This window comes from Mesorhizobium sp. BHbdii (assembly GCF_053848045.1).
The window spans coordinates 2,079,120-2,136,351 of record NZ_JBSPKX010000001.1; the positions used below are offsets into that span (position 1 = coordinate 2,079,120).

At 60.8% G+C, this 57,232-nt stretch carries 52 protein-coding genes, 4 tRNA genes and 2 pseudogenes (2 of these 58 only partly in view); 25 read left to right on the forward strand and 33 right to left on the reverse strand.

Features of this window, described 5'->3' with window-relative positions:
- The 4 genes from tuf (ACWTU8_RS10130) to rpsL all read right to left on the reverse strand — a co-directional run.
- Positions 1-432: the beginning of an elongation factor Tu gene (tuf, locus tag ACWTU8_RS10130; RefSeq protein ID WP_029352152.1), read on the reverse strand. 744 nt of this gene lie to the left of the window's left edge; the window shows 432 of its 1,176 coding nt (coding positions 1-432); the start codon lies at positions 430-432; its stop codon lies off the left edge, out of view.
- Between the two features lie 66 nt (positions 433-498).
- Entirely contained in the window at positions 499-2,589 is a 2,091-nt protein-coding gene (gene fusA, locus ACWTU8_RS10135) for an elongation factor G (RefSeq protein WP_029352192.1), read from the reverse strand.
- A gap of 30 nt (positions 2,590-2,619) precedes the next feature.
- A complete protein-coding gene (gene rpsG, locus ACWTU8_RS10140; protein WP_008875664.1) occupies positions 2,620-3,090 on the reverse strand; it encodes a 30S ribosomal protein S7 in 471 nt (156 codons plus the stop codon).
- A gap of 85 nt (positions 3,091-3,175) precedes the next feature.
- Entirely contained in the window at positions 3,176-3,547 is a 372-nt protein-coding gene (gene rpsL, locus ACWTU8_RS10145; RefSeq protein WP_006333356.1) for a 30S ribosomal protein S12, read from the reverse strand.
- 462 nt (positions 3,548-4,009) lie between these two features.
- Here rpsL and ACWTU8_RS10150 point away from each other — a divergent pair, with 462 nt between their 5' ends.
- Positions 4,010-4,291, forward strand: a complete 282-nt coding sequence (locus ACWTU8_RS10150; protein ID WP_029352173.1) for a hypothetical protein — start codon at positions 4,010-4,012, stop codon at positions 4,289-4,291.
- A 146-nt stretch (positions 4,292-4,437) separates the two neighbouring features.
- Positions 4,438-5,373, forward strand: coding sequence for a Gfo/Idh/MocA family protein (locus ACWTU8_RS10155; protein ID WP_455847982.1), 936 nt, complete (start codon positions 4,438-4,440; stop codon positions 5,371-5,373).
- A 368-nt stretch (positions 5,374-5,741) separates the two neighbouring features.
- On the opposite strand, the gene rpoC is transcribed toward ACWTU8_RS10155, so the two are convergent.
- The 12 genes from rpoC to tuf (ACWTU8_RS10215) form a co-directional block, all read right to left on the reverse strand.
- A complete protein-coding gene (gene rpoC / locus ACWTU8_RS10160) occupies positions 5,742-9,938 on the reverse strand; it encodes a DNA-directed RNA polymerase subunit beta' (protein ID WP_127315885.1) in 4,197 nt (1,398 codons plus the stop codon).
- 131 nt (positions 9,939-10,069) lie between these two features.
- Positions 10,070-14,206: a DNA-directed RNA polymerase subunit beta gene (rpoB, locus tag ACWTU8_RS10165; protein ID WP_455847983.1), complete on the reverse strand. Its 4,137-nt coding sequence runs from the start codon at positions 14,204-14,206 to the stop codon at positions 10,070-10,072.
- A 254-nt stretch (positions 14,207-14,460) separates the two neighbouring features.
- Complete coding sequence (gene rplL / locus ACWTU8_RS10170; protein WP_023680442.1) at positions 14,461-14,838, reverse strand: 50S ribosomal protein L7/L12; 378 nt, start codon at positions 14,836-14,838, stop codon at positions 14,461-14,463.
- Positions 14,839-14,892: 54 nt separating this feature from the next.
- Positions 14,893-15,411, reverse strand: a complete 519-nt coding sequence (rplJ, locus tag ACWTU8_RS10175; protein ID WP_065011395.1) for a 50S ribosomal protein L10 — start codon at positions 15,409-15,411, stop codon at positions 14,893-14,895.
- Between the two features lie 395 nt (positions 15,412-15,806).
- The gene (gene rplA / locus ACWTU8_RS10180; RefSeq protein WP_292310375.1) at positions 15,807-16,505 is read right to left on the reverse strand and encodes a 50S ribosomal protein L1; all 699 of its coding nucleotides are present in this window, start codon (positions 16,503-16,505) and stop codon (positions 15,807-15,809) included.
- A 4-nt stretch (positions 16,506-16,509) separates the two neighbouring features.
- Positions 16,510-16,938 (reverse strand): 50S ribosomal protein L11, encoded by a 429-nt coding sequence (gene rplK / locus ACWTU8_RS10185; protein WP_029352163.1) that lies wholly within the window; start codon positions 16,936-16,938, stop codon positions 16,510-16,512.
- 173 nt (positions 16,939-17,111) lie between these two features.
- Positions 17,112-17,639 carry a transcription termination/antitermination protein NusG gene (gene nusG, locus ACWTU8_RS10190; protein ID WP_006202141.1) on the reverse strand — a complete coding sequence of 176 codons (528 nt, stop codon included), beginning with the start codon at positions 17,637-17,639 and terminating at the stop codon, positions 17,112-17,114.
- Between the two features lie 27 nt (positions 17,640-17,666).
- Positions 17,667-17,870 (reverse strand): preprotein translocase subunit SecE, encoded by a 204-nt coding sequence (secE, locus tag ACWTU8_RS10195; RefSeq protein ID WP_029352158.1) that lies wholly within the window; start codon positions 17,868-17,870, stop codon positions 17,667-17,669.
- A gap of 407 nt (positions 17,871-18,277) precedes the next feature.
- Positions 18,278-18,353: transfer RNA gene (locus ACWTU8_RS10200), tRNA-Trp, on the reverse strand.
- A 131-nt stretch (positions 18,354-18,484) separates the two neighbouring features.
- Complete coding sequence (locus ACWTU8_RS10205; protein ID WP_455847984.1) at positions 18,485-18,967, reverse strand: group II truncated hemoglobin; 483 nt, start codon at positions 18,965-18,967, stop codon at positions 18,485-18,487.
- 111 nt (positions 18,968-19,078) lie between these two features.
- Positions 19,079-20,746 (reverse strand): hypothetical protein, encoded by a 1,668-nt coding sequence (locus tag ACWTU8_RS10210; protein ID WP_455847985.1) that lies wholly within the window; start codon positions 20,744-20,746, stop codon positions 19,079-19,081.
- A 268-nt stretch (positions 20,747-21,014) separates the two neighbouring features.
- Positions 21,015-22,190: an elongation factor Tu gene (tuf, locus tag ACWTU8_RS10215; protein WP_029352152.1), complete on the reverse strand. Its 1,176-nt coding sequence runs from the start codon at positions 22,188-22,190 to the stop codon at positions 21,015-21,017.
- A gap of 307 nt (positions 22,191-22,497) precedes the next feature.
- On the opposite strand from tuf (ACWTU8_RS10215), the gene ACWTU8_RS10220 reads away from it, so the two are divergent.
- Positions 22,498-23,385: a DMT family transporter gene (locus ACWTU8_RS10220; RefSeq protein ID WP_455847986.1), complete on the forward strand. Its 888-nt coding sequence runs from the start codon at positions 22,498-22,500 to the stop codon at positions 23,383-23,385.
- 107 nt (positions 23,386-23,492) lie between these two features.
- Complete coding sequence (locus ACWTU8_RS10225) at positions 23,493-23,897, forward strand: GFA family protein (protein WP_455848430.1); 405 nt, start codon at positions 23,493-23,495, stop codon at positions 23,895-23,897.
- A gap of 117 nt (positions 23,898-24,014) precedes the next feature.
- Here ACWTU8_RS10225 and ACWTU8_RS10230 read toward each other — a convergent pair.
- Together ACWTU8_RS10230 and ACWTU8_RS10235 are read right to left on the reverse strand one after the other, a co-directional pair.
- Positions 24,015-24,088: transfer RNA gene (locus ACWTU8_RS10230), tRNA-Gly, on the reverse strand.
- 70 nt (positions 24,089-24,158) lie between these two features.
- Positions 24,159-24,243: transfer RNA gene (locus ACWTU8_RS10235), tRNA-Tyr, on the reverse strand.
- A gap of 200 nt (positions 24,244-24,443) precedes the next feature.
- On the opposite strand from ACWTU8_RS10235, the gene ACWTU8_RS10240 reads away from it, so the two are divergent.
- Positions 24,444-25,295 (forward strand): TrmH family RNA methyltransferase, encoded by an 852-nt coding sequence (locus ACWTU8_RS10240; RefSeq protein ID WP_455847987.1) that lies wholly within the window; start codon positions 24,444-24,446, stop codon positions 25,293-25,295.
- A gap of 74 nt (positions 25,296-25,369) precedes the next feature.
- On the opposite strand, the gene ACWTU8_RS10245 is transcribed toward ACWTU8_RS10240, so the two are convergent.
- The 3 genes from ACWTU8_RS10245 to gcl form a co-directional block, all read right to left on the reverse strand.
- Positions 25,370-26,290: a 2-hydroxy-3-oxopropionate reductase gene (locus tag ACWTU8_RS10245; protein ID WP_455847988.1), complete on the reverse strand. Its 921-nt coding sequence runs from the start codon at positions 26,288-26,290 to the stop codon at positions 25,370-25,372.
- A 163-nt stretch (positions 26,291-26,453) separates the two neighbouring features.
- Positions 26,454-27,251, reverse strand: a complete 798-nt coding sequence (hyi, locus tag ACWTU8_RS10250) for a hydroxypyruvate isomerase (RefSeq protein ID WP_455847989.1) — start codon at positions 27,249-27,251, stop codon at positions 26,454-26,456.
- 19 nt (positions 27,252-27,270) lie between these two features.
- Positions 27,271-29,052 carry a glyoxylate carboligase gene (gcl, locus tag ACWTU8_RS10255; protein ID WP_455847990.1) on the reverse strand — a complete coding sequence of 594 codons (1,782 nt, stop codon included), beginning with the start codon at positions 29,050-29,052 and terminating at the stop codon, positions 27,271-27,273.
- A 205-nt stretch (positions 29,053-29,257) separates the two neighbouring features.
- Between gcl and bhcR the strand changes: the two genes are divergently transcribed.
- Positions 29,258-30,076 (forward strand): HTH-type transcriptional regulator BhcR, encoded by an 819-nt coding sequence (bhcR, locus tag ACWTU8_RS10260; protein ID WP_455847991.1) that lies wholly within the window; start codon positions 29,258-29,260, stop codon positions 30,074-30,076.
- Between the two features lie 93 nt (positions 30,077-30,169).
- Here the strand turns inward: bhcR and ACWTU8_RS10265 are convergent.
- Positions 30,170-30,223 (reverse strand): annotated as a pseudogene (locus tag ACWTU8_RS10265) (BA14K family protein); the annotation flags it as partial.
- A gap of 77 nt (positions 30,224-30,300) precedes the next feature.
- Here ACWTU8_RS10265 and ACWTU8_RS10270 point away from each other — a divergent pair.
- Positions 30,301-30,462, forward strand: coding sequence for a hypothetical protein (locus ACWTU8_RS10270; protein WP_455848452.1), 162 nt, complete (start codon positions 30,301-30,303; stop codon positions 30,460-30,462).
- Positions 30,463-30,603: 141 nt separating this feature from the next.
- Here the strand turns inward: ACWTU8_RS10270 and ACWTU8_RS10275 are convergent, their stop codons facing one another.
- Positions 30,604-30,771 (reverse strand): hypothetical protein, encoded by a 168-nt coding sequence (locus ACWTU8_RS10275; protein ID WP_455847992.1) that lies wholly within the window; start codon positions 30,769-30,771, stop codon positions 30,604-30,606.
- A gap of 157 nt (positions 30,772-30,928) precedes the next feature.
- Between ACWTU8_RS10275 and ACWTU8_RS10280 the strand changes: the two genes are divergently transcribed.
- Positions 30,929-31,004: transfer RNA gene (locus ACWTU8_RS10280), tRNA-Thr, on the forward strand.
- A 278-nt stretch (positions 31,005-31,282) separates the two neighbouring features.
- On the opposite strand, the gene ACWTU8_RS10285 is transcribed toward ACWTU8_RS10280, so the two are convergent.
- A complete protein-coding gene (locus tag ACWTU8_RS10285; protein WP_455847993.1) occupies positions 31,283-31,609 on the reverse strand; it encodes a hypothetical protein in 327 nt (108 codons plus the stop codon).
- A 741-nt stretch (positions 31,610-32,350) separates the two neighbouring features.
- Here ACWTU8_RS10285 and ACWTU8_RS10290 point away from each other — a divergent pair.
- The 5 genes from ACWTU8_RS10290 (at position 32,351) to ACWTU8_RS10310 (ending at position 36,956) form a co-directional block, all read left to right on the forward strand.
- Positions 32,351-32,569 (forward strand): RNA-binding protein, encoded by a 219-nt coding sequence (locus ACWTU8_RS10290; protein WP_455841530.1) that lies wholly within the window; start codon positions 32,351-32,353, stop codon positions 32,567-32,569.
- 390 nt (positions 32,570-32,959) lie between these two features.
- The gene (locus ACWTU8_RS10295) at positions 32,960-33,661 is read left to right on the forward strand and encodes a Crp/Fnr family transcriptional regulator (RefSeq protein WP_455847994.1); all 702 of its coding nucleotides are present in this window, start codon (positions 32,960-32,962) and stop codon (positions 33,659-33,661) included.
- An 81-nt stretch (positions 33,662-33,742) separates the two neighbouring features.
- Entirely contained in the window at positions 33,743-33,988 is a 246-nt protein-coding gene (locus ACWTU8_RS10300; RefSeq protein ID WP_455847995.1) for a hypothetical protein, read from the forward strand.
- 406 nt (positions 33,989-34,394) lie between these two features.
- Positions 34,395-35,936 (forward strand): hypothetical protein, encoded by a 1,542-nt coding sequence (locus ACWTU8_RS10305; RefSeq protein ID WP_455847996.1) that lies wholly within the window; start codon positions 34,395-34,397, stop codon positions 35,934-35,936.
- 147 nt (positions 35,937-36,083) lie between these two features.
- Positions 36,084-36,956 carry a ferritin-like domain-containing protein gene (locus ACWTU8_RS10310; RefSeq protein WP_455847997.1) on the forward strand — a complete coding sequence of 291 codons (873 nt, stop codon included), beginning with the start codon at positions 36,084-36,086 and terminating at the stop codon, positions 36,954-36,956.
- Positions 36,957-38,127: 1,171 nt separating this feature from the next.
- On the opposite strand, the gene ACWTU8_RS10315 is transcribed toward ACWTU8_RS10310, so the two are convergent.
- The 4 genes from ACWTU8_RS10315 to ACWTU8_RS10330 form a co-directional block, all read right to left on the reverse strand.
- Positions 38,128-38,478, reverse strand: coding sequence for a hypothetical protein (locus ACWTU8_RS10315; RefSeq protein WP_455847998.1), 351 nt, complete (start codon positions 38,476-38,478; stop codon positions 38,128-38,130).
- Between the two features lie 866 nt (positions 38,479-39,344).
- Positions 39,345-39,746 (reverse strand): hypothetical protein, encoded by a 402-nt coding sequence (locus ACWTU8_RS10320; RefSeq protein ID WP_455847999.1) that lies wholly within the window; start codon positions 39,744-39,746, stop codon positions 39,345-39,347.
- Positions 39,747-39,924: 178 nt separating this feature from the next.
- Positions 39,925-41,010 (reverse strand): FAD-binding oxidoreductase, encoded by a 1,086-nt coding sequence (locus tag ACWTU8_RS10325; protein WP_455848000.1) that lies wholly within the window; start codon positions 41,008-41,010, stop codon positions 39,925-39,927.
- A gap of 86 nt (positions 41,011-41,096) precedes the next feature.
- Positions 41,097-41,954 (reverse strand): LysR family transcriptional regulator, encoded by an 858-nt coding sequence (locus ACWTU8_RS10330; RefSeq protein WP_029353930.1) that lies wholly within the window; start codon positions 41,952-41,954, stop codon positions 41,097-41,099.
- Positions 41,955-42,088: 134 nt separating this feature from the next.
- Between ACWTU8_RS10330 and ACWTU8_RS10335 the strand changes: the two genes are divergently transcribed.
- The 6 genes from ACWTU8_RS10335 to ACWTU8_RS10360 all read left to right on the forward strand — a co-directional run bounded on the left by ACWTU8_RS10335 (position 42,089) and on the right by ACWTU8_RS10360 (position 48,899).
- Positions 42,089-43,171, forward strand: a complete 1,083-nt coding sequence (locus ACWTU8_RS10335) for an amidohydrolase family protein (protein ID WP_029353929.1) — start codon at positions 42,089-42,091, stop codon at positions 43,169-43,171.
- A 12-nt stretch (positions 43,172-43,183) separates the two neighbouring features.
- Positions 43,184-43,537 carry a Rieske (2Fe-2S) protein gene (locus tag ACWTU8_RS10340; RefSeq protein WP_023797723.1) on the forward strand — a complete coding sequence of 118 codons (354 nt, stop codon included), beginning with the start codon at positions 43,184-43,186 and terminating at the stop codon, positions 43,535-43,537.
- A gap of 112 nt (positions 43,538-43,649) precedes the next feature.
- The gene (locus ACWTU8_RS10345; RefSeq protein WP_455848001.1) at positions 43,650-45,257 is read left to right on the forward strand and encodes an ABC transporter substrate-binding protein; all 1,608 of its coding nucleotides are present in this window, start codon (positions 43,650-43,652) and stop codon (positions 45,255-45,257) included.
- Positions 45,258-45,329: 72 nt separating this feature from the next.
- Positions 45,330-46,376, forward strand: a complete 1,047-nt coding sequence (locus tag ACWTU8_RS10350) for an ABC transporter permease (protein ID WP_455848002.1) — start codon at positions 45,330-45,332, stop codon at positions 46,374-46,376.
- Positions 46,373-47,257 (forward strand): ABC transporter permease, encoded by an 885-nt coding sequence (locus ACWTU8_RS10355; RefSeq protein WP_455848003.1) that lies wholly within the window; start codon positions 46,373-46,375, stop codon positions 47,255-47,257. Before ACWTU8_RS10350 ends, ACWTU8_RS10355 begins: the two co-directional genes overlap by 4 nt.
- A complete protein-coding gene (locus tag ACWTU8_RS10360) occupies positions 47,247-48,899 on the forward strand; it encodes an ABC transporter ATP-binding protein (RefSeq protein ID WP_455848004.1) in 1,653 nt (550 codons plus the stop codon). Before ACWTU8_RS10355 ends, ACWTU8_RS10360 begins: the two co-directional genes overlap by 11 nt.
- Before the next feature lie 847 nt (positions 48,900-49,746).
- On the opposite strand, the gene ACWTU8_RS10365 is transcribed toward ACWTU8_RS10360, so the two are convergent.
- Together ACWTU8_RS10365 and ACWTU8_RS10370 are read right to left on the reverse strand one after the other, a co-directional pair.
- The gene (locus ACWTU8_RS10365; protein ID WP_455848005.1) at positions 49,747-50,910 is read right to left on the reverse strand and encodes an extracellular catalytic domain type 1 short-chain-length polyhydroxyalkanoate depolymerase; all 1,164 of its coding nucleotides are present in this window, start codon (positions 50,908-50,910) and stop codon (positions 49,747-49,749) included.
- Positions 50,911-51,170: 260 nt separating this feature from the next.
- Positions 51,171-51,653, reverse strand: a complete 483-nt coding sequence (locus ACWTU8_RS10370; RefSeq protein ID WP_455848006.1) for a YidB family protein — start codon at positions 51,651-51,653, stop codon at positions 51,171-51,173.
- Positions 51,654-51,845: 192 nt separating this feature from the next.
- Between ACWTU8_RS10370 and ACWTU8_RS10375 the strand changes: the two genes are divergently transcribed.
- Both ACWTU8_RS10375 and ACWTU8_RS10380 read left to right on the forward strand, forming a co-directional pair.
- The gene (locus tag ACWTU8_RS10375) at positions 51,846-52,055 is read left to right on the forward strand and encodes a hypothetical protein (RefSeq protein WP_455848007.1); all 210 of its coding nucleotides are present in this window, start codon (positions 51,846-51,848) and stop codon (positions 52,053-52,055) included.
- A gap of 165 nt (positions 52,056-52,220) precedes the next feature.
- Positions 52,221-52,520: a PRC-barrel domain-containing protein gene (locus ACWTU8_RS10380; protein ID WP_029353907.1), complete on the forward strand. Its 300-nt coding sequence runs from the start codon at positions 52,221-52,223 to the stop codon at positions 52,518-52,520.
- A 111-nt stretch (positions 52,521-52,631) separates the two neighbouring features.
- Here ACWTU8_RS10380 and ACWTU8_RS10385 read toward each other — a convergent pair whose 3' ends face one another.
- A complete protein-coding gene (locus ACWTU8_RS10385; RefSeq protein ID WP_455848008.1) occupies positions 52,632-53,033 on the reverse strand; it encodes a hypothetical protein in 402 nt (133 codons plus the stop codon).
- 190 nt (positions 53,034-53,223) lie between these two features.
- Between ACWTU8_RS10385 and ACWTU8_RS10390 the strand changes: the two genes are divergently transcribed.
- Both ACWTU8_RS10390 and ACWTU8_RS10395 read left to right on the forward strand, forming a co-directional pair.
- Positions 53,224-53,475 (forward strand): hypothetical protein, encoded by a 252-nt coding sequence (locus tag ACWTU8_RS10390; protein ID WP_065008252.1) that lies wholly within the window; start codon positions 53,224-53,226, stop codon positions 53,473-53,475.
- 149 nt (positions 53,476-53,624) lie between these two features.
- Positions 53,625-53,852 (forward strand): WGxxGxxG family protein, encoded by a 228-nt coding sequence (locus ACWTU8_RS10395; protein WP_084831449.1) that lies wholly within the window; start codon positions 53,625-53,627, stop codon positions 53,850-53,852.
- A gap of 121 nt (positions 53,853-53,973) precedes the next feature.
- Here ACWTU8_RS10395 and ACWTU8_RS10400 read toward each other — a convergent pair whose 3' ends face one another.
- On the reverse strand, positions 53,974-54,204 hold the full coding sequence (locus tag ACWTU8_RS10400; RefSeq protein WP_455848009.1) for a hypothetical protein: 231 nt from the start codon (positions 54,202-54,204) through the stop codon (positions 53,974-53,976).
- 222 nt (positions 54,205-54,426) lie between these two features.
- Positions 54,427-55,145 (reverse strand): annotated as a pseudogene (locus ACWTU8_RS10405) (transposase); the annotation flags it as partial.
- A gap of 307 nt (positions 55,146-55,452) precedes the next feature.
- On the opposite strand from ACWTU8_RS10405, the gene ACWTU8_RS10410 reads away from it, so the two are divergent.
- Both ACWTU8_RS10410 and ACWTU8_RS10415 read left to right on the forward strand, forming a co-directional pair.
- Positions 55,453-56,109 carry a Crp/Fnr family transcriptional regulator gene (locus tag ACWTU8_RS10410; RefSeq protein ID WP_455848010.1) on the forward strand — a complete coding sequence of 219 codons (657 nt, stop codon included), beginning with the start codon at positions 55,453-55,455 and terminating at the stop codon, positions 56,107-56,109.
- 683 nt (positions 56,110-56,792) lie between these two features.
- Positions 56,793-57,232 carry the 5' portion of a response regulator transcription factor gene (locus ACWTU8_RS10415; protein WP_095521550.1) on the forward strand. It continues 349 nt past the right edge of the window, so only the first 440 of its 789 coding nucleotides appear in the window; the start codon lies at positions 56,793-56,795; its stop codon lies off the right edge, out of view.

The window sequence follows — 57,232 nt, forward strand, 5'->3', positions numbered from 1 at the left end:
CAGCTCGAGCAGCTCGGCGTCGTCGACCTGGTCGACCTTGTTCAAGAACACCACGATCGACGGCACGCCGACCTGACGGGCCAAAAGGATGTGCTCGCGGGTCTGCGGCATCGGGCCGTCGGCGGCCGACACAACCAGGATCGCGCCGTCCATCTGCGCGGCACCGGTGATCATGTTCTTCACATAGTCGGCGTGGCCCGGGCAGTCGACATGGGCGTAGTGGCGGTTGGCCGTCTCGTATTCGACATGCGCCGTCGAGATGGTAATGCCGCGCGCCTTCTCCTCGGGCGCCGCATCGATCTGGTCGTAGCGCTTGTATTCGCCAAAATACTTGGTGATCGCCGCCGTCAGCGACGTCTTGCCATGATCGACATGGCCAATCGTGCCGATGTTCACATGAGGCTTTGTACGCTCGAATTTACCTTTTGCCATGTGATCTCTCCATTCCTGCTCGCCCGTGCGGGCTTTGAATTAAGTTAGCGCTGCAACCCGTTCGGGCTACGCGTATTTCTTCTGGACTTCCTGAGCGACCGCGGTCGGCACCGGCTCGTAGTGATCGAACTGCATCGTGTAGGCCGCGCGGCCTTGGCTCATCGAGCGCAAATTGTCGACGTATTTGAACATGTTGGCGAGCGGCACCATTGCGTTGATGACCACCGCCACGCCACGGGCTTCCTGGCCTTGGATCTGGCCGCGACGGCCGTTCAGGTCGCCGATGACGCTGCCGACATAATCTTCGGGCGTCACCACTTCGACCTTCATGATCGGCTCGAGCAACTGCACGCCAAGCCTGGGGGCCGCTTCACGGAAGCAGGCACGGCCAGCGATTTCGAAGGCCAGAACGCTGGAATCCACGTCGTGGTAGGCACCATCGATCAGCGTCGCCTTGACGCCGATCATCGGGAAGCCGGCGAACGGGCCCGACGTCATGACGCTGTTGATGCCCTTTTCGACGCCGGGGATGTATTCCTTCGGCACAGCGCCGCCAACGATCTTGGATTCGAACAGGAATTCGCTGCTTTCCGGATTTGGCTCGAAAAGAATTTTGACGCGAGCGAACTGACCGGTGCCGCCGGTCTGCTTCTTATGGGTGTAGTCCTGCTCTTGGCTGCGGGTGATCGTCTCGCGATATGCCACCTGCGGCGCGCCGACATTGGCCTCGACCTTGAACTCGCGGCGCATGCGGTCGACGATGATGTCGAGGTGGAGCTCGCCCATGCCGGAAATGATCGTCTGGCCTGATTCCTCGTCGGTCTTGACGCGGAAGGACGGGTCCTCGGCAGCCAGGCGATGCAGCGCAAGGCCCATCTTTTCCTGGTCGTTCTTGGTCTTCGGCTCAATCGCGATCTGGATGACCGGATCGGGGAACTCCATGCGCTCGAGAATGACCGGATGCAGCGGATCGCAGAGCGTGTCGCCCGTGGTCGTGTCCTTGAGGCCGGCCAAGGCGACGATGTCGCCGGCGAAAGCCTCTTCGACGTCAGCGCGCGAATTCGCATGCATCTGCAGCATACGACCGATGCGCTCCTTCTTGCCCTTGACCGTGTTGTCGACCGAGATGCCCTTGGTGAGCTTGCCCGAATAGATGCGGGCGAAAGTGAGCGAGCCGACGAACGGGTCGTTCATGATCTTGAAGGCGAGCATCGACAGCGGCTCATTGTCGTCTGCATGACGCTCGATCTCGGCGTCGGTCTTGGCGTCGACGCCCTTGATGGCCGGAACGTCGGCCGGCGACGGCAGGTATTCGACGACGGCGTCGAGCAGCGGCTGCACGCCCTTGTTCTTGAAGGCCGAGCCACAGAACATCGGGTAGAATTTCACCGCAATGGTGCCCTTGCGGATCAGCGCACGGATCTCGTCATTGTCGGGCATCTTGCCTTCGAGGTAATTCTCAAGCGCCGTCTCGTCCATTTCGACGGCGGCCTCGATCATCTTCTCGCGGTATTCTTCCGCACGAGCCTTGAGATCGTCCGGGATCTCGACGACGTCCCAGGCAGCGCCCAGCGTTTCGTCGCGCCAGACCAGCGCGTTCATCTCGACGAGGTCGACGATGCCCTTGAACTCGGTCTCGGCACCGATCGGCAGCTGCATGACGACGGCATGCGCGCCGAGGCGCGAGCCGATCATCTCAACCGAGCGGTAAAAATCCGCGCCGATCTTGTCCATCTTGTTGCAGAAGATCATGCGCGGCACGCGGTACTTGTCGGCCTGGCGCCAGACGGTTTCCGTCTGCGGCTCGACACCGGCATTGGCGTCGAGCAGCGCAATGGCGCCGTCGAGCACGCGCAGCGAACGCTCGACCTCGATGGTGAAGTCGACGTGGCCGGGGGTGTCGATGATGTTGAAGCGGTGCATCTTGCCGTCACGACCCTTCCAGAAGGTCGTGGTCGCGGCGGACGTGATGGTGATGCCGCGTTCCTGCTCCTGCTCCATCCAATCCATGGTGGCAGCACCGTCATGGACTTCGCCGATCTTGTGCGACTTGCCCGTGTAGTAGAGGACGCGCTCGGTGGTCGTCGTCTTGCCGGCGTCGATATGCGCCATGATACCGAAATTACGGTAATCTTCGATTTTATATTCGCGGGCCATGGGAGGTGCCTCTTCAGTCTCGTTCGCGCTTTACCAGCGGTAGTGCGCGAAGGCGCGGTTGGCTTCTGCCATCTTGTGGGTGTCTTCACGCTTCTTGACGGCGGTGCCGCGGTTGTTGGCCGCGTCCATCAGCTCGCCGGAGAGGCGGTCGACCATCGTGGTCTCGTTGCGGTTGCGGGCGGCAGCGATCAGCCAGCGGATAGCCAGCGCCTGACGGCGCTCGGGGCGCACATCGACCGGAACCTGGTAGGTGGCGCCACCGACGCGGCGCGAACGCACTTCCACATGCGGCGCGACATTGTCGAGCGCTTGATGGAAGACGGTGACCGGCTCCTGCTTGGTCTTGGACTGGACCTGGTCGAGCGCGCCGTAGACGATGGTCTCGGCAACCGACTTCTTGCCGTCATACATGACGGCGTTCATGAACTTGGTGACGATCAGATCGCCGAACTTCGGATCCGGATTGATCTCACGCTTTTCTGCACTGTGACGACGGGACATTTTTTCTCTGCCTCAATTCTGCGTGGTGGCCTGGACCCCGGATCGTCGCCTGGCGCCGTCCGGGATGACCTTGGCTACGCTTCGGTCACTTCGGACGCTTGGCGCCGTATTTCGAACGGCGCTGCTTGCGGTTCTTCACACCCTGCGTGTCGAGCACGCCGCGGATGATATGGTAGCGAACGCCCGGAAGATCCTTGACGCGGCCGCCGCGGATCATGACCACGGAGTGCTCCTGAAGGTTGTGACCTTCGCCGGGGATATAACCGATCACTTCAAAACCATTGGTCAGGCGGATCTTGGCCACCTTGCGCAGCGCCGAGTTCGGCTTCTTCGGCGTCGTGGTGTAGACGCGCGTGCAGACGCCCCGCTTCTGCGGGTTCTGCTGCATGGCCGGGACCTTGTTGCGCTTCACCGGCGCAATGCGCGGCTTGCGGATCAGCTGGTTGACGGTAGGCATTAAACCCTCTTGTCTCTCAATTCCGTGTCTCGCCCGGTCAGGGCCGCTCAAAGCGTCATTTCCATACGCAAATTCGGGCCACAAACCGCGCCTCGCGGTCTTGCCCGAACAAATGGCAGAGGAAGCGGAAGCCGCTTCATGCACGCCGGAAATGTCTTTTCGCTCGTAAAACGAACCCTGTTTGAGGCAAACTCCAAAGCGTGTCGCTTCGGAAGTGAGAGCCTCACATCGGTTCTGACTGGGCGGCTTCTACTCGCAAGCCTGTTGCCCGTCAACCCCGGCCGCCAAATATTACGTTGAAACCGAGGCTTGGCAGCCATGCGAAAAGCGCATGTAATTTTCTTTCGTCATTTTGCAAGGGGAAGGAAGAAAGTGACCGGCTTTCGGCTGTTGCGCAGCCATGCTTCATGCGAAAAAGGCGGCATGAACAGCGCAAATCCCCCCGCCCGGAGGAATCGGCCCGTGAACGACAATGATGAGCGCCCGGTCACCATCATCACCGGCCGGGCATGGAAAAAGAAGGGCGGCAGGCCGGAAGGCGTCCACCTCATGCTGGTCGCGCCCGACGACGATTCGGCGGTGCGCCGGGCGCTCGAATCGCTCGCGGCCGAAGGCTATGCCGAGGCGGAGCTCGACCAGATCGGCGACCTGGACGGCGTGCCCGACGAAGAGCCACACCTGTCCGCCTATCAGGGCGCGCTCGAAGGCGAAGTCTCGATCGTCACCTTCGACGTGCCAGTCTGAAGCAGGGCCGATCTGTTCGGGGTCTGTCTGAAACGAAGCCGATCTCGGCAGCCTGCGGGCAAGCTCCTGCCGCTTGCCCGACATCGGTTCTCTGCTAAGAACCATCGCTGCCAAGAGCAATTCATTTCCAATCTGCGGAGTCTCCCATGTCCAGGAACAACGACCCCATCAAGCTCGGCATCGTCGGGGTAGGAAAGATCGTCCGCGACCAGCATCTGCCGGCCTTGGCGAAGGACCAGGCCTACCGCCTCGTCGCCGCCGCCAGCCGGCACGGCAAGGTGGAAGACATCCCGAATTTCCCAACCATCGAGGCGATGCTCGACGCCGTGCCGGAGCTCGAGGCCGTATCGCTCTGCATGCCGCCGCAGTTCCGCTATGACGCCGCGCGGACAGCGCTGGAAGCGAAAAAACATGTCTTCCTGGAAAAGCCGCCCGGAGCCACGGTCAGCGAGGTCGAAGACCTGAAAGCACTGGCCGCGGCAAACGGCGTCTCGCTGTTCGCCAGCTGGCATTCGCGCTATGCGCCGGCGGTGGAAGCCGCGCGTGCATTTCTCGGCTCGACCCAGATCAGCTCAGCAGCCATCAACTGGAAGGAGGACGTGCGCCGCTGGCACCCGAACCAGGACTGGATCTGGGCGCCAGGCGGCTTCGGCGTGTTCGATCCCGGCATCAACGCGCTGTCGATTGCGACCCACATATTGCCGGCGATGTTCATCACCTCGGCAATTCTCGATTTTCCCGAAAACCGCGCGGCCCCGATCGCTGCACATATCGCCTTCCGCACCTCTGATGGATTGCCGGTGACGATGGAACTCGACTGGCGCCAGACCGGCCCGCAAAGCTGGGACATCCTGGCCGAGACGGACAAGGGCGCGATGGTGCTTTCGGGCGGCGGTTCAAAACTAGCGGTCGACGGTCGTGTCGTTTACGACGAGCCGGAAGCGGAGTATCCGATGCTCTACAAGCGCTTCGCCGAGATCGTGCGCGCCGGCGTGTCCGACGTCGACCTCGCCCCGCTGCAGCATGTCGCAGACGCCTTCATGCTCGGCAAACGCAATGTGGTGGAAGCGTTTTTCGATTAAGCCGCGACGCTGTAAAGAGTGGCCGTCGCTTCCGGTCCTGACCATCTTGCAAGCGTCGCGCCGCCCCTCATCTGCCTGCCGGCATCTTTTCCCGTGAACGGAGAAGATGCCGGCATCAAAGATTTCGTCAATCTCCGGCGTCGCAGAAAGAGCGCCAAGACTGCGGCCAGGTTCTTTCTCCCCGTTCACGGGGAGAAATGCCCGGCCAGGGCAATGAAGGGCGGCGCTGGACGATCGAAAATAAGTCACAACAGTCGACGACGCCTTCTCCAGTCCGTCGCCAGCGGCATTAGTTCCCAGCTTCAACACACAAAAAAGCCGCCGGGTTGCCCCGACGGCTTTGTTGCCTGATATCTGTACCGCCGCACTTACTGCGCGGCGGAAGCCATGTCGGTCAGCATCGGATCGGCGACCTCGACGCCCGACGCCTTGCGGCGCTCGTCGATGATCAGCTCGTCGCGCGAGGTGGCGATGCGCCGGATCTGGCTCATCGTGCCGCCGGTGCCGGCCGGGATCAGCCGGCCGACGATGACGTTTTCCTTCAAGCCTTGCAGCATGTCGGTCTTGCCGGCAACCGCCGCTTCGGTCAGCACGCGGGTCGTCTCCTGGAAGGAGGCGGCCGAGATGAAGGACGGCGTCTGCAGCGAGGCCTTGGTGATGCCCAAGAGCACCGGCTGGCCTTCGGCCGGCTTCTTGCCGTCCTCGACCAGGCGCTCGTTGACCTCTTCCAGCTCGATCACGTCGACGTGGTCGCCCGGAATGTAGGTCGAGTCGCCCTGCGCCGTGATCTCGACCTTCTGCAGCATCTGGCGAACGATCACCTCGATGTGCTTGTCATTGATCGACACGCCCTGCAGACGGTAGACCTCCTGGATCTCGTTGACGAGGTAGGACGCAAGCGCCTCCACGCCCTTGATCGCCAGGATGTCGTGCGGCGCCGGATTGCCGTCGAGGATGTAGTCGCCCTTCTCGATGACGTCGCCGTCCTGGAGATGGAACGGCTTGCCCTTCGGGATCAGGTACTCGACCGGCTCAAGCGTCGAGTCATGCGGCTCAATGATAATGCGGCGCTTGTTCTTGTAGTCGCGGCCGAAGCGGATCGTGCCGTCGATCTCGGCGATGATGGCGTGATCCTTCGGACGACGTGCCTCGAACAGTTCGGCAACACGCGGCAGACCGCCGGTGATGTCCTTGGTCTTGGCGCTTTCCATCGGGATACGCGCCAGCACGTCGCCGGGGCGAACCTGTGCACCCGGCTCGACCGAAAGAATGGCCTCGACCGAGAGCAGGAAGCGAGCGTCGCCGCCCTTCGACAGTTTGCCGACCTTGCCCTTGGTGTCCTGGACGACGATCGCCGGCTTGAGATCGTTGCCGCGTGGCGTCGAACGCCAGTCGATGACCTCGCGCTTGGTGATGCCGGTCGATTCGTCGGCCGTTTCCTGGACGGAAATGCCATCGACCAGATCCTCGAACGCCACCTTGCCCTCGATTTCGGTGAGGACCGGGCGGGTATAGGGATCCCACTCGGCGATGCGCTGGCCGCGCTTCACCTTGTCGCCATCGTCCACGAAGATGCGCGAACCATAGGTGACACGGTGCGTGGCGCGCTCCTTGCCGGCCTCGTCGAGGATCAGCACCGCCATGTTGCGGCCCATGACCATCTGCTGGCCGTCGGAGTTGCGCACCACGTTGCGGTTGCGGATCTCGACCTTGCCCTCATAAGAGGCTTCAAGGAACGACGAGTCCACCACCTGCGCCGTACCGCCCATGTGGAAGGTACGCATGGTGAGCTGGGTGCCCGGCTCGCCGATCGACTGCGCCGCGATGACGCCGACAGCCTCGCCCTGGTTGACCGGGGTGCCGCGGGCCAGATCGCGTCCGTAGCAGACCGCGCATACACCGACCCTGACGTCGCAGGTCAGCGCCGAGCGGATGCGGACCGACTGGACGCCGGCCTGTTCGATCTGCTCGACGTCGCGTTCGTCCATCAGCGTTCCGGCCTTGACCAAAACCTCACCCGTGACCGGATGAGTGATGTCGTCGAGCGCCGTGCGGCCGAGAACGCGCTGGCCGACGGAAGCGACGACCTGGCCGGCATCGACGATCGGCTGCATGGTGAGGCCTTTATCGGTGCCGCAGTCGACGGAGTTGACGATGCAGTCCTGCGCCACGTCGACCAGACGACGGGTGAGGTAACCCGAGTTCGCCGTCTTCAAGGCGGTGTCGGCCAGACCCTTACGGGCGCCGTGGGTCGAGTTGAAGTACTCGAGCACGGTCAGGCCTTCCTTGAAGTTCGAGATGATCGGCGTCTCGATGATTTCACCGCTAGGCTTGGCCATCAGGCCGCGCATACCGGCAAGCTGGCGCATCTGGGTGGGCGAGCCGCGCGCACCGGAGTGCGACATCATGTAAATCGAGTTCATCGGCTTTTGACGGCCATTATCCTCGAACTCGACCGCCTTGATGCGGGCCATCATCTCGTCGGCGACCTTTTCCGAGCACTTGGCCCAGGCGTCGACGACCTTGTTGTACTTCTCGCCCTGCGTGATCAGCCCGTCATTGTACTGCTGCTCGTATTCCTTGGCCAAAGCCTCGGTGTCGGAGACCAGCTTGATCTTGGCATCCGGGATCAGCATGTCGTCCTTGCCGAACGAAATGCCGGCGCGGCAGGCGTGGCTGAAGCCGAGGGCCATGATGCGGTCGCAGAAAATGACCGTCTCCTTCTGACCGCAATGGCGGTAGACGGTGTCGATCATCTTGGAGATGTTCTTCTTGGTCATCTCCTGGTTGGCGGTCTCGTACGGCACGTTGACGTTCTTCGGCAGAAGCTCGCCGATGATCATCCGGCCGGGCGTGGTGTCGTAAATCTTCGACACTACCTTGCCGTCCGCATCGACCGTGCGGAAGCGGCCCTTGATCTTAGAATGCAACGTCACCGCCTTGGTCTCGAGCGCGTGCTGGAGTTCGCCCATATCGGCAAACACCATGCCCTCGCCCGGCTCGTTCTGGTTGACGATCGAGAGATAGTAGAGACCCAGAACCATGTCCTGCGACGGCACGATGATCGGCGCGCCCGAAGCCGGGTGCAGGATGTTGTTGGTCGACATCATCAGCACGCGGGCTTCGAGCTGCGCTTCCAGCGACAGCGGCACGTGAACCGCCATCTGGTCGCCGTCGAAGTCGGCGTTGAAAGCCGTGCAGACCAGCGGGTGAAGCTGGATAGCCTTGCCTTCGATCAGGATCGGCTCGAACGCCTGGATGCCGAGGCGGTGCAGAGTCGGCGCACGGTTCAAGAGCACCGGATGCTCGCGAATGACCTCGTCGAGGATATCCCAGACCTCCGGACGCTCCTTCTCGACCAGCTTCTTCGCCTGCTTGACGGTCGAGGAATAACCCTTGGCGTCGAGACGGGCATAGATGAAGGGCTTGAACAGTTCGAGCGCCATCTTCTTCGGCAGGCCGCACTGGTGTAGCTTGAGCTCCGGACCGGTGACGATGACCGAGCGGCCGGAATAATCGACGCGCTTGCCGAGCAGGTTCTGGCGGAACCGGCCTTGCTTGCCCTTGAGCATGTCCGACAGCGACTTCAGCGGACGCTTGTTGGCGCCGGTGATGACACGGCCGCGACGGCCGTTGTCGAACAGCGCGTCAACGGCTTCCTGCAGCATGCGCTTTTCATTGCGCACGATGATGCCGGGCGCACGCAGCTCGATCAGCCGCTTCAGGCGGTTGTTGCGGTTGATGACGCGGCGATAGAGATCGTTGAGATCGGACGTGGCGAAGCGGCCGCCGTCCAGCGGAACCAGCGGGCGCAGGTCCGGCGGGATCACCGGTACCACCTTCATGATCATCCATTCCGGACGGTTGCCGGACTCCATGAAGTTCTCGACCACTTTGAGCCGCTTCAGATACTTCTTCTGCTTGAGCTCGGACGTGGTCGAAGCCAGCTCCGAACGCAGGTCGCCGGCGATCTTTTCCAAGTCCATGCCGGCCAGAAGGTCGTGGATGGCCTCGGCGCCGATCATGGCGGTGAAGCTATCTTCGCCATATTCGTCGACGGCCATCATGTACTCTTCCTCGCTGAGGAGCTGGTGCTCCTTCAGCGCGGTGAGGCCGGGCTCGGTGACGATGTAGTTCTCGAAGTAGAGAACGCGCTCGATGTCCTTCAGCGTCATGTCGAGCAGCGTGCCGATACGCGACGGCAGCGACTTCAGGAACCAGATATGGGCGACGGGCGCGGCCAGTTCGATATGGCCCATGCGCTCGCGGCGGACGCGCGACAGCGTGACTTCGACGCCGCACTTCTCGCAGATGACGCCCTTGTACTTCATGCGCTTGTACTTGCCGCACAGACACTCGTAGTCCTTGATCGGACCGAAAATGCGCGCGCAGAACAGGCCGTCACGCTCCGGCTTGAAGGTGCGGTAGTTGATGGTCTCCGGCTTCTTGATCTCGCCGAACGACCAGGACAGAATCTTCTCAGGGCTGGCGAGCGAGATCCGGATGGAATCGAACACCTGCGCAGGCGCCTGGGGATTGAAGAGATTCATGACCTCTTGGTTCATGCCGTTCTCCTTTTCGGGGTCCTCGAAAACCCCTTGCATCTAGCGCGGGCCAAACCGCCCGCCGACTTGATCGGCCATCGGCCGAAGAATTTGGTGTGTCCGGTCGCGGAAGCCGCGACCGGACGTCTTGCTCACTCGGCCGCGTCGGGCAGCCGAACCGGGCTGTCGTCCAGCTTGGTGTTCTCCAGCTCGACATTGAGGCCCAGAGAACGCATTTCCTTGACGAGAACGTTGAAGCTCTCGGGGATGCCGGCCTCGAACGTGTCGTCGCCTCTGACGATCGCCTCGTAGACCTTGGTGCGGCCGGCAACGTCATCCGACTTCACCGTCAGCATCTCCTGCAGCGTGTAGGCGGCGCCGTACGCTTCGAGCGCCCAGACCTCCATCTCGCCGAAGCGCTGGCCACCGAACTGCGCCTTGCCGCCCAGCGGCTGCTGGGTAACGAGCGAGTACGGCCCGATCGAACGCGCGTGGATCTTGTCGTCCACAAGGTGGTGAAGCTTGAGCATATATATGTAGCCCATCGTCACCTTGCGATCGAACGGCTCGCCGGTGCGTCCGTCATATAGCTGCGACTGACCGCTGGTGTGCAGGCCCGCCTGCTCCAGCATGATGTTGATGTCGGCCTCGTGCGCGCCGTCGAACACCGGTGTCGCGATGGAGACGCCGCGGCGCATCTGCTCGCTGAGGCGAACGACGCTCTCGTCGTCATAGTCGCGGATCGGCTCGTTGCGGTCGTTCGCCGGCATGAAGCTCTCGAGTGTCTTGCGCAGCGGCTTGATGTCGCCGCCTGTCTTGTACGCGTCGATCAGCTCGCCGATCTTCCTGCCCATTCCGGCGCAAGCCCAGCCCAAATGCGTCTCCAGGATCTGGCCAACATTCATGCGGCTCGGCACACCCAGCGGGTTGAGCACGATATCGGCATGCGTGCCGTCCTCGAGGAACGGCATGTCCTCGACCGGAACGATCCGCGAGACGACACCCTTGTTGCCGTGCCGGCCGGCCATCTTGTCGCCGGGCTGCATCTTGCGCTTCACGGCCACGAAGACCTTGACCATCTTCATGACGCCGGGAGGCATCTCGTCGCCGCGCTGGACCTTCTCGACCTTGTCCATGAAGCGCTGTTCGAGCGCCTTCTTGGAATCGTCGTACTGGCCACGCAGGGCTTCCAGTTCGCTCTGGAGCTTTTCGTTCTCCACCGCAAACTGCCACCACTGCGAACGCGGATACTCGTCGAGCGTGTCCTTCGACAGCTTCGAGCCCTTCTTGAAGCCCTTCGGCCCGGCAATCGCGTCCTTGCCGACGAGAACGTCGGACAGGCGCGAATAGACGTTGCGGTCGAGGATCGCCTGCTCGTCGTCGCGGTCCTTGGCGAGGCGTTCGATCTCCTCGCGTTCGATCGCCATGGCGCGCTCGTCCTTCTCCACACCGTGGCGATTGAAGACGCGCACTTCGACGACGGTGCCGAAGGTTCCGGGCGGCATGCGCATCGAGGTGTCGCGCACGTCCGATGCCTTTTCGCCAAAGATGGCGCGCAGAAGCTTTTCTTCCGGCGTCATCGGGCTTTCGCCCTTCGGTGTGATCTTGCCGACCAGGATGTCGCCCGGCTGCACTTCCGCACCGATATAGACGATGCCGGCCTCGTCGAGGTTCTTCAGCGCTTCTTCCGAGACGTTGGGAATGTCGCGCGTGATCTCCTCCGGCCCGAGCTTGGTATCGCGCGCCATGACCTCGAACTCCTCGATATGGATCGAGGTGAAGACGTCGTCGGCGACGATGCGCTCGGACAAGAGGATCGAGTCCTCGTAGTTGTAGCCGTTCCACGGCATGAACGCGACCAGCACGTTGCGGCCGAGCGCCAGATCGCCGAGTTCGGTCGAGGGACCGTCGGCGATGATGTCGCCCTTGTTGACCCGGTCACCCATGCGCACCAGCGGACGCTGGTTGATGCAGGTGTTCTGGTTCGAACGCTGGAACTTCATCAGCCGGTAGATGTCGACGCCCGACTTGCCGGGATCGAGATCTTCCGTGGCGCGGATAACGATACGCGTCGCGTCCACCTGGTCGACGATACCGCCGCGACGGGCGCCAATGGCGGCGCCCGAGTCACGGGCGACGATCGGCTCCATGCCGGTGCCGACAAACGGCGCTTCGGCGCGCACCAGCGGCACGGCCTGCCGCTGCATGTTCGAGCCCATCAGAGCGCGGTTGGCGTCGTCATTCTCGAGGAACGGGATCAGGGCCGCTGCCACCGACACCATCTGCTTCGGCGACACGTCCATCAGATCGACGTTTTCGCGCGGCGCCATCATCACTTCGCCGGCGTTGCGGCAAATGACGAATTCGTCGACGAAAGCACCATTCTTGTCGAGCTCGGCATTGGCCTGCGCGACGTGGTGCTTGGCCTCTTCCATCGCCGACAGATAGACGACCTCATTGGTCAGCTTGCCGTTGACGATCTTGCGGTACGGGCTCTCGATGAAGCCGTACTTGTTGACGCGCGCGAAGGTGGCCAGCGAGTTGATCAGACCGATATTCGGGCCTTCCGGCGTCTCGATCGGGCAGATGCGGCCGTAATGCGTCGGGTGCACGTCGCGCACCTCGAAACCGGCGCGCTCGCGGGTCAGACCACCGGGTCCAAGCGCCGAGAGACGGCGCTTGTGGGTGATCTCCGACAGCGGGTTGGTCTGGTCCATGAACTGCGACAGCTGCGAGGAACCGAAGAACTCGCGCACGGCGGCAGCCGCCGGCTTGGCGTTGATCAGGTCCTGCGGCATCACCGTGTCGATCTCGATCGAGGACATGCGCTCCTTGATCGCGCGCTCCATGCGCAGCAGGCCGACGCGGTACTGGTTCTCCATCAGCTCGCCGACCGAGCGCACGCGGCGATTGCCGAGATTGTCGATGTCGTCGATCTCGCCCTTGCCGTCGCGCAGTTCGACCAGTGTCTTGACCACGGCCAGGATGTCGTCCTTACGCAGCACGCGGACGGTGTCCTCGGCCTTGAGTTCGAGGCGCATGTTCATCTTGACGCGGCCAACGGCCGACAGATCGTAGCGCTCGCTGTCGAAGAACAGCGAGTTGAACATGGCTTCGGCGGTTTCGAGCGTCGGCGGCTCGCCGGGGCGCATGACGCGGTAGATGTCGAACAGCGCGTCCTGGCGGCTCTCGTTCTTGTCGACGTTGAGCGTGTTGCGGATATAGGCGCCGACATTGACGTGGTCGATGTCGAGAACCTTGATCTCGTCGTCGCCGGCGCTGAGAAGCACCTTCAGCGTCTTTTCGTCGATCTCGTCGCCGGCTTCGAGGAAAATCTCGCCGGTCGCGTAGTTGACGATGTCCTCGGCAAGGTAGTTGCCGAGCAGGTCCTCGTCCGTCGCCTTGATCGCCTTGAGACCCTTTTCGCCGAGCTGGCGGGCCTGGCGGGCAGTGATCTTCTTGCCGGCCTCGACGACGACCTCGTTGGTGTCTGCATCGACCAGGTCGCCAACGGCCTTGAGGCCGCGGAAACGCTCGACGTTGAACGGGATGCGCCAATGGTCGCCGGCGCGCTTGTAGGTGATCTTGTTGTAGAAGGTCGACAGGATCTCCTCGCCGTCCATGCCGAGCGCCATCAACAGCGACGACACCGGAATCTTGCGGCGACGGTCGATGCGGGCGTGCACGACGTCCTTCGAGTCGAACTCGATGTCGAGCCACGAGCCTCGATAAGGGATGACGCGCGCGGCAAACAGCAGCTTGCCCGACGAATGCGACTTGCCCTTGTCATGGTCGAAGAAGACGCCCGGCGAACGGTGCATCTGCGAGACGATGACACGCTCGGTGCCATTGACGATGAAGGTGCCGTTCAAGGTCATGAGCGGCATGTCGCCCATGTAGACGTCCTGCTCCTTGATGTCCTTGATCGACTTGGCGCCGGTATCCTCGTCGATATCGAACACGATGAGGCGCAGCGTCACCTTGAGCGGCGCGGCATAGGTCAGGTCGCGCTGACGGCATTCGTCAACGTCGAATTTCGGCGCTTCGAACTCGTACTTCACGAATTCCAGCATCGAGGAGCCAGAAAAGTCGGAGATCGGGAAGACCGATTTGAAAACCGCCTGCAGTCCCTCGTCAGGACGCCCGCCCTTGGGCTCCTCTACCATCAGGAATTGATCATAGGATGCCTTCTGAACCTCGATCAGGTTCGGCATCTCCGCAACTTCCGGAATCTTTCCGAAGAATTTGCGTACGCGTCTGCGGCCATTGAAAGTTTGTGTCTGGGCCATCGTCGCTCCTTAGCTCGATTCTCGGGACGAGCCTCGCCGCGGCTCGCCTTGCATTCTCGGCCACCTCGGCGGCGGCCTTTTATTTGTTCACCCGCCACCCTGTCGGTGGCCGGCCAAAACGGGAGAAAACCCGTTTCCTGAAGGCCGGTTTACGGCCCTCAGGAAAGAGGTTTTCGTACTCTTCGCGTTACGCAGCCTCCCTTCGCGCCAAGGGAGTGGCGGACGGCGCGAAGCCGCCCGCCGATATCAAACGCTTACTTCAGTTCGACCTTGGCGCCGGCTGCTTCCAGCTGGGCCTTGAACTTGTCCGCGTCGGCCTTGGAAACGGCTTCCTTGACCGGCTTCGGAGCCGCCTCGACCAGGTCCTTGGCTTCCTTGAGACCAAGACCGGTGATGGCGCGAACTTCCTTGATGACGTTGATCTTCTGAGCGCCCGCCTCGGTGAGGACGACGTCGAATTCCGTCTTTTCCTCGACCGGAGCAGCAGCAGCCGCCGCACCGCCAGCGGCGGCAACCGCCACCGGAGCAGCAGCGGAAACGCCCCACTTTTCTTCCAGAAGCTTCGACAGCTCGGCCGCCTCGAGGACGGTCAGCTTCGAAAGGTCGTCTACGATCTTTGCCAGATCAGCCATTGCTATATTCCTTCATAAGGTTCGAACGTGTGTTTGTGATAGCGAGGAACGGCCTCATGCCGCCTCGTCCTTCCGGGCGTAAGCGCCGATGACACGCGCGACCGAAGCCGCAGGCGCATTGACGATCTGGGCGATCCGGGTTGCCGGCGTGGCGATCATGCCAACCAGCCTGCCGCGCAGCTCATCGAGCGACGGAAGTGTGGCGAGTGCCTTCACACCGTCGGCGTTGAGCGAGGTGGTGCCCATTGCGCCGCCGAGAATGACGAGCTTGTCATTTCCCTTGGCGAAATCGGACGCGACCTTCGGCGCCGCAATCGGATCCTCCGAATAGGCGATCAGCGTCTGTCCCTTGAACAGGTCGATGATCGATGCGGAGTCCGTGCCCTGAAGAGCGATTTTGGCGAGACGGTTCTTCGCGACTTTGACGGTGCCACCGGCGACACGCATTTTCGACCGAAGGTCGTTCATTTGCGCGACGGTGATACCGGCGTAGTGGGCCACGACGACTGAACCAGCGCCCGAAAACGCTTCATTCAGGCCCGTGACGAGTTCGCGTTTTTCCGCTCTGTCCACTGCCTATCTCCAGTTTGACCCCTGCCCCATTACGAGGACAGGCGTCGGGTTGCCTTTTGCCGGTCGGGCCATCCAGTAACGGATCTCCCGAACGACGCTCGAGGATCCTGCCCCCTTTCGCCACACCAGCCGGCAAGCCGAATAGTGCGCAGACAAAAGGCAAACACGGTTCGAACCTTTCATTGGAGCATGTCGCTCCGTTGTCCGGTCTTCACCCGTCTCATGCAGGCCCACATGAATTAAGGCCCCCCTTGAACTAAGGCTTGGGGCCGCCCGCAATCTCGGACAGGATGTCCGGAAGCCTTCCGACTTCCGGTACCGGGCCGCCAAAATAAATCGGAGGCCCGGAATCTGTTTGCGGATCGGCCCTTAGCGGCCGATCCAAATGGTTCGTATCAGGACGCCGCCAGCGTCGAGACGTCGAGCTTGAGGCCCGGGCCCATCGTCGAGGTGACCGACACCTTCTTGACGTAGTTGCCCTTGGCGCCAGCCGGCTTCGCCCTGTTCACCGCGTCGGCGAAGGCGCGGACGTTCTCTTCCAGCGCCTTGACGTCGAACGAGATCTTGCCGACGCCGCCATGAACGATGCCGGCCTTCTCGACGCGGAACTCGACCGCGCCGCCCTTCGACGCCTTGACGGCGGCGGTAACGTCGGTCGTGACGGTGCCGACCTTCGGGTTCGGCATCATGCCGCGCGGGCCGAGCACCTTGCCCAGACGGCCGACCAGCGGCATCATGTCCGGCGTGGCGATGCAGCGATCAAAGTCGATCGTGCCCTTCTGGACGATGTCGACCAGATCCTCGGCGCCAACAATATCGGCACCGGCGGCCTTGGCTTCCTCGGCCTTGTCGCCACGCGCGAAAACGGCGACGCGGACGGTGCGGCCGGTGCCGTTCGGCAGATTGACCACGCCACGGACCATCTGGTCGGCATGGCGCGGGTCGACACCCAGGTTCATCGCGATTTCAACGGTCTCGTCGAACTTCACCGAGGACCGGTCCTTGAGCAGCTTCAGCGCCTCACCCAAGGCATAAGCCTTGTTGGGATCGATGCCTTCACGGGTCTTCGATACACGCTTTGCAATCTTTGCCATGATCTCAGCCCACCACTTCCAGACCCATCGAGCGGGCGGAGCCCTCGACCATGCGCATGGCCCCCTCGATATCGGTTGCGTTCAGATCCTTCATCTTCTGCTCGGCGATGGCGCGCACCTTGTCGCGGCCAATCGTGCCGGCCTTGACCTTGCCCGGCTCCTTCGAGCCCGACTTCAGGTTCGCGGCCTTCTTCAGGAAATAGCTCACCGGCGGCGTCTTCATGACGAAGGTGAACGACTTGTCCTGGTAGTAGGTGATCACGACTGGAATCGGCGATCCCTTTTCCATTTCCTGGGTCTGCGCGTTGAACGCCTTGCAGAACTCCATGATGTTGATGCCGCGCTGACCAAGCGCCGGTCCGATCGGGGGCGACGGCGTAGCCGAACCCGCGGAAACCTGGAGCTTGAGCTGGCCTGCAATTTTCTTAGCCATCTCTTTCCTGCCTTTGTCTCATGCCGGCCCCACTATCTGGGCAACACCGGCGGTTGCAGTCTGGTGGTGCGGTTCCTGCGGCCGGCTAAAGCCGCATTCGCCTCCCACCCGTGTTGGCCGCGCGATTTCCTCGCCGCCTCCCCTCACCGCCGAACGGCGACAGGGATTTCGGATCAGCCCTTTTCGACCTGCCCGAATTCGAGATCGACCGGCACGGCGCGCCCGAAGATCGAAACTTCCACCTTGAGCCGCGCCCGCTCCTCGTCCACTTCCTGGACGAAACCGTTGAACGACGCGAACGGACCGTCCGAGACGCGGATCGCCTCGCCGATCTCGAAAGTGACTGACGGCTTCGGCCGCTCGACGCCCTCCTGAACCTGATTCAGGATGCGCTGGGCCTCGGTCTCGGTGATCGGCACCGGCTTCGAGTCACCCAGGAAGCCGGTGACCTTCGGCGTGTTCTTGACGAGCGAGAACACTGCGTCGGTCAGGTTGGCCTTCAAGAGCACGTAGCCCGGGAAGAACTTGCGCTCGGCATCGACCTTGCGGCCGCGGCGTATCTCGACGACCTTCTCGGTCGGCACGACGATCTGCTCGATGTCAGCGGACAGGCCTTTCTGTTTGGCCTTGTTCTCGATGTCCTCGGCGACCTTTTTTTCAAAGTTCGAATAGGCGTGGACGATGTACCACCGCGCAGTCATTTCAAGACTTCTCCGTAATCGCCGGACTTAGCGTCCGATGCCCAGAATCTGCTCGACCGCGAGGCCCATGAGCTGATCGGCGGTAAAGAAAAAGATCATCGCGATCACAGCGAACGCCAGGACCATCACCGTCGAGATCATCGTTTCGCGCCGCGACGGCCAAGTCACCTTGGCGGTCTCCGAGCGAACTTGCTGGAGAAAGACGAATGGATTTGTGGTTTTCGAAGCCATGTGCCGCTCTGTCTGCAAGACCCGTTGACCGGATCTCCTGGATGATCCCGCTGGCCGGGATGTGCCGCCTGAGCCTGTGTTCGCGCCGAATCAGCGCAATCATTTCGCCCATGCAAATCGGACGCGTAAAGCCGGCTTCCCAGCTCCACGCGTCGCGTGTCTGTTTCGTCTACATAAAACCGATTCTTGATCCACGCAAGTGGCAAGTGTCCGCTTTATGACCAAACGCCGCCTCGGAACCATCCAGTCGTCCCGTCCCGGCTATGGCCTCTTATGTCTCAAGACAGCCTATATGGCAAGTCACCGGCGGATTTTCAAAGGGCCAATGCGTGGAAGCCCAGACAATTTTCATGAATCGGCCATTCCGAAAAATGGCACGGGTTTCATGAATTGGCCATTTCGAAAAATGGCACGGGCAGCAGGGCTCGAACCTACGACCTGCGGTTTTGGAGACCGCCGCTCTACCAACTGAGCTATGCCCGTATCGTGCGCACGTCAGCGCAGCAGGCGCTTCCTAAAAGCTTCCGTGCGCGCTGTAAAGAGCAGTCTGATCTGATCGTTCCATTCCTGCCCGCTTTCAGCATCAGGTCGGAAATCTTCGTGGCAAGTCGGGATCATCCGCCCAACGGCAGCTTGTACGGTCCGCCGGGCACGCCCCAGCCCCAGGCCGGCATCGGCTCGGTCTCGGGATCGCAGGTCTCGCTAAGGTTGGAGTTCATCTTCGCCAGCCGCGACCCCCATTCGACATAGGCCATGAAAGCCGAGCGGAATTCCGGATCGTCCGGCAATCCTACTTCATCAGCGGCGTCCGCCAGAAGATCGATCCAGCGGCGGCGCTGTTCCTCGCTCAGATGCTTGTCGAGATGATGCATGACCATCTCGCGGTGGCCGCCATGCTTCTCGCTGTAGGTTTTCGGTCCGCCAAAGACCTCGCCGATGAAGGCCGCGACATGGGCGGGGTGATCCGGCGACATGTTTTTGAACACCGGGCCGACGATGGGATCCCGGAACACCTTGCCGTAGAAGGTTTGGGTCAGGCGATTCAGCGCTTCGGTGCCGCCGGCCCATTCGAACAATGTCGGGATACCCTGGCTCATTCTCGATCCTCGACTGGCCGGACTGTCAATTGCTTCGAACGATAGCGGAACTATCGAAGGTTGCTCAACCTGCCTCCATGGCCAGCTTGGGCCGGCTACGGTGCCTGTGCCTTACAACTTGACCGGCGCCTCGGCCTGAACCTCGGACGTCGACACCACGCGGCAATTCCCCGGCACCGGCTCCGACTTGCAGATGGTCGGACCGGTAAATTCATCGACCGATTCAAGCCCGGTCGTCAGCCCGACTTTCACCATCATCTCGGGTTCGAGCTGCCGAGGGCGCGAGGCCGGCACCGACCGCATCGCCGCCAGCAGGCCGGGTCCGACTGTCATGTCTTTGAGATAGGTTTTTACCCGCTGCTCCAACCCCATCGAGTGCACGGTCAGCTGCGCGCGAGGACCGACAAGGCGTCTGACACCGCCGGCAAGCATGATCGGACAGGCTGCGCCGCACTCGCCGCTCGCATCGATCGAGAGCCCGACATAGATGCCATTCTCGGCGGTGCAATCCGCCTTGTCCGGCTCGCATCCAATGAAGTCCGTCCGCGCAACCGCCACGTCGAGCTTGCGTTCTCGGATCAACCTTCCAGCGGCCAGGGCACCGAGCACGTCACCTCCCGGCGAGTTGATCACCAGGGGCAGTCGCCGATCACCGATCGTGTCCAGCAGTTGGCGCAGCCGTTCCGGCGTTTGAGCGCTAATCGTGCCTTCCGCCGAGATCCATTCGGGACAGTTGGGATCGCAGAGTAAACTTCTGCCGCGAACCAGAACGAAGCGCATATCTCCAACATCGGCCCGCTGCACGGTTTCGGGTTCGACCGGCGCGGCGGGAGCGGGCTTGGCGTACGCCACCACGTGGCCGGCTGGCGCCGGTATTTCCCTGCAGTTCGCAGCCACCGGATCGGTGTTGCATAGGGTTGCCGCGGTCAGCAGGTCGACGGCATCCAGGCTGGTAACCAGCTTCGTCTGCAGCATGTCGTAGGGAGCCAACTGCTGGATGCTGCTGGCCGGCGTGTTCTTCATCGTCTCGAGCACGGCCTGGCCGACGCCCATTTCCTTCAGATACGCCGCCAGTCTTTTCTCCACCGACTTGCTCATCTCGTAGGTCTTGTAGCTGCCGGCGTTCTTGCGGCTGATGACCTTCTTGTCGATGATCTTCTTCTTGCCTCTCACCACGCGGTAGGTGGTCCGGTATTGCAATTTCGTCCGAATGTAGGTCGTGGTGATCTGATGAACGCCGAGATGGGCCCATTGCCCGACCACGCGCCTGATGCCGCCGGCAAACATCAGCGGGCAAGCGGAATTGCAGATGGCGCCGTCAGCATAGGCATTGCCGAAATAGCGAGCGGCCTTGCCGTCGTTTTCCGTGCAGTCCTTGGCATCGGGCTGGCAACCGGTGAACCGGGTCTTGCCGACCGCGATATCGAGTTTGTTCTTGCGGATCAGCCGACCAAGCGCCAGTGCCGCATCGACATTGCCGCCGGGAGAATCCACGACAAGAGGCAGTTTTCGGCGGCCGAGCACCTTGAGCGTGCGCTTGAACAGGGCCGGCGTGCGGGCTTCTATGGAGCCTTCAGCGGATATCCATTCCGGGCAGGTCGGTTCGCAACCAGGCGCGCTGCTGCGGACGACGACAAACCGCATCGTTGGACCAACATCCGACGCGGATTTTTTTGTATTCGCCGCGAAGGCAGCTTGTTCCATGCCAAGGAACGACGCCAGGCAGATCACCCCAAGCATCCACCATGTCTGGCCATTCAGACGGCGCCATGGAACCATTCGGGCAAACCCCCCGCAATGCAAGCTATCCTAACGCACGACCCCCAAAAACGTAACCGATTTTCGCTGGCGATCATGCGCAATATCAACGTGCTACAGCGCCCTTCGCGCGCACGAACAACGCCCGGCGCTGTAATTGAGCTTTGACGGGCTCGCAACAAGGTTTTGCGATGGCGCCGCAGGCACTCGGCTGTGCTAAAAAAAGCAAAAAGGGCAGCCCGAGAACTGCCCTTCCGCATCCGATCTGACCGGCAAATGCCGGTGTCGATTACTCTTTGATGGTGACGACGATGCCGGCACCGACGGTGCGGCCGCCTTCACGGATGGCGAAGCGCAGCTTCTCTTCCATGGCGATCGGCACGATCAGCTCGACATCGACGGTGATGTTGTCGCCAGGCATCACCATTTCGGTGCCTTCCGGCAGCGACACGATGCCGGTCACATCGGTCGTGCGGAAATAGAACTGCGGACGGTAGTTGGTGAAGAACGGCGTGTGACGGCCGCCCTCGTCCTTGGTCAGGATGTAGGCTTCGGCGACGAACTTCTTGTGCGGCTTGACCGTGCCGGGCTTGGCCAGAACCTGGCCGCGCTCGACACCTTCGCGGTCGACGCCGCGCAAGAGCGCGCCGATGTTGTCGCCGGCCTGGCCCTGGTCGAGCAGCTTGCGGAACATCTCGACGCCGGTGCAGGTCGTCTTGGTGGTCGGACGGATGCCGATGATCTCCAGCTCCTCGCCGACCTTGACCACGCCGCGCTCGACGCGGCCGGTCACCACCGTGCCGCGGCCCGAGATCGAGAACACGTCCTCGATCGGCATCAGGAACGGCTTGTCCAGCGGACGAACCGGCGTCGGGATGTAGTCGTCGACCGCAGCCATCAATTCGCGGATCGAATCCTCGCCGATCTTCTTGTCGGAATCTTCCAAAGCGGCAAGTGCCGAACCCTTGACGATCGGAATGTCGTCGCCGGGAAACTCGTTCTTGGTCAGCAGCTCACGCACCTCGAGCTCGACCAGCTCGAGCAGCTCGGCGTCGTCGACCTGGTCGACCTTGTTCAAGAACACCACGATCGACGGCACGCCGACCTGACGGGCCAAAAGGATGTGCTCGCGGGTCTGCGGCATCGGGCCGTCGGCGGCCGACACAACCAGGATCGCGCCGTCCATCTGCGCGGCACCGGTGATCATGTTCTTCACATAGTCGGCGTGGCCCGGGCAGTCGACATGGGCGTAGTGGCGGTTGGCCGTCTCGTATTCGACATGCGCCGTCGAGATGGTGATGCCGCGCGCCTTCTCCTCGGGCGCCGCATCGATCTGGTCGTAGCGCTTGTATTCGCCAAAATACTTGGTGATCGCCGCCGTCAGCGACGTCTTGCCATGATCGACATGGCCAATCGTGCCGATGTTCACATGAGGCTTTGTACGCTCGAATTTACCTTTTGCCATAGTCTCTTTCCTTGGACGGCCTGGACCTTCAGTTCAGTCGAATGCGGGGCGATTAGCGACTACGGCCGAAAAACACAAGTGCCTTGTGGCCGGGCGCTTTCTCACCCGGTCTGAACCCATGATCCGGTTTTCGGGGATGTGGCGCGGATATAGGAACGAACAAGAAGGAATGGAATGGCCGAAGATAGGTTCCGCGGGTATCCGCATTCAACGGGTGGATATCGCCGCTTCCGCCTGTTCACCGTGCCGGATTTCCAGCCGGATCTGGCCCATTGCCGTTGTGGCGCCGGTCTGATTTCCTGATCCGATGCATTTCATTCCGATCGCCATCCGCGGCCCGCTGTTCATGATCCTCTCGACCGGGTCCTATGTCGTCAACGACACCATGATGAAGCTGGCGACGGTGGGGCTGCCACCCTATCAGGTGTTGTTTCTGCGCGGGACGGCGGCAACGCTGTGGGGCATCCCGTTGCTGCTTTCGCTAGGTTACGCCAAGCAGATTCCGCTGATCCTCGACAGGAGAGTGTTACAAAGAAACCTGCTCGAGCTGGCGGCAATCCTTTGCTACGTCGTGGCACTCGCCAACATGCAGATCGCCGATTCGACCGCCTTGGGGCAGATCACTCCCCTGCTCATGCTGATTGGTTCCTCTGTCCTGTTCCGCGAACGCATCGGAGGGGTGCGCACGGCGCTGATCGGGCTTGGTTTCATCGGAGCGGTGATGGTGGCGCAGCCGACCATGCAGGGTATCTCGATCTACGCCTTGCTGGCGCTCGGCAACGCGGCTTTCGCCGCCGCGCGCGATCTCGCCGGGCGGCGGGTCGCCGCCGATGTGCCTGGAATGATCGTCGCAATTTCCGCGGTGATGGTGGTGCTGGTCGGCTCAGGCGCTGCGCATCTGATGTCCGAGCGTTGGGTGATGCCCGAGACACATCATTTGCTGCTGTTGGCCGGGGCCGGATTGTTCCTGATCTTCGGCCACTTCTTCATCTTCATGGCCTATCGCGTCGGGCCGACCGGCGTGGTGGCGCCGTTCTACTACTGCTTCACCGTCTGGGCGGTCATTTCGGGCCTGATGGTGTTCCAGCAATTGCCGAACGTGCTGGCGATCAGCGGCATCCTGCTGGTGGTGGCCAGCGGGCTGACCATCGTGTCGCTCGACGAGCGTAGGCGCCGACTGACCGTCGTCGCATAATTTGGGCAGTGGTGACCAAAACAACGGTTACACCACAAATTTCAACTTGGCCGCTGCCCGCAAAAAATGGAGAACCTGTGACAAGCCAGGAGAACGTCGGCAACCGCATGCTTGCCGGAAAATGCCTGTGCGGCGCCGTGCAATATGCGGTGGCCGACGAGTTCATCTACGCCGCCAACTGCCACTGCTCGAACTGCCGGCGCACCACCGGTTCGGCCTTCAAGCCGTTTGCCGGCATCGAGCGTGAGAGACTGAGCCTGACCAAGGGCGAGGACAATCTCCAGATCTTTGGCGAGGAGGCCGGCCATGACACACACTGCAAGACCTGCGGCTCATTGCTTTATTCGGTCGTCCGCGATGGCGCCTTCGTGCACGTCGCCATGGGAACCCTCGTCGACGAGCCGACCATCCGTCCGACGCAGCACATCTTTGTCGGCTCCAAGGCGAAGTGGTTCACAATCACCGATGACCTGCCCCAGTATGAAGAGCATGTCGCCGGAGGTGCCGGCTGAAGACCTGGCGATGTGGATGACGGCATTGCCGGTCAGGCACTACAGAACCGCCACAGACAGTGACACGGCGCGCATTTTCAAGGAAGTTGTTTTTGATAATGGCTTCAACAGCATGCTTGGAGCGGGTAGCGGGAATCGAACCCGCATATTCAGCTTGGAAGGCTGCTGCTCTACCACTGAGCTATACCCGCGCCTCTCGCCCGAAAACCGCTATGCACTTTTCGGTCCGATGCTTTGCGTTTCAGGCTTCCGGGCCGGCAGTGGTGGAGAGGGTTGGATTTGAACCAACGTAGGCATAGCCAACGGATTTACAGTCCGTCCCCTTTAACCACTCGGGCACCTCTCCAGTCTGCCGCCGGAGCCATGCAACGATGCATCGACGCGTCGCGACCGCTTGAGCAGCCCTTCGCGAAGCGCCTTATGGCGGCAGCGCCCAAAACTGTCAACCGCAACATCCCGGCAAAACGCGCTGAATTTGATGCCTCGCCTGACAAGCAGGTTCTGCGGCTGTATCCATAGACAGACGACACGGCTATAGAACCGGCCATGAGCAACGATAACAAGCCCAAGACCCCTAAAGACACCCACTACGCCAAGCTGCGGCGTGCGCATCGCGACGAGAAGAGCGGTGGCGCGCCGGCCTTCCGGCCGCGCCAGCCGGTGCCGCCAGGAGAGACAGCGGCGGACGGCCTGGTGCGGCTTTACGGCCTGCACACGGCGCGAGCAGCGCTCGACAACCCGCGCCGGCGGATCAAGAAGATGCTGGTAACGCGCAACGCCGCAGAGCGGCTGGCGATCGCCGACCTCGCTGCCCTGCCCTTCAAGACGGAACTGGTCGAGCCAAAAGACATCGACAAGGTCACCGGCTCCGACGCAGTCCATCAAGGCGTGCTGATCGAGGCCGAGCCGCTAAAACCCAAGCGGCTCGATGCGCTCGGCGATGCGACGCTGGTGCTGGTGCTCGACCAGGTCACCGACCCGCACAATGTCGGTGCGATCCTGCGCTCGGCGGTCGCCTTCGGCGCCGGCGCGCTGATCACCACGGCGCGCCACAGCCCGCATGAATCCGGCGTGCTGGCGAAATCGGCCTCCGGCGCACTGGAGCATATCGATCAGATCGAGGTGAAAAACCTCGCGGATGCGATCGGCCAATTGCACGAGGCCGGGTTCCAGACCATCGGCCTCGATTCGGACGGACCGGCGGAACTCGAAAAGAGTTTTTCGGAAGAAAAGATCGCTCTGGTGCTGGGCGCCGAGGGCAAAGGCCTGCGCCAGAAGACCCGCGAAACGGTGACGACGCTCGCCCGGCTCGATATGCCCGGCGCCATCCGCTCGCTCAACGTGTCGAACGCCGCGGCGGTGAGCCTTTATGCAGCGAGGAAATTTCTAGGGCAGTAGGGGAATAGGGCAGTAAGGGGGGTAGGGAAGTGCAGTTTGTCGGATGCCGTGAATTTTGACCTCCCCCTACTGCCCTACTCCCCTAGCCCATGTCCCGCCATCCGCTCCAGCGCCCTGACCAGCGCCGAGTGATCCTCCTTGGCGCCGCCATTGGCCGCGCAGGAGTTGAACAATTGCTGCGTCGTCGAGGTGTTGGGCAGCGAAACGCCGAGCGCTTTGGCCCCTTCCAGCGCCAGGTTAAGATCCTTCTGGTGCAGTTCGATGCGAAACCCCGGCGAAAAGCTGCGCTTGATCATGCGCTCGCCATGCACTTCGAGGATCCGCGAGGCGGCGAGCCCGCCCATCAGCGCCTGACGCACCTTGGCCGGGTCGGCCCCGGCTTTCGATGCAAAAACAAGCGCTTCTGCGACCGCTTCAATGGTCAACGCAACGACGATCTGGTTGGCGACCTTGGTGATCTGGCCGACGCCATTGGGGCCGACCAGGGTTATGTTCTTGCCCATCTTTTCGAACACCGGCCTGGCGCGCTCGAAGGCCTTTTCCTCGCCGCCGACCATAATGGTCAGCGACGCGGCCTTGGCGCCGACCTCGCCGCCCGACACCGGCGCGTCGAGATAGTCGCAGCCGAGATCGTTGATCTTTTTGGCAAAAACCTTGGTCTCGATAGGCGAGATCGAACTCATGTCGATGACCAGCTTGCCCTCGGTCAGGCCGGCAGCGACGCCGTCGTCGCCGAACAACACATCCGCCACCTGCGGCGTGTCGGGAACCATGGTGATGATGATATCGGCCGTTTTCGCCACGGCGTGGTGGCCGGAGACGGTCTTCAAACCCTTGGCGGCGAGATCGGCCGGCGGTTTCGAGCGATGGTCGCTGGCGACGACGGTGTAGCCCGCGTCGAGCAGATGCCCCGCCATCGGCGCGCCCATGATGCCGAGGCCAATGAAACCGATGGTGTCCATGTGGTTCTCCTGAAAATCGTTGTCTGCGCTCACCAGCAGGGTTGGCGCCGCCCCTCATCCGCCTGCCGGCACCTTCTCCCCGTATAGTGACGGGGAGAAGGGGACTGGCCACAACGCTGGCGCCCCCCTCTCCCCGTCTCTATACGGGGAGAGGGTAAGGTGAGGGGCAGCGCAAACGCCAAGTGATCTTTGGCCGCTAAGCAGCCGCACTCCCCTGCCCGGCCAAGTCCCGGAGCCATCGGAGCCCAGAATCCGTGCCGGCCTTCGGCTTGTATTCGGCGCCGATCCAGCCGGAATAGCCGATGCGGTCGATATGATTGTACAGGAAGGGAAAATTGATCTCGCCCGTCCCCGGCTCATGACGGCCGGGATTGTCCGCAAGCTGGATATGCGCAATGCGGTCGAGGTTTGCCTCAATGGTGCGGGCGAGATCCCCCTCCATGATCTGCATGTGGTAGATGTCGTATTGCAGGAACAGGTTCTTCGAGCCGACGCGGTCGATGAGCGCCAGAGCCTGATCCGAATAGTTCAGGAAGAAGCCGGGAATATCGAGCGTGTTGATCGGCTCGATCAACAGCCTGATGCCGGCCTGCTCCAGCTTCTCCGCCGCGAACGCCAGGTTTTCGGCGAAGACGTCTTCCAGCACACTCCGGTCGACGCCCTGCGGCGCAATGCCGGCGAGGCAGTTAACCTGTTCGCAGCCCAGCGCATGCGCATAGGTGATCGCCTTGGCGACGCCTTGCCGGAACTCGGGAACACGATCCGGCAACACGGCGATGCCGCGCTCGCCCTTGCCCCAATCGCCGGCTGGCAGGTTGAACAGCACCTGCGTCAGGCCGTTCTTCTTCAACCTCGCCGCAACCACCTCCGGCGCATGGTCGTAAGGCCCGATATATTCGACACCCCTAAAGCCGGCGTGGGCGGCGGCTTCGAAGCGGTCGAGAAACTCGTGCTCGCCAAAGAGCATCGAAAGATTGGCTGAAAAACGCGGCATTCTTTTTTCTCCGTAGAGTCTAATCAAGCATGACGATCGCCGTGGGGGCATCCTCGTGGCTCTCGGCAAGCTCCTCGAATTCGGTGATCTTGTCGATTTCGGTGCCCATCGAAATGTTGGTGACGCGTTCGAGGATAAATTCGAGCACGACGGGAACCTGGTGCTCCTTCATCAGGCGCTGCGCCTGCTTGAAGGCGTCCGCGAATTCCTCCGGCCTGCGCACCCGGACCGCCTTGCAGCCCATCGCCTCGGCGACGGCGACATGGTCGACGCCGTAGCCAGCCTCAGGGTCGTCCTTCCGGTTGACGTTCTCGAAGGCGAGGCTGACCTCGTAATCCATCGAAAAGCCGCGCTGCGCCTGACGGATCAGGCCGAGATAGGCATTGTTCACCACGACGTGGATATAGGGCAATCTGTGCTGCGCGCCGGCCGCCAGCTCCTCTATCATGAACTGCAAATCATAGTCGCCGGACAGCGCCACGATGTTGCGCTGCGGATCGGCGGCGCGAACGCCAAGTGCTGCCGGCAGCGTCCAGCCGAGTGGACCGGCCTGGCCGCAATTGATCCAGTTGCGCGGCTTGTAGACATGCAGGAACTGCGCGCCGGCGATCTGCGAAAGCCCGATCGTGGTGACATAGGTGGTGTCGCGACCGAATGCCTTGTTCATCTCCTCATAGACGCGCTGCGGTTTCAGCGGCACCTGGTCGAAATGCGTCTTGCGCTTCATCGTCTTCTTGCGGACATGGCATTCCCTGGCCCAGCCCGACCAGTCGCGCAATTTTCCCGCCGTCTTCCATTCAGTGGCGACGTCGAGCAGCATTTCGAGCGCCGCGCCGGCATCCGACACGATACCGAGGTCCGGCGCGAACACACGGCCGATCTGAGTGGGCTCGATGTCGACATGGATAAATTTCTTGCCCCTGGTGTAGACGTCGACCGAGCCGGTGTGGCGGTTGGCCCAGCGATTGCCGATGCCGAAGACGAAATCGGCTTCGAGCATCGTCGCATTGCCGTAGCGATGCGATGTCTGCAGCCCGCACATGCCGGCCATCAGCCGGTGGTCGTCGGGGATCGCGCCCCAGCCCATCAGCGTCGGAATGACGGGCACGCCGGTGACTTCGGCCAACTCGATCAGCAAATCCGAAGCATCGGCGTTGATAATGCCGCCGCCGGCGACGATGACAGGCTTTTCCGCCGCGTTTAGCATCGCCAAGGCTTTCTCGGCCTGGCTGCGCGACATCGCCGGCTTGAACGGCACCAGCGGCTCATAGGCATCGATGTCGAACTCGATCTCGGCCAGTTGCACGTCTACCGGCAGATCGACGAGGACCGGACCGGGCCGCGACGAGCGCATCAAGTGGAACGCCTTCTGCAGCGCCATCGGCACCAGATAGGGTTCCATGACGGTGACCGCCCATTTGGCGACAGGCGCGGCGATGGCGGCGATGTCGACGGCCTGGAAATCCTCCTTGTTGAGACGCCCGCGCGGCGCCTGGCCGGTGATACAGAGGATCGGGATAGAATCGGCCGCGGCCGAATAGAGCCCGGTGATCATGTCTGTACCGGCCGGACCCGAAGTGCCGACGCACAGGCCGATATTGCCTGATTTAGCGCGGGTATAGCCTTCGGCCATGTGCGACGCCGCCTCGACATGGCGCGCCAGGATGTGGCGGATGGTGCCCCTCGCCTTCAGCGCCGAATAAAACGGGTTGATCGCCGCGCCCGGCACACCGAAGGCGCAGGCGATGCCTTCCTTTTCGAGAACGAGAACCGCTGCGTCGACCGCGCGCATCCTTGCCATGTCCGCCTCCACGGAATTTGTTGATGGCCGAGGATGCCAGTGCGCCGACTATTTTTCAATTTTTTCAAAATATTTTTTCATTTCTAAGACTTGACGGCTAGCGATTGATTTCATTGAGTGATCCGTTTTCCATAGGTTCGGCCTGGCAGATCAGTGAAAAACTTTTTCATTGCGTATTCGACGCGAAATCGGCAAGAGTGCCGCCATGGAAACCACCGAAAAACGCCAGCGCGGACGTCCGCGTGGCTTCCATGGTCCGTCCGACGCGGCTTCGGTGCAGTCGCTCGACCGGGCGCTGCGCATTCTGGCCATCGTCGCCGAAGGCAGCGGCCTGTCGCTGAGCGAGATCGCCGCGCAGAGCGACCTTGCGGCATCCACCGCCTACCGCATGCTGACGACGCTGGAAAACCACGGCATGGTCGAGTTCGACAGCACCGACCAGCTGTGGTCCATCGGCGTCGGGACTTATCGCATGGGTGCGGCGTTCCTGCGCCGCCGCAAGCTGGTCGATCGCGCCCGTATCGTCATGCAGGAACTGATGGAGAAGACCGGCGAGACCGCCAATCTCGGCGTCGCCGAGGACGATTGCGTGGTCTTCGTCAGCCAGGTCGAGACGCATCAGGCGATCCGCGCCTTCTTCCGGCCGGGCACGCGCAGTTCCTTCCATGCCTCGGGCATCGGCAAGGCGGTGCTGGCGCATCTCGAGCCGGAACGCGTCGGTGCCATCCTGCGCCGGGCCGGGTTGGAGCGCTTCACCGAAAACACGCTGTCCGACATCTCGGCGCTGGCCCGCGATCTGGTGGTCATCAAGCTGCGCGGCTGGTCGGTCGACGACGAGGAGCGGCACCCCGGCATGCGTTGCGTGGCCGCCGCCATCTTCAACGAGTTCGGCGAGCCGATCGGCGGCGTATCGGTTTCGGGACCGACGGTGCGGGTGACGCCGGAGCGGCTCGCCGAGATCGGCCCGCTGGTGCATGATGCAGCGGCGGCGGTGACGAAGATGATCGGCGGCAGGACACCCTAAGGACCTGACGCCGTAAGCGCGAGCGGGGCAACCCTCCAGACAAGAAAAAGGGGCCTGGGGTGCACCTTCTTCCGGTTGCCTGAAACGGTCCGTTCAAAGCCGGCAGCGGTGACGGTAGCCGTCGTAGCCGACATAGGTGTCCGAGCACGGATCGTAACTCTGATAGCGGTTGAGGCAGCGGCGGACGTGCCATGAGCCGCCGTTCTCGTCGAGGTAGACGGTGCGTGGCTGGGCGAGCGCGCTGCCGAGCGGAAGCCGCCGCCGCCGGCGACGATGCCGATGCCAAGGTGCTTGTTGTGATGCTTGTGATGGGCGGCCGAAGGCTGAACGGTGCCGGCCAGCATGGCGGCGGCGACAGTGGTGGCGATGATCCATCCGCCTTTTGACGATCAGTCGTTGCAAGGAAAAAGGTTCGACGGTTCTTTGGACTTTTCGAAAGCGCAAAAGCGGCCGGTCTGAACATTGCAGTCAGGCGCGCAATTACGACCGGCGAAGAGCGCCGGTCGATAGTCCGCCGGCGGAGGGCCTCAGCCCATGCCGGTGATATGGCGCAGCCAGAAGGCGAGCGCGATGAAGCCGATGATGGTGGTGATTCCGGTCCAGTCGATATTGGCGCTCTTCACTTGCTTGATGAGCTTCACCAGGAGAATCCAGGCCACGACCACGACCAGGGCAATGACGACAAGTCTGATCATGCGACACCCTCGCCTATGCGATTGCACCTTCGACCAATATAGGAATCGAATTGGCCGTTTTCAGGATGCCGCGCCGGCGGTTCCGGCGCGCTCACCGGCAGCCGAAAACAGAGTTTTGTCTTTACTGGCGCAACAAATATGCTAACCGGAGCGCCGTGCCCTTGTAGCTCAGCTGGTAGAGCAGCGGTTTTGTAAACCGAAGGTCGGCGGTTCGATTCCGTCCGGGGGCACCAGCAAAAACCAATATAATCAAATACTTCATGGGAAGAGCGCGGCCACGTGGGCGGCTTTTCATGTTGCAACACGTTACATTGAAAACCGCTGATTTGCGGGCTTTTCAACGTGTTGCTGTTTATTCCATGCAACACGGATGCAACACGAGCCACGAAAAAGCCCGCCGAAGCGGGGTCTCCGGTCTTTGTGGTGGGGCGTCGGGTCAGTTGCCTATGGCGCTGACATGCATCGCTAATGCGTCGGACCTGCTCGGCCGAGATCGTGCGTAGGTGGTCCACTAGTCGACGATGCCAAGACCGGAGAGAAGGCCGTAGGCAGCAAGGATGCTGAGGGACACCGTCTTGAACGACACGACAAGGCCGAGGACAGTCGTGTAGGCAGCGGGCACAAGCTTGACGGCCGTTCCCGAACCGGCCTCGCGCCGGATGCGCCACTCGCGGATCGGGAAGGTGACAGGGCCGCCGAGGAACTCGAGGTAGCCTCGCAGGAAGACCCGCAGTCGGTAGCCGACGATGCCCGGGACCTCGCTCCAGAGTCCGGACAGCCAACCCAGGCCTTTTCTCGCGCCGTAGATGCCGTAGCCCGCCATCAGGAGCAGAAGCAATCCGATCCAGGCCCCACCCGAGCCAGCTGTACGCAGCGGTCGAAATCGGGTTCTCCGCACCGGCGACCCACAGCCACAGGACGTAGGCGCCCAGAGGCACGAGGATGCATCCGGCCGCGGTGGCGAAGGCGATGGGGTGTTCCCCGCAGCACGCCACTCGCCCGATCCACGACGGGATTGCGCGGACTCCTATGAGGACGAGGTGAATGGCGAAGATGGCGACCGCGACGACGGCGAAGCGCTGTAGGCCGCTGGTCATTGCCTCCCGACCGAACAACAAGACGCCCGCAATGACGCGAGCAGTATATTGATGATGCCCCTCAAGTCTGCCTGCGGTTCCCAAACATTGCCTGAGGTCGGGAAACAGTTGCGAAATCGCCTCATTATCCGGTGGGGAGAGAGGGGTGGACAGATCCCGTCATGACAATCGCTCTGACCAGTGGCGAAAGCGCACTGGAGCACGGCGATCTCGCGCACGTGGCGAAGTCCTGCGGCGCCTGCGTAGGCTCATTGCGGCCGCAAAACGAAAACGCAAGGTTTTGACGCAACTCGCTATCGCGCGTGCCATGCGCGCCGGCAAAACCCTTTAGCATTAGGAGTGGGTCAGTTTCAAATTTCTGAATATGATTGGCTGTGCCGCCCACAAGGGCGTATGGTGAAGCGTCGTCCGCACCAAACCGAGGCAAACGGACGCTTGAAAGAGCAGATCACGCTTTCGCCCCGACGAGGGAGGAGAGTGTTATGGCCTTCTCAAAATACAGCAGCGTATTCACGTCGACCGACCTGGACCTTCTCCAGAAGGTATTCGACCAGCTGTGCCAAGAGCGTCGTCTGGCCCTTAAAGACCGGGACCAGAGGGAACGGCTCGCCTGCCAAGTTATTGAAGCTTTCGAGAACGGCTTCACAGACGAAACAGAGTTGTGGCAAGCGCTTTCGAAGCGCCGCACGGCCAGTGCGTGAACTTTAGGCGCTGCGGTTTATAAAAGAGCCCGTTCCGTTGAGAGGTCCGGAACGGGTCCGAAACCCACGGAGGTGGTGGGTCCGACGGGGCAAATTCTGCATTAGATTCACCCGGTCCCCAACTTCTAAGTCAGCGCAATGTTCCATCGTGCCATCGCGTGCTCATTTCCTCGCGAAAGTCTTGTAGCGAGGCGTTTGCTACTGCACGCTTTCGGAGAAATCTTGGCCAGTGGCTTCGGAATAGACGGGCCTTCGCCTTCCTCGCGAATTTCTAGCCAAACAATTTGCGAGTGGCGTCCACAGGGTATACGTTGTCGTATCGGCCGCCGTGTTTCCGGATGCAGCCGACAGTAAGAGGTTCGTGCTCTTGCCCGTCATGGGAGAAGAGCCATGCCCCAATCTCTCCTTCGCAACCATGTTTTGAAAACCCTCTCCTCCGAGGATTTCGCGCTTTTACAGCCCTCGATAGATCACGTCGAACTGGCCATCAAAGCGCAGTTGGAGATCCAATATCAGCCGATCGAGCACATCTATTTTCCAGAGGCGGGTATTGCGTCGGTGGTCGCGACCATGACCGGAGGGCGGCAAAGCGAAGTTGGCATCATTGGGCACGATGGCATGACGGGTCTTGCGGCAGTGCTCGGCCAGGACAAGTCTTCCAACGAAATCTACATCCAGGTCGCGGGCAATGGCTGGTGCCTGCGGGTGGACGATTTGCGTGTCGCGCTCTCGAAAAGCCCGACACTACGAGCGTCACTGCTGCGCTATGCTCACGCATTCCTGGTTCAGTCGTCCCGAACGGCACTGGTCAACGGCCATTCGAAAATCGAGGAAAGGCTAGCCCGCTGGTTGCTGATGGTCCACGACCGGATCGAAGGAAACAAGATCTACCTGACGCATGAATTTCTGGCGACCATGCTTGGCACTCGGCGCCCCGGCGTCACCACGGCTCTCCAAATGCTTGAATATAGGGGGCTGGTTCAAGCTCGGCGCGGCGAAATCACAATCGTCGACCGCCCCGGAATGATAGAACTCACTCATGGTGCTTATGGCGAGGAGGAGCAACGTCACTTCGGCATTGCCTCCGGCTGATTGTCTGGAATCGGACATTCCCTTGAAGGCTGTCGCATCTTGGTCCTAAATCGTGTTGGTTTGGTTCGGGGAGGCATCTTGATGACAAACACGTTTCACACCGTCACGGTTGAAAGAGCGGCCGAGGCCTATGTCCTTTCCAGAGGCAGGGCCCGATTCCTCTCCATCACACAGGCAATCCGTGCCATCCGAACACTCATGCCGGCCTGCAACGCCACCGACCGCCAGTTGGAGGAAATTCTGGCGGCGGAATGCATCATTCACAGTGTGCCCGTCGTTTTCGACGCAACAATGGGCGACGGCTCGGAAACGCGGCTCCATTCATAGGGCCTGAGACGCCCGCGCTCCCTCCGAGGCCTATTTCATCGGACATTCGCCAGGCGATTGTCCGCTATCTGCTGATCGTCGAATTGTGCATTGGGGAACGAGCCGACCTCATCGAGGTAGATCTCAAGGCGATCTCAAACAAGAAACCTGCCGGTCTCGCTGTCGGATACCGACCTGCCGCCTATAATCGGCAAGCGGCACGGCAGCCGGGCAAAAGCCTGATTACTTCAATCCCTTCCGGTCTGTAGCCAACTCGTCGACATGCGCGACCTGCGCCAAGCAGCGTGGCACTTGCGGCCGGAACATGAGCAACGGAATAAGGCTGAGCGGGCGGTGGTGGGCCGCCGTCGAGGGAACATTTGCCGAACCGGCGCATTAATAGAAATCGCGCTATGCGGGAGTAACAATGTTTCTGCTCGCAAAAGACACCGTAAAGTTCTCTATACTAGTCGGGTTTTCGGCGATCTTCATCGATGCCGTGATCGCCCATGGCCTCTTTTGGGATAACGATCCCTACTGGACCTATTGGGTGACCAAGACTTTTCTGATCACCACCGTCTTCCTCTTCGGCACGGCCTTTCTCGGTATAGGAATCCTTCCTGGGCTGATCCTAACGGCGGCACACACCGCTATTCTCGAAATCTATTACCAATGGCTCGCTCCAGTGGGTTTGCCTCAGGAGCCCGAGTGGCTCGATTTCAATCATCTGTGGGTGACTGGAGTTCCGGCGCATTTCCTGGCTATCCTTGCCGGGTATCTGCTTGCGCTGTGGCTGTGGCGACGCAACCATCCAGCGCGGCAGATCGAGCGCGCAGAGACTCGGTATTTCGCAATCTATGGGCTCCTCGCGACCGCTTTGATCGTGGTGGTCGACGGCGTATTAACGCAAATGGTTCTGCTGCGCGATTTTCCCGGCATCACCTTTTTCGTCCAGCATATCTTGATCGGCTTCGTCTTCGTCTGCGCGTGGACCGCCTATGCGGGCGTCGGCCGAATCGGCTGGATCGTCGGTTCCCTGATGCTCGCGCTCGTATGGACCGCCTATAATATGTATCTCGGTCCGCGAGGGCTGCCGCTTCGTCCTCCTACCTATTCCGGATACGAGGACCTCTGGTGGCGGTCATTCCCCGGCGCATTCGTCTCTGCCCTCGTCGGGTGGTGGCTGGGCGGATATTTGATGAAGAGACGCCGGAATCTTGAGTGGACTGGAGTGGCAATGACACTCCTGTTTCTCGCTGTCGCCTTCGATCCGGCCTTCGGTCAGACCCTGCCGGTCGAGAAGGGAACCAACGCCCTGCTCGCAGGCGCTCGCGCGTCAGGCGAAGGCATGCGCGTGGTCGGCCCAGATCCAACCAATATGAAGAGCACACAGCCGATCAATGGAGAGATCAGCATCGAGACATCTGAGATGGGCAATCGGTGGTCGCATGTGCAAAACACCGATGGCATGCGCGTCCGGGCGACCTTCACATCGGGTGATGCGCAGTACGAAATCACCGTCGACAAACCGATGCCCCGGCATCCGCTCGGCCAATACACGACATGGTCCGGAGTGGTCTATGACCATGAGATGCACGGCGACACCGGCATCGGTACCGGCAAACTGCCGAAGATGAAGCCCGAGATCGCCCTGTGGGGCTGGGGTACTGTCAAGCGCGATGGGCAAGTTATTGCGGCGATGGCGCCTGTGCACATCATGGTGAGCAGCGGCGAGAGACCAATGCCTGGAGTGATGCTCGAGGTCGACACTGAGGACAAAGCGCTCGCGGCCGAGCCGGACGGCTACCTTCATGTTATGTGGCCCAAGGTCGATGAGTTGCGCATGCCGACGGCGCAGACCCGGACGCGGATGATCGTCGGCTGGATCGCAATGGTCGGTGTCGTTGGCCTGTTTGGCTGGCTTGCCTATTCCGCACCGGGGTGGCGGCGTAAAGGGGTGGATGCCTGATGTCGTGCGCTGGTTCCGACCATCGACTGAACTTCCGACCCGCCACCACAACCAGATCCCGGAACCTTTGCGCTGCGGCGATGTTTGGTTAACTGGCCCGCACTTGAGGAGCCAAGACTGACGCCGGGCGGGCTTTAGGAGGAAGTCATGTTCCGTGCGATCCCTTCACTTATTCTTCCCCGCCGCCGCCTTTTGCAGTTTGGCTTGGGCGCGACGCTTGCCTCGACTGTAGGCCGCGCTTCAGTATCGCTCGCCGACGAGGCCAGTGAGGTTCAGGATGAGGATATCTTCCAGTTCGCACTCAATTTGGAGTACATGGAGGCTGAGTATTACCTGCGCGGCACGACCGGGAAAGGAATCGATGATTCCGATGCAGGTGCGGATGCGGGCCAGGTGACCGGCGGCAAGCAGGTTTCCTTCGAAACGCCTGCCATCGGCGAGTTCATGGCCGAGGTGGCAGAAAACGAACTGGCTCACGTGAGGTTCTATCGCAAGACCCTCGGAGACCAGGCTGTGCCTAGGCCGACCATCGATTTCGAAGCTGGCTTCGCAGCCGTCGCAAAGGCTGCAGGGCTAGGGGAAGACTTCGATCCCTTCGGTAATGAGACGAACTTCGTCCTTGGCGGAATGCTCTTCGAGGATGTTGGTGTTACCGCCTATGCCGGCGCGGCGACAGTGTTGAAGAACAAGGATTTCCTCGCCGCCGCAGCTGGAATCCTGGCCGTTGAGGCTTACCACATGGGAATGGCGCGATCGACGCTCTACCGAAAGGGCGAACAGGCCTGGAAAGCCGCTAACGCGGTCTCCGACGCGCGTGACAAGATCGACGGATCGGATGACAAGGACCAAGGCATCCAGGTAGACGGCAAGGCAAACATCGTTCCTTCGACACCGGATGCGATAGCCTTCACCCGAACACCGCAAGAGGTGTTGCGCATCGTGTATCTCACCGATCAGGAAGGTGCGAGCAAGGGTGGCTTTTACCCCAATGGAATGAACGGCAAGATAAAAAGTACCTGAATCGTCTGGGCTGTCCGAGTGGCCAAAGCCTGACATCGACGATCGCTACGACCTTGCCGATGCCGTCATGATCTGTGCCGATGGAACATCGCTGGCCAGCGATCTCGGAGGGACTAATAGAGGACGCGACGACGGGATGCCCGGTCGCTTATGATTTTCCCTGCGTAAAATGCCACGGGCTGGGCGAGATTTGAGTGGCGTCGCGGCGGAAGCCTTATACCAGTTTAGCCGTCCGAAAGGGAGTTTCGACGCCGAAAACAGTTCTTCCTCGTCCGTGATTCCGGCTTGGTAGTTTGCGATGATGCGGGACGCGATCGCTTCACGTCGCTGCGGGGATTGAGCCCCGATCGTCAACCTCTCGAAGACGCGGCCGAGCAAGGCCACTTCGGACGAACTGAAAGACGCCGGCTTCTTTAGCTTTTTGATGAATCGGCGTGCAACCCTCCCTCCTGCATCTCTTGTGCAGCTAATCCAAATTGGAAACTCAATCAAAGAAAAACACGCGGGATGGCGCGCGCGATCAAGAGCGGCGATCCACTGTCTTAGACGCGTGGTGATGCATACAGAGACAGTCTCCGAAAATGGCATTGCATACCAGCGGAGCGCGCCTTACGCGCCTTGGCGCAGCAAGCCGTATAGGATCGTTGACAACGTCGGCGTTCGGATTGTCACCGCCGACGTCGCAACGGGATCGAGCAGACAGGTCAGTGGACGTGGTCCAACCTCAGCGGCGGCGAGGATGCCGCAGCTGTTGCGACTGAGCCATGCAACCGTAGAACATAAGCTGAAATCGCAAAAGTCCGCTGCCAAAGATGCGCCGGCTGGGTCACACTCGAATAACGCGAGCGGAACAGAGCGTCGAATGGTCGCAGGAACAGGCCCGTTTCAGCGTTGCAGGATCCATATGGATCGGTGTCGGCCGGCTTGGGTCGAAGGCTAGAAGCCGAACAGGAAAGAGGACGCGGAACCGGAACTGGCGCGATTTCGTCCCGTCCGCGTTCTGGAGGACAAGACAGTCATGTGCGCGTTTTGCTGCGTAGCGCTTTAAAGCCATGCCGAACCGATCCTCGGCTGGCGGCAACTCGCACGCCAGCCGAGTTCATTCTCAGTCGGTCGTCGGGCAGACCAGCCCAGCGACCGCTGGGCACTCCGATGCGTGTCGAACCGCCGATCAACAACCTTCGGGGGTCTTTTTCACCTGGCCGGGCGCGGCGGTGTTGGCAGCCGTATCCTGCTGGCCCGGAGCGGCCTGCTGAGCACTACCGGTCTGCTGGCCAGGTGCGCAGTCCCTGGCCGAGTTCGGATTGGTGGTACCGCTGGTGGTGGTTGTGTCGGTGCCCTGATCGTTGGGCGTGTTGGCCCCGCTGGTGGTGGTGCCGGTGCCCTGGGTCGTGCCGGGCACGGTTGTCGTGGTCGAAGTTCCGCTCGTCGAGGTGCCGCTCGAGGTACCGCTCGTCGTCTGGGCAAGGGAAAGCCCGGCCGACACTGCCAGAATTGCCGAGGCCAAAAGTATACGTTTCATCTTCTTTCTCCGGTTCTGAATGCGCGACATGCGCTGGTAAATCCAACAGGCAGACCGAAGGAGTGTTCCGCCTATGAAGTGTCAACTTTTGTAACTCCGGCCTTGCGGCTAGTCTCCGCGCCAGGAGTGCGAAACGAACGGCACTTATTTTATTCGTCCCTCCAGAGCACCTGCACTCGAAACTTTCAGGCGTCACGTGGAGGGGAAGCGTCACGATGTTGTCGGTTTTGGAAACGTAGCCACGGTTCGGAGTTCCGTCTGGATAGGCATCAAAGGTATGGCGGCTGGCAACAACATCATTCAGAAAGTCAGTGCACCACTTCACGGCCCCGTGGCGGGCCGATCGATGCGCTGCCGATGGCGGTGTTACTACTTTGATGCAATGTTGAATTGCAGCCCGCTTATGTTCCGGGCCGCTCTGGATTCGTCGCCTTCCGGAGGCTTGTTGACCAGGGTCGGCATGAGCGGTTCGATAAACTGCAACCGGCCATCCCCGGAACCTTACTTATACTGGAACCCGTTCCCCTTTCCGCAGCGTGGGTCGGACATTGGAACGAAAGACGCGTTCGCGAATTCTTCCGCTAGATAATTGGAATCGTCGCCCCATGAGGCTCGCGACCCTCCACCTTGAAACTGCGAGATACGGCGACGTATATCGCGCCGCAAGGCTCGCGCTGTTAAGGCAGCAAGTCGTGAGGCACATTAAGCGGACGGACCGCTCGGCGCAGAAAGTCGAGCAAGCGCTGGTCAGGTTGGCTGAAGCCAACGCGCCCGTAGAGCGGCTCGCGCGGCATCAGTAGGGCGGCGCTCACGGCAGAGCTCCGGTGACGATCGCGCCTACGTCGACAGCCGGTAGTGATCTCATGTCAGTTGCTCTTCTCGGGCAGCCCGTCGTGTCGCCGGTCGCCTTCTCCACCCGACCGAAAGGGCGCGCAGCCAAAAGAGATTCTGGGCAGGCAGCAGCTTGCGGACGGTATGCAGATCGCTCCGCTCGAAGTCGCCCGCGGCGACAGCGCCCGTCGCCTGGAATATGTCAGAAGCCGCGTCGAGCGTCGGATCCAGCAGGGCGCCCGGAGGTTTCGGGTCGCATACCTGGAGATCGGCTTGCCGGTGATCATCGAGAGGCCAAGCGTGCCTCTGGTGGCCTTCTCCAGCACGCCATTGGCATCCATCGCCCATCCGGTCAGGCCGGACCAGTCGAGGGCTTCCACCGCCCACACCTTTGGATCTTCGGAAGTCTCGCGACCGGCGATCGTTTCCTTGCGCAATACTTCACGGCGCCAAGGCCAAGCGCCGCACGATGCGCCCGAAAGCCGACATTCAAAGGATCCAGCGGCCAAGCGCAGGTTGCCGGAACCGACTCATGAGTGCGCGCGCCGTTTATCCAATCATGTGAGCCAGCGGCATGCCCGCAGCGCCGGGCTTGGCCATCAATTCGCAATGAGGTCAGAGATCGAGGCAAACGGTGCCTTGCGGCCAGCTGCAGCAAGCCAGCACATAACCAGCCGCCTTCTCTTGAAGGCTGAGTCCTCCAAGGTCGTCGATCACGACGTCACCTGAGAGCTTGACCGTCCGACAGGTTCCGCAAATGCCCTGCTGGCATGCGGTTGGGATGTAGAGGCCGCTATTGCGCGCCGCATCGAGCAGAGTCTCTCCAGGCGCACACAGGTGCTCCACGCCAGACCGGGCGAAACGGACACAAGTTGGGCCAGCGGCAGCCGATTGAGGAGGCATGGAATTGCCCACGGCGCCGCCGAAACTTTCCTCGTGGTACTGCGAGGGTGCGATGCCGATCTCCGCGACACAGGCCCGAACCGTCTGCATAAACGGCTCGGGGCCGCAAACGTAAGACGTGCGCTGGTGAAGGTCGGGAACCAGCCGCAAGAGCATGGGGCCGTCGATCCGACCGATAGGGCCCTGCCACGCCGAACCTTCCTGAGTGCAGATGAAGCTTACATCGACATTGGAGAATCGCGCGGCGAGCGTCTCCAACTCGGAGCGGAAAGCGATGTCGTTCGCCGTCCGAGCGCAGTGAATGAAACGGATGTCATGACCAGATGCCCGGTCGGTTAGCGCCCGCAGCATCGACATAACGGGAGTGATGCCGCTGCCGCCCGAAAGGAAAAGCGGCTTTTCGGATGGCAGATCGTCGAAGTTGAAACGCCCGACCGGCCCTTCGATTTCAATGTCGTGGCCCGGCCGGAGATTGTCGTGAAGCCAGTTGGAAACAAGCCCGCCCTTCACCCGCTTTACCGTGATCTGCAGGTCGAGCGGTCGAGTCGGCGGAGACGACACTGAGTACGATCTTGTTACTCGGGTGCCGTCGATCGTCAGGTGCAGGACTAAATACTGGCCTGCACTGAAGCTGAACATGTGGCCAGAAGCGGCCGAAAACACGAATGTCCTGACATCGGACGTGTCATCGATGATGCGTCGGCAGCGCACGAACTGTCTTGCGCTCTCCGCCCATTGCCGTTGACGCATCGCCGGAGCGAAATCGGTGGTCGAAAAGGAAGCGTGTGTGTTCATCATTTGACTCTGCTTGACCTGGCCAGGATGGCAGCCGGGATGCTTTAAAAAAAGCGGCAGATGTCGCCTTTACAATCGGGTATTTCGATCTAACTTTCCATGGACATAACGGCCAGATGGAGCGCGCGAATCCCTCTGCGGATGATCGGCTCGTGCTTGCGGCGCGCCAAAATAGCGGTGTGAACGGGCTGCTGAAGCGCGGGCGCACCCTCGACCACAAAAGACGGCCGCTCGGCGGTATATCGCCGAGCGTCGTCACTGCGCATATAGCAAGTGCCACCCATGCGCCGCAGCATCGCTTCGGCGAGCGTTTCCGAGCCCATCGAAAGGCGGCCTATCGCCAATGCCGGTAGCGCCACGGCGTGGGCTTTTTCAAGCGCGACCGTGTAGCCTGGCCGGATATACGTATCCGGGTTGACCTCCGACAGGATCCTGGCAGACGTAGACACCATCACGTATTCTTCGACCATAAGAGGATCGTAGGAGATTTCAGGCAGGTATCGGGGCGCGTAAACCACAGCAATATCCAGGTTTCCCAAGCTCAAATCGGAAATCATCTGCGGCGAATAGTCGGATTCCACGTGAATTGACGATTTTGGCAGCACTTGGAACAACGTCTCCACCCAACCTGGCAATATCGAGCGCGTCATCCCGACCTGGGCAGCGACGCGCAAGGTGCCTTCGAACCGGTTAAATGCCCGCACGTCATGGCGGGCCTGTGACCATGTCGACAGCACGGCGCGCGCATACGCTTCGAAACGCCGCCCCGCCGCGGTCGGTTCGGCGCCGGCTCGTCCTCGCAGGAAGAGCTCCGAACCTATGGCCTGCTCCAAGTTCCTGATGCGGGTGCTGACTGTTGACTGCGTTACGCCCAAACGATCCGCAGTGCGGTTGAAATTTCGCGACTCCATGATGTCGAGAAAGGTCTCGATGTGATCCAGCTGCATGTCACCTCGCAATCGAAAAATCCGATCGTATTACCCCAAATTACAAGCTTGATCAAATAATTCCCAAGGCGGAAGCTGCGGTTGAAGGAGCCGGCTAGGTTAGCCGGCCTGCTACGCCAGGGAGTTGGATAGGGGTGTTCATAGTCGATTGCGATTGTCACAATTACTGGTCGAGCGCGACGGTGCTCGAGCCCTATCTTTCCGGCGTCTGGAAAGACATGTTCATGGAAGGCGAGAAAACTGGTCCGAGAGGCGCCTTCCCGCACGGGCACCGTCCGTGGTTCCACCCGCAGGACTTCTCCCGCAAGGATGTCAGGCCAGAGACCGAAGCCGACAATTATCTCATCATGAAGGAAAAGCACCTCGACAAATATAATGTCGGGGCCGCTATCCTCACCGGCGACGAGCCGATAGAGGCATCCACGCTGGCAAACCCCTATTACGCCAGTGCGCTGGTCAGCGCCTATAACGACTACCAAATCGCCGAGTGGCTTCCCAAAGACAGTCGCTTTATGGGTTCCATCATCATCGCGCCGCAGGATCCGAAGCTCGCAGCAGCCGAGATCCGCCGCCTCGGCAATCATCCCCGTGTGGTACAGGTTCTGGCCTCCCAAGGCTCGGTCAAACCCTACGGCGATCCGTTCTATCATCCAATTTTCGAGGCTTGCGCCGAAGTCGGGCTGCCATTCGCGATCCACCTGGGCGGCCATGGCGGCATCAACTGGAACGCGGTCGCGCCGGCTCCGACTACCTTTTTCTGGGAGACGCACGCTATTCTTCACATGTCGGCCTTGTCGCATGTGGCGAGCATGATCGCGCATGGCGTTTTCGAGAAATGGCCGGATTTGTATTTCGTGATCATCGAGTGCGGCGTGGCCTGGGTTCCGTCGGTATTGTGGCGCCTGGACGCAGACTACAAAGCGCTGCGCAAGGAAACGCCGTGGCTGAAGATGCTGCCCTCAGAGTATTGCCGGCGTAACATCCGCTTTTCCACGCAGCCGCTGGAGCAGCCCGCGAACATACAGCATCTCTGGTCCACTCTCGAAGCAATGGACGGGGAGAACACACTGATGTTTGCCTCCGACTACCCGCATTGGGATTATGACGATGCCAACACGCTGCACATCCCGCCCGCCTGGAAAAGCAAGATCATGGGAATGAACGCGCTCGAGGTCTATAAACGCATTCCCCGCACGCAAGCGGCGAATGCCGCGTGACGGGAGCAAACCATGGCTGAGAAGACATACATTTGCCGCGTCGACGAAATCGAGACCGGAACTCCCTACATCGCCAAGATCCGCAGCCTTTCAGTCGGGGTTTTCCGTATCGGAGATTCATTCCATGCCTTGCTGAACGTTTGTCCGCACCGCGGCGCTCCGCTTTGCGAGGGACCGCAATGCGGAACCACGGCACCGGTCGACCAAGCGCAATTCATCTACCACCGCGAGAACGAAATCGTGCGCTGCGCCTGGCACGGCTGGGAATTCGACATAAAGACCGGTGCCGCCCTAGTCGACCCGGGCGTGCGTGCCCGAACATTCCCTGTCACGGTGGAAGCTGGTGAAATCTATGTAACGGCGTAGGATTTGCGTCAAACCGCGGAAAATCAAAAGGAGGCAAATCGGCTGAATCCGCCAGATCTGCTCGGTAAATGCCAACAACAAGAATGCGGGAAATCCGCAATGGGAGGAAGCAGTGTCGGAATCTGAGTATAAACTGCGCTTGGCGCAAGACCTGATCGGCCGCGGCAAGGTTTCGCGCCGTGATTTCATCCATCTAGGGCTGGCGGCAGGCCTGACGGTCGCCGCCGCCAATATGCTCTTCGTGAGCGTGGCGCGGGCCGCACCCAAGCAGGGCGGCTTCGCCAAGCTCGGCATGGCGCATGGCGCGACGACGGATTCGATTGATCCGGCCGGCTATCCCGATACCTTCACGCAAACCGCCTTTTCGGGTGCCATGTCCAACAGCCTGACCGAGGTCGACGCGAAAGGCAGCATCCAGCCGGATCTTGCCGAAAGCTTCGAGACCTCGGACGAGGCGACGACGTGGGTCTTCAAGCTGCGCAAAGGTGCGACCTTCCACAACGGCAAGACCATCACCGCGGACGACGTGGTTGCCTCTATGCAATATCACATGGGAGCCGACACTAAATCGGCGGCGAAGTCGCTGCTCGAATCGGTGACCAACATCAAGGCAGACGGCCCGGAAACGATCGTTTTCACGCTAAACAGCGGGAATGCAGACTTCCCCTACATCATGAGCGACTATCACCTTGTCGTCATGCCTGCCAAGGACGGAAAGGCGGACTGGGAATCGGGCGTCCGGACCGGCGCCTTCGTGCTTGAGAATTTCCAGCCAGGCGTCTCGGCGAAGCTCAAGCGCAATCCGAATTACTTCAAAAACGGCAAACCCTATTTGGACGAGGTGGAGTTTATCGCCATCACGGACCTCGCCGCGCGTATGGCCGCGCTGTCGACCGGCGAGGTTGATTATATCGGCCGCGCCGACCTGAAAACGCTCGGCATGCTGAAGCGCAAGCCGAATATCGATATCCTTGAGGTCACCGGCTACGGCCACTACACGCTGCCTATGAACGTGACGGTTGCCCCATTCGACAACCCCGATGTGCGCATGGCCCTGAAATGGGCGATCGACCGCGAGGAAATCGCGCAGAAGATCTTCCTTGGCCATGCAACCGTCGGGAATGACAACCCGATCGCGCCGGCTATCAAGTTCGCCATCAATCCGGAGCCGCAGCACAAATTCGATCCTGAAAAGGCGCGCTTCCATCTGAAAAAAGCGGGAATGGAAAATCTCAAGGTCGACCTTTCCGTCGCCGACGCCGCTTTCGCCGGCGCCGTGGACGCAGCCGCCCTCATCCGCGAGACGGCGGCCCAATGCGGCATCGATGTCAATGTGGTGCGCGAGGCCGAGGACGCCTATTGGGACAATGTCTGGCTCAAGAAACCGTGGTGCGCCTCCTATTGGAGCGGTCGTGCAACGGCCGACTGGATGTTCACGCAGGCCTACTCGGCCGATTCCAGCTGGAACGAGACGTTCTGGAAAAATCCCCGCTTCAACGAACTGCTGAACCAGGCACGCGCGGAGACCGACGAGGCCAAGCGCTCCGCGATGTATGCCGAAATGCAGCAGTTGACGCATGACGACGGCGGCGCCATCGTCCTGGTCTTCAACAATTTTGTCAGTGCCAAGTCCAAGAAACTGGCGCATGGCGAATTGGCGCCGAACTGGGAAAATGACGGACTGAAGATGGCCGAGCGCTGGTGGGAAGCCAACGCGTGACGTTCGCCAGGCGAACCGCCGGCGGCGCGGGCGGTTCGCTCTTTTCAGGGGAAACGCTCGAAGGCACCGCCCATGAACCCGGTCGTTAGGACGGTTCTGCAGCGCCTGGGTCTCGGCCTGATCACGCTGTTCATCGTCTCCATCATCATCTTTTCGGCGATTGCCATGCTTCCGGGCGATTTCGCCAAGGCGATGCTCGGGCAATCGGCGACGCCGGAGACGCTCGCTGCGTTCCAGCGCGAGATCGGCATCGATCGTCCGCCGGTTGAGCGCTATTTCGCCTGGGTCGGACAGATCGTGCAGGGGGATTTCGGCTCTTCCTTCGCAAGCCGCACCGGCTACCGGCGCACGGTCGCCGAGATCATTGCGCCCCGGCTCTACAACACGTTGTTCCTCGCCGTGATGACTGCCCTTATAGCGGTTCCACTCGCGCTGGGACTCGGCATTCTCGCCGCTCTCTACCGCAACAGCTGGTTCGACCGTGTGGTGAACACGGTGACGCTGACGACGATTTCATTCCCCGAATTCTTCGTCGCCTATATGCTGGCCTATCTCATCATCTCGCGCGACACGTTCATTGGAACCGAATTCGCACAGTCCCTGCCCGAGTGGCTCGCGGCTTCGATCAACTGGGTCCTGAACCTGGTTCCCAAATTTCCGACACTGGCGAACATCAGCGACCGAACGCCGTTCTGGGAGCACGTCTGGCGCGCAGCGCTGCCGTCCATCACCCTCACGCTGGTGATTGTTGCCCATATGATGCGTATGACGCGCGCTGCGATTATCAACATGCTGGCAAGCCCCTATATCGACATGGCGCGGCTCAAGGGAATGTCGCCGATGGCAATCGTTCTCAGACACGCTCTGCCCAATGCCTGGGCGCCTATCGTCACGGTAATTGCGTTCAACCTCGCTTATCTCATCGTAGGCGTGGTCGTCGTCGAGGTGGTGTTCGTCTATCCCGGCATCGGCCAATTGATGGTCGATGCGGTGAAGTCCAGGGATGTTCCGGTCGTGCAAGCCTGCGCCTTGATTTTCGCGGCAACCTACATCCTGCTTAACCTGACCGCCGACATCATTTCCATCGCCACCAATCCGAGGCTTTTGCACCCGCGATGACCAGCACCGAACATGCCGTGGCGGTTCCGAGACAGAGGCGCACGCGCGCCTCCCGGGTAAAAACCGCACTCAAAAAGGCTCCATTCAGCGCCTGGTTCGGCGTCGTGGTCATCCTTGGCTATGTCTTCGTCGCGCTGTTAGCGCCCTGGATAGCGCCCTACGGAGAAACGCAGGTTTTCACCGAGGCTTTCGCGCCTTGGAGCCAGGAGTTCATCGTCGGGACTGACCAACTCGGTCGGGACGTGCTCACCCGGCTGATCTATGGCGCGCGCAATACAATCGGCATCGCCTTCGCGACTACGCTTCTGTCCTTCGCGGTGGGCGTCACGCTCGGATTGCTGGCCGCGATGTACCGGGGGTGGCTCGACCAAATTCTGTCGCGCGCGGTAGACGTGCTGATGTCGATCCCAAGCCTCATCTTCGCGCTGATGTTGCTGTCCATTTTCGGTTCCTCGGTCACCAACCTGATCCTCATCATCGCCCTGCTCGATTCGACCCGCGTATTCCGGCTGGCGCGTGCGGTCGGGCTGAATGTTGCCGTCATGGAATACGTCGAAGCCGCACAACTGCGTGGCGAAGGACCGAGATGGATTCTGACCAAGGAGATCCTGCCCAACGTGCTGCCGCCGCTGATCGCGGAATTCGGCCTGCGCTTCTGTTTCGTTTTCCTCACCATCGCCGCGCTCTCCTTTCTCGGCGTCGGCATCCAGCCGCCGACAGCCGACTGGGGTTCGATGGTACGGGAAAACGCCACCCTCATCACCTATGGCGACATCACTCCGCTCTTGCCGGCAGGCGCGATCGCCCTTCTCACGGTCTCTGTGAATTTCGTTGTCGACTGGTTCCTGCACGCGACAAGCGGGTTGCGCGATGAAAAGTAAGGATTCTGGCCTACGCGAAAAGGGGACGAAACTCCTCAGCATTCGCGACCTTCACGTCGAAGGGTTTTCCGACGAGCGCTGGCACCCGATCGTTCGCGGTGTGAATCTCTCGCTAAGGCGCGGTGAGGTCCTCGGCCTCATAGGCGAGTCCGGCGCCGGAAAGTCCACTATTGGGCTTGCCGCGATGGGATATGCCAAGCCAGGTTGCCGAATTACGCAAGGGTCGATCGTGTTCGACGGGATCGACCTTCTCGCCATGAGCGAAACCGCACGGCGGCGGCTCCGAGGCTCGCGCATCGCCTATGTCGCACAAAGCGCGGCCGCTTCCTTCAACCCGGCGCATCGGCTACTCGATCAGACGGTCGAAACAGTCGTGGCTCACGGGATCGCCAGTCGCGAGGCAGCGAATCGGGATGCCATCGAGCTTTACCGGCGTCTTCACCTGCCGGATCCGGACACCATCGGATTCCGCTATCCTCACCAAGTCTCCGGAGGGCAGTTGCAGCGGGCGATGACGGCGATGGCGATGGCCTGCCGGCCCGACCTCATCATCTTCGACGAGCCGACGACGGCGCTTGACGTAACCACACAGGTCGAGGTCCTCGCCTCGATCCGCAAGATTGTCGAAGAGTTCAACACTGCCGCGATCTACGTCACGCATGATCTGGCCGTCGTCGCGCAGATGGCGGACCGGATCATGGTTCTGCGCCATGGCCGTACTGTGGAGGAGGCCGAAACACGCCAGATGCTTGCGGCGCCGACTGAAGACTATACGAGGACGCTCTGGGCGGTGCGAAAGCTAGCCAAACCAGAAGTGCCGGCCGCGGACCATCTGCTCACGATCGACAACATCACCGCCGCCTACGCCGGGGCAGTCAAGGTTCTGCAGGATGTATCGATCAAGGTGCCGCGCGGACGGACGGTAGCGGTCGTCGGTGAATCTGGTTCCGGTAAATCGACGCTCGCCCGCGTCATAACCGGCCTGCTGCCGCCGGTCTCGGGCTCGATCTCATTTGCGGGACATCGTCTGCCAAAAACACTGAAGGAGAGGCCTAGAGACATTCTGCGCCGCATTCAGATGATCTACCAGATGCCTGACAACGCGCTCAATCCGCGTCAGACCGTCGAGGAAGTCATCTCCCGGCCGCTCGAGTTCTATCTCGGCCTCAAAGGGGCGGCGTGCGACCGCCGCGTTGGCGAACTCATGCACATGATCGAGATGGACGAAAGCTTCCTCGACCGTCTGCCGGGCGAACTTTCGGGCGGTCAGAAGCAGCGCATCTGCATTGCCCGGGCGCTAGCTGCTAATCCGGAGCTCATCATCTGCGACGAGGTGACCTCGGCCCTTGACCAGATCGTACAGGAAGAGATCCTGAAGCTCCTTATGCGGCTGCAACAAGAATTCGGAGTCAGCTACATTTTCATCACGCACGACATCGCGACGGTGCGGGCAATCGCCGACGAAATTGTCGTCATGCACCAAGGCAAAGTCGTCGAGCAGGGGCTCAAGACCGAAATCCTGACGCCGCCGCATGCTCCGTATACCGAACTGCTTCTCTCCTCGGTGCCGGAGGTGGATCCAGACTGGCTAACGAAGCTGCTGGAAACCCGGGAGCGCAAGCGGGTCGGCGCGGCGAACTGAATCCCAACGTATTGACCGCTTGAGACTCCGGCTCCAGTTCTCGCGCGAACGTCCGATATTGAGGGGTGGCGGGAATCACCGGTTATGCCGCAACCGCGACGTCCAGAATGGTTGCAACAATGTCTGCTTTCATCAGTAGCAACGGTCACCTCAACGGCCGATATTAGGCGCGCAGCAGTCGTTCACCCAAGTGTGGCAAGAACGACTGCAACGGGTTGAAGGCAGAAATTGGTGGCGATCTACCTGAGTTTATTTCGCGAAGACGGTTCGCTCATTTAGGAAACGGGCCGTATTCCGAGGCCATGTCGATCGGCTGAATCAATTCCTCTCCGCCCTTATTCTTGCTCAAATTCACCTGCCGATCGACTCTGTTGAATTGCAGTTGGCCACCGAGATCGCGCCTGAGCAGGTCCTTGGCCGCTGAGGTCGGCGTCGCCGGATCCAGTCAGGCGTCATGGCGGCGGGATCGAGAATTATCGGCTGCCGATCGTGGAGGTTGGCCATCGAAGGCTGCCCTGTCCGTCGGGCAACCGGCACCAGAGATAGCCCCGCGCCGTGTGATCATATTCACCGTCACCGGCGATCAATCACCGGCATCGGTCCGCGCCACTGACGCTGGCCAGGTCTTCCTTCACACGGTCGAAATCCTTCCGCCCAAATGGCCGGCCGGTGTTGTCCACGCTGGGAGGCAGGATGTAGACGAGGTGATTCGCGACCGCTCGATGAAAAGCGGTCAACGATTGCAAAGACACCGCGTTCCTTTGCTTGGCCGGGCAATTGACCTATGCGGACGGCATCGGGGCATTCGTCCCCGAGACTGACCGGGCGGGCGATTTGCGCCGTCCACCTAGCGCATCAAACCCGCCGCCCGAAGGGCATCCTCGATGATCTTCTTCACGCCGGGCTGGCCCGATTCCGTGTGACGCGGGAACTGATGGAGGGCAGCCAAATGTGGGGGCTTCGTCTTCGCATTTTCCATAGCTGGCGCCAGTGACTGGGGTAGTTTCCGTTCGCTGGCGGGCACTTGCGGCCTTGATTTCCGGGAGGCGCTTTCCTCCGTTGCCGCGATCCCCCAGAACTGCGCGATCTCGCGTGTGGAGGCGATGCCGACATCAATCATATAAGGTCCCGGAGCGCCGAGGCCGTTGCCGAGCGGCGTGCCGTGGCCCATCCCGGCGATCATGTTGATTTCGATCAAGGCCTCTCCCGCGCCGTTACGCCAGACCTGCTTTGCGTGCGGTCCGACAGCTTCCACGCGCGCCGGTGATTTTTCAAGCCGGTGGACGCCTCGCCATTGGCCTGCGATCGCTTCTGCGTTGGAAGGCGAAACCGTGTGGTCAGCGGCACCGTGCCAAATCGAAATCCTCGGCCACGGTCCCGGATGATCCGATGCGCGGCGGAGCGCCCGTTGCAGATCCTGTTCCGATGGACCGCCGTGGCCGCGCATGCGATCGAACGCCTCCGGGATTGTCGTTGCGCTGCCGTAGGGCAGGCCGGCAATTAACGCACCGCCGCCAAACACTTCCGGATAGGTCGCCAGCATGGCCGCCGCCATTGCAGCTCCGGCCGAGAGGCCGGTGATGAAGATGCGCCTTCGGTCGAGACCGTGCGTGACGACCATCGTCTCGATCATCTGGCGAATCGAAAGCGCCTCGCCGGAACCACGCTTGGTGTCGCCAGGCTGGAACCAGTTGAAACAGAGGTTCGGATTGTTGCCGCGTTGCTGTTCGGGAAAGAGCAGCGCGAAGTCAGCCTCGTCGGCGAGTTGGGACCAGCCGGAATGATGGTTATAGCCGGCCGCGTTCTGTGTGCAGCCATGCAGCACGACGACGAGCGGGGCGCCCTTGGATAGGTGATTGGCAATGTAGAACTTCGCTCCCAACCCGCCGGGATTGGTACCGAAGTCGGCCAGCGTCTGGAGATGGTCCGACGCGCCGAGGTCGGCGGTATGCGTGGCATGTCGCGCCCGCAGCGCGGCGAGGCGGGCGATGGTATCGGGGATTTTTCGCAATGGAGCCGTCCCTGTTGTGACCGCCCGGAAGACGGCAATCTGTGCAACGCACGCGCAGCAATATCGTTGCTGCACTGCACAAAATCAAGGGCGCTGGGGAGATGGAGTCCGGCCGACCTCTGCGCCGGCCGGGAGTAAACGTCTTCAGCCTCGACTAGCTGTGAGATAGAGCGCGTCTTCTGCAAGACTTGTCGGCATTGGCCCGCGGCAGCACGCGCCGCCCTCTGCGCATGCAGGCACAGGCACGCGCCGGCTGGAGATCAGCTACCTTTAGTCTGGGTCGTATTCGGGGGCACCTCGTCGAGCAGGGTCGTTTGATCCGAGCCGTGCGTCGGCTCAACTGGGGGTATTTCCCCATTTGGGGTCATCTGATTGACAGCATCAGGCAGATCTCGCGTGATCCTGGCAATGAGCTCCTCTCGCGAAAGCCCGGTCTGCATAGAAAGAGACGTGAGCGTATCCTCGTCTATGGCCATCTCCACCTCGCGTGGCTCGATCGGCTGGTTCGGCCCAGTGCTCACCCAAGAGTCTACCTTCGATCCCGAGCCCACACTTCTAAATCGTTCGAGAATGTCGCCGAGAGCAGTGCCTGATACACTTTTGGACAGTTGATCGACGATTCCACCTTGCGGATTGCTCGGATCCCGCTCTCGTGCGCGACCGATCATGTCTCCGATCTTGTCGCGGTTCTGGTAAGCTAGAACCCCAAGCATCGCGATCGCTAATTTTCCCAGATTCGCCATTTCTTCCTCCTCGTTCAGATGGAAGGGCTCGGCCTCGCAAAAGTTCCGCGAACGATGATCTAATATTGTGCAGGACGCACGCTGCAATTTGCGGTTTCCGAACTATCGGTTTGAAAGAACTAGGCTTTCGTCATCGATTGTGCAAACTGCAAACGGTGGCTTACAGTTTGCACACCACTTGGGAACAGCAACATGCCGACCCCAATCGCGTATTATCGGGTTGTCCCCAACATCGGCAAGGACGCTCGGGCTTGGGGGGCCCAGCGTGCCGCAGCCGCCCGCTTTGCCGAGGCCGAGGGAATGATCATCCTCCAAGAGTTCACCGAGATCGAAACCGGAAAGGGCGCGGATGCTCGGAACGGACCAAGGCCGCCCTCGCCCCTTGCAAGACCACTGGAATGAACTCGGTAATCCGACCAATACAGCGGAAGCTGCAGCGAGAGGTCGACAGATCTCGATCCGGCAGGCTGACAGATTTGCCCAGACCGTGCTGCCATCATCGCACCCATTCGGAACGGTTGGCCGTGTCGGGGGTTACCTCAGACCAAAATGAGAGGAGACCCCACAATGGACCACACCGATCACGTACGGCTTACGAATGCTGAACTGCGCGCTGACGTTGTTGAAGGAGCGACGATCTACGGTCGAGATGATGAGGAAATCAGTTCGATAGATCACGTCCATGGAACCGGAGACCAGGCCCAGGTCGTGTTCGATGTTGGCGGGTTCCTCGGCATTGGCTCGAAGCGCGTGGCGCTGTATGCGAGTCAGCTCGATTTCATGCGGGACGAAGAAGGAACCGTGCATGCCGTCACGCAGATGACCACGGACCAATTGAAGGAGCTACCTGAGCATCACGATAGCTGATCTGTCTTGGCCCGGCCCTGCCGGGCCGTTTCACACATGCGCCAACGTAAAGGTCGAGCCGTCCAGCATCAATTCAGTAAGCGCCCAAACCAGCGCATCGGCACGATCAGGCTACCCCTCGCCGACATTGGCCTCCGGTGCGATCAAGCACATCTGATTTTCCAATTCTGGCATGGACCCGACGTGCGAGACGCGGCCTTTCTTGCCGCGGCTGGCCGTCACTTCCTTGCAAGGAGCGGTCGGCTCGATGGTTTTGATGACGTGCTCGACCATGGCGCCGCCGAAATTGCGCTCTGCCACGATCCTGTCGGCCTTCACCTTGTCCAGCGTCTGCGACCAGCGGCCATGATATGCATCGACAGCTCGGCGCCCCCAGCCGTCAGGAGATAGCATGCATGTCCGGTCAGCAAGAACGTAAGCGCGACCGTCGATACCCTTGCCAGCCACGATGAAGCCAATCTCGTCACCATCATCGCTTTGCCCCTTGGTGCCTGAAGGGTGGACCGCGACCACGACACGCTGCAGATCGGGCTGGCGGCAATGTTAATTTCTTCGCCCTCGGCCGAGGGTGCTTCGGCGGATAGCCAGTCCGGCGGACCCGCTCGCTCCCCACCCCGGTTAGGCGCGTGCGTCCCTGGAACGGAGTCGCATCATCGACGTTACCGGGCCAACCAAACGCTGCCAATGATATGGAGGAACGGGCGTGATCGAGTTGACCGAGAAGGAAAAGCGCTTTCTCAAGCGCGTTGACACCATCACTCACGTTCCCTGGTCGAACAAAGTCACCGCCGCAGATGCCAAAGGCAAGCCAATGCGTATCGCAAGGGCGACGTTTGCCCGATTAAGAGACGACGGCATCATCATCCGATCTACTAGCGACCTGACCTCGAACACCTACGTCATTAATTCTGCACCCGTGACGCCACAAGTCGCGGAAGTGCAGGAAGCGTCCTGATCGGGCGGGATTAACCGTGCGGATCGCCCTGATCTCAGCGCCCGATGATCGCGCCTGATTTTGGTTGCGCAGGTCACCGTTTGAGCACTCGCGGGAACAAAAGGTCGTGTCCGCCTGTTAGATCGCATCTCCAACAACGGGAGACTGCGATGCTCACCAAATCTCTATTAGCCCTTATGCTGGCTACCAGCCTAACTGCAACAGCAGCACCTGCCCTTTCGCAAGAGACGCCAACACCTACACCGCCTGCCGCAGCCGATGATGCTCGCGACGACTTCGACTGGGGTTGGTTGGGCCTTATCGGCCTACTGGGTCTGGCAGGTCTAGCAGGCCGCAGGAGGCGGGACGACACTCTCGGTCGGACGAACGTCAGGTAGTGAGCTACGGCGTGAGCGAGCGCCGCTCCGCCATCCTCGCCGCCCTATGTAGCGCTCTGCCTCAGATGTGCGATGCTGAGCACCGCACTGGCGCCTTCTCTGCGTCGCACAGTGCGGCGTTCTACTTTTTACGCTTATACGGGAAGGTGGCGTCGCCATCATCATTCCCGGATATGGCGCGAGGATTGGCGCTAGCGACGCCGTCGCTGGTTCCACCTTTGTGGTTTTTCTCTGACTGGCCCCAGGCGTCCTCTTCCGGCCCGGGCTTGCCCGACGAGCGCTGAAACGCTCGATCGACTACCGAGCGGCTGCCTTCGGCCGGGTCGTCATCAAGACGGTTTTTCTTTGACATGGCTCTTTCTCCAAATGAGAAATCGCCAACTCGGCATGACGAACAAAGTTCCCTAGATTTGGCGACTCCGCCTCTGCCCTTCCCGCTGGCGATACCGTGCCCTAGTCGGACTAGGCCGCCGTCAACTGCAATGGGCGCTCAGGCGGCAGAGGCCCCGTCTTCCTCTACTTTTCGATCGGCCTCCGCCGCCTCCATTTCAAGCCGCTCCAAATGGGCCTTGAAGCGCGGGTCGAGCACCGGTACGTAGCGCGAGAACGTATCGACGACCGTCAGGACGCGGATCTTCTTGCCCGTCGCAAGCTAGTCGTGAACGAAGACCATCGCCCACACGTCGTTGGGTTCGACGGCTGGTTGGCGATCGTCTCGCAGCTTCGCCTTGACGCGCCTTTTCGGTGTTTTGTTCCTCAGCTGAAGCCCTAATCCCTGTAAATGCGATAGGTCCGCTTCATGTTGATATCCCAGCCCTCGCGGGTGAGCATCACGTGCACGCGCCGGTAACCGTAACGAACCCGCGTCGCACAGATGTCTTTGATCCGAGCTTCGATGCCGGCCTGGTCGCGGCGGCGGGACTTGTAGTGATAGGTCGAGGTGTCGAACTCCAGAACCCGGCATGCCGGATCGACACGTTCCAGTCACAACAGGTATCCGCCACCAGCTCGCGTTTGCGACCAGCCCTCACAGTTTTCGGCGGATCACGTCCTGCAGCATCTCCTTGTCCAGCGACAGGTCGGCGACCAGCTTCCTGAGCTTGCCGTTCTCGTCCTCCAGCTGCTTCAGTTGCTTCATCTCCGTCGGCAGCAGCCCGTCATATTTCTTTTTCAGTTGAAGTAGGTCGCCTGGCTGATCCCGGCACGCCGGCAGATCTCCGCCACCGGGTTCCCATCGGCTCCCTGCTTCAGAATGAACGCCTTCTGCGCGTCCAAAAACTTCGATGCTTTCATCGCTTCTGCTCCTCTCCCAGCCGGGAAACTACAGCGGAAAACTCCAATTCTGAACGGTCCAGATCCTGGGGATCAGATCAAAGCCGGGAGACTTCCCCGCCTGATGCGTGCAACACCTTGATCTAAGCGCAATTTGCCTCATTCAAACAGACGAGGACAGTAGCCCGGCCTGATTCTACGTTAGGAGGTCGTCCTGTGAACTCGTCCTGGAGCAATTATTGCACGTTATCCGAAAACAGAAGCAAGCTCGTGAATCTTCATGCAGACACTGTTGGAGTTCATGCGGTCGCATCCCGTAGGGGGCACGTTGTCGAAGAACGGCTGGGGGAACAACGATTTTTTCGGTGCTACCGCAAAAATCTACAAACCCCATTCGGTTATTTCCCGCCAGGATGACCACAACGATGGGATATTTGTCGTAAAATCGGGTTGGGCCATCCTTTACCACGTACTGCCGGACGGAGAACGGCAGATCATCGACACCCCTCTCAAGGGAGACATTGTCGGTTTCCGTGGTGTGGACGGACCCCGTCTAGCGTCGCTGGCGTCCATAACCGAACTAGCTGTTTATGAAATTCCCAGTAAGGAACTGCTCGAGGCCACTTTGTCCCAAGGCCACCTCGGGAAGAAGATCGCCTGCTCCCTGGCCCGCTTGAACGCCATCCTTGCCGAACATCTTATGAATACCGGGCGGCGGAACGCGATGAGGCGCACCGCCCATTTCCTGCTCGAGTTGGAGGAGAGGCTCTCCATGGTCGGGCTGTCGGCCCATGGGAGATATGAGTGCCCCCTTACCCAATATGAACTGGCCGACATCCTCGGAATGACCGCCGTTCACGTCAATCGAACGTTAAGGGAACTCCGCAAGGCCGATCTCGTCTCTTTCAAGTCAGGCTATGTAGAGGTGATCAACCGCAAGAAGCTGGTCGAAACAGCCGGATTCGACAACGAGTATCTCAGATAACGGCTATCTCTCTCTGAGCGGCAGCATATGGACCATCAGCAAATTCTCCGCTGAAGACACCGTCGCCGGAACAGTTCCACAAGACATTTCCGGGGACACCTGGCGGGGCTTGGTATGTCTCAACGACGGCAGCCGCATCCGGCTCGAGGCGGTCGAAGGTTGGGCTCAGCGGAACTCAACCCATTCAAAATGCGGGAGAAGCCAGATCATCACGCCCGACGGCGACACGGCCTACCGCGCGAGGACGGCGTGTCTACGGCAGATCCATCGGGTGTGCTCGAATTAAAGCTGCGCCGCGGACATCACTTCTGCGCCCTGACTATGCCAACAGCACCTTCAGGAATTCTGGTCTATGTCTGCAATCGCGGCAGGCACTAGCCGATCCACGTTCGGGTGTCGGCTGGGCTGAAGATGGCTAAGTGGTCCCATGCCTGCGTCTTAAGGCAGAATGCAGCGCCTTGGGGCCAGCCTAGCGTCGGTTTCCTTGAAAATTACGAAAAAAGCAACCTATGTTAGAGACTGCTCATAAATAAACCGTACACTCACCCAAGCTGGTCTCGCTGAGGAGTCGGAGAACTGAAAACGGCTCAAATGGGGTAATCGAGCCTCAAGCTTTCACAAGGCCTGGTTATCAAACCTGCAATGCTAGTGAATGAAGAAACTACATCGCAAGGTGGCTTGGTATGGGAAAGAGTGGGTATTCCACGGCACGGCTGCATAACTACACTTCGGCCAATCGGTCAGGGGTTCCGTCCAGCGGAAGCGTTCACGGACAGAGGGAATACCTCCTCATCCTGGACGGAAGGGCCCTAGACCGCGAATGTCTCGCATCGGCTCTCGTGGACCATGAACTCGGCATGGGGGTCGCCGCCTTGAGTTCGATCGATGAATGGCGCGTAAAGAAGGGCTCGGCCCCTCCCCTGGCAGCCATACTCTTCAACCTTGGCGGACGGAAGGTCACCGATCATGGCATCGCAGACGAGATCAGGCACATTTCCTCCGAGTTCAAATCTATCCCTGTGGTCATCCTGGCCGACACCGAAGACCTTGTACAGATACTGACCGCTCTCGAATGCGGTGCACGCGGCTACATTCCGACCTCGGTCGGAATCGATGTCTGCGT

Bases quoted from the DNA above. Each gene is read 5' to 3' on its own strand.
- fusA (WP_029352192.1), bottom strand. From the start codon at position 2,589: ATGGCCCGCGAATATAAAATCGAAGATTACCGTAATTTCGGTATCATG.
- rpsG (WP_008875664.1), bottom strand. From the start codon at position 3,090: ATGTCCCGTCGTCACAGTGCAGAAAAGCGTGAGATCAATCCGGATCCG.
- rpsL (WP_006333356.1), bottom strand. From the start codon at position 3,547: ATGCCTACCGTCAACCAGCTGATCCGCAAGCCGCGCATTGCGCCGGTG.
- ACWTU8_RS10155 (WP_455847982.1), top strand. From the start codon at position 4,438: ATGTCCAGGAACAACGACCCCATCAAGCTCGGCATCGTCGGGGTAGGA.
- rpoC (WP_127315885.1), bottom strand. From the start codon at position 9,938: ATGAACCAAGAGGTCATGAATCTCTTCAATCCCCAGGCGCCTGCGCAG.
- rpoB (WP_455847983.1), bottom strand. From the start codon at position 14,206: ATGGCCCAGACACAAACTTTCAATGGCCGCAGACGCGTACGCAAATTC.
- rplL (WP_023680442.1), bottom strand. From the start codon at position 14,838: ATGGCTGATCTGGCAAAGATCGTAGACGACCTTTCGAAGCTGACCGTC.
- rplA (WP_292310375.1), bottom strand. From the start codon at position 16,505: ATGGCAAAGATTGCAAAGCGTGTATCGAAGACCCGTGAAGGCATCGAT.
- rplK (WP_029352163.1), bottom strand. From the start codon at position 16,938: ATGGCTAAGAAAATTGCAGGCCAGCTCAAGCTCCAGGTTTCCGCGGGT.
- nusG (WP_006202141.1), bottom strand. From the start codon at position 17,639: ATGACTGCGCGGTGGTACATCGTCCACGCCTATTCGAACTTTGAAAAA.
- secE (WP_029352158.1), bottom strand. From the start codon at position 17,870: ATGGCTTCGAAAACCACAAATCCATTCGTCTTTCTCCAGCAAGTTCGC.
- ACWTU8_RS10205 (WP_455847984.1), bottom strand. From the start codon at position 18,967: ATGAGCCAGGGTATCCCGACATTGTTCGAATGGGCCGGCGGCACCGAA.
- ACWTU8_RS10210 (WP_455847985.1), bottom strand. From the start codon at position 20,746: ATGGTTCCATGGCGCCGTCTGAATGGCCAGACATGGTGGATGCTTGGG.
- tuf (WP_029352152.1), bottom strand. From the start codon at position 22,190: ATGGCAAAAGGTAAATTCGAGCGTACAAAGCCTCATGTGAACATCGGC.
- ACWTU8_RS10220 (WP_455847986.1), top strand. From the start codon at position 22,498: ATGCATTTCATTCCGATCGCCATCCGCGGCCCGCTGTTCATGATCCTC.
- ACWTU8_RS10225 (WP_455848430.1), top strand. From the start codon at position 23,493: ATGCTTGCCGGAAAATGCCTGTGCGGCGCCGTGCAATATGCGGTGGCC.
- ACWTU8_RS10240 (WP_455847987.1), top strand. From the start codon at position 24,444: ATGAGCAACGATAACAAGCCCAAGACCCCTAAAGACACCCACTACGCC.
- hyi (WP_455847989.1), bottom strand. From the start codon at position 27,251: ATGCCGCGTTTTTCAGCCAATCTTTCGATGCTCTTTGGCGAGCACGAG.
- gcl (WP_455847990.1), bottom strand. From the start codon at position 29,052: ATGGCAAGGATGCGCGCGGTCGACGCAGCGGTTCTCGTTCTCGAAAAG.
- bhcR (WP_455847991.1), top strand. From the start codon at position 29,258: ATGGAAACCACCGAAAAACGCCAGCGCGGACGTCCGCGTGGCTTCCAT.
- ACWTU8_RS10275 (WP_455847992.1), bottom strand. From the start codon at position 30,771: ATGATCAGACTTGTCGTCATTGCCCTGGTCGTGGTCGTGGCCTGGATT.
- ACWTU8_RS10290 (WP_455841530.1), top strand. From the start codon at position 32,351: ATGGCCTTCTCAAAATACAGCAGCGTATTCACGTCGACCGACCTGGAC.
- ACWTU8_RS10295 (WP_455847994.1), top strand. From the start codon at position 32,960: ATGCCCCAATCTCTCCTTCGCAACCATGTTTTGAAAACCCTCTCCTCC.
- ACWTU8_RS10300 (WP_455847995.1), top strand. From the start codon at position 33,743: ATGACAAACACGTTTCACACCGTCACGGTTGAAAGAGCGGCCGAGGCC.
- ACWTU8_RS10305 (WP_455847996.1), top strand. From the start codon at position 34,395: ATGTTTCTGCTCGCAAAAGACACCGTAAAGTTCTCTATACTAGTCGGG.
- ACWTU8_RS10310 (WP_455847997.1), top strand. From the start codon at position 36,084: ATGTTCCGTGCGATCCCTTCACTTATTCTTCCCCGCCGCCGCCTTTTG.
- ACWTU8_RS10315 (WP_455847998.1), bottom strand. From the start codon at position 38,478: ATGAAACGTATACTTTTGGCCTCGGCAATTCTGGCAGTGTCGGCCGGG.
- ACWTU8_RS10325 (WP_455848000.1), bottom strand. From the start codon at position 41,010: ATGATGAACACACACGCTTCCTTTTCGACCACCGATTTCGCTCCGGCG.
- ACWTU8_RS10330 (WP_029353930.1), bottom strand. From the start codon at position 41,954: ATGCAGCTGGATCACATCGAGACCTTTCTCGACATCATGGAGTCGCGA.
- ACWTU8_RS10340 (WP_023797723.1), top strand. From the start codon at position 43,184: ATGGCTGAGAAGACATACATTTGCCGCGTCGACGAAATCGAGACCGGA.
- ACWTU8_RS10350 (WP_455848002.1), top strand. From the start codon at position 45,330: ATGAACCCGGTCGTTAGGACGGTTCTGCAGCGCCTGGGTCTCGGCCTG.
- ACWTU8_RS10355 (WP_455848003.1), top strand. From the start codon at position 46,373: ATGACCAGCACCGAACATGCCGTGGCGGTTCCGAGACAGAGGCGCACG.
- ACWTU8_RS10360 (WP_455848004.1), top strand. From the start codon at position 47,247: ATGAAAAGTAAGGATTCTGGCCTACGCGAAAAGGGGACGAAACTCCTC.
- ACWTU8_RS10370 (WP_455848006.1), bottom strand. From the start codon at position 51,653: ATGGCGAATCTGGGAAAATTAGCGATCGCGATGCTTGGGGTTCTAGCT.
- ACWTU8_RS10375 (WP_455848007.1), top strand. From the start codon at position 51,846: ATGCCGACCCCAATCGCGTATTATCGGGTTGTCCCCAACATCGGCAAG.
- ACWTU8_RS10380 (WP_029353907.1), top strand. From the start codon at position 52,221: ATGGACCACACCGATCACGTACGGCTTACGAATGCTGAACTGCGCGCT.
- ACWTU8_RS10395 (WP_084831449.1), top strand. From the start codon at position 53,625: ATGCTCACCAAATCTCTATTAGCCCTTATGCTGGCTACCAGCCTAACT.
- ACWTU8_RS10400 (WP_455848009.1), bottom strand. From the start codon at position 54,204: ATGTCAAAGAAAAACCGTCTTGATGACGACCCGGCCGAAGGCAGCCGC.